The following is a 57,671-nucleotide window of genomic DNA, read 5'->3' on the forward strand; positions in this document are numbered from 1 at the left end:
GGCTCATAATGCATTTTGGAATACCACAGGAAAACTAAGGTTAGATGCAACCATAACCGAGTTTATTTTTGTGCCTAATAATGTGGTAGATGGTACTTACTTTTTAAACCTGCAAATAGCACCTTTTGAAAATGATGCTACACCAAGTAAACCTGTGTTGTATGAAATTTTAGATTAAAACCAGAACGTAATTATGGAAACATTTTTTATAATCATTATTAGCATTTTGGTAACCTTGGCTATTGTAACTATAGTGAAGCAATTTCAAATTAAAAAGCGCACAAATTCTCAATCGGTTATACTCTTGGACAAAATTAAAAAAGTGTGTAAGTTTATTACTGTTGAAGGTGATTTTGCCGAAATTTATCATTACGAAGATGTAAAAGAACGCTTTCTAAAACTAGTTACAAGTAAAAAGAAAGCACTCGTGGTTATCAACGCCAAAGCACATGTTGGATTTGATTTATCAAAAATAAAAATGGAATCGGATACTAAAACAAAAACGGTAAAGCTGTATCATTTTCCGCAACCTGAAGTGCTAAGTGTTGAAACCGATTTAAATTATTACGATAAAAAAGATGGTATGTTTAATAAGTTTGAAGCTTCTGATTTAACTGAGTTACACAACGAAGCAAAAATCCATATTATGAACAAAGTGCCAGAAAGCGGATTGTTCAATGTCGCTAAACAAGAAGCACTTGAGGCGATTTCATTAATTGAAAATATCGTACAAACCATTGGTTGGTCGTTAGACTATTCTGCATTAAAAATAGAAGAGTATAAAACAAAAACGCTTAACTCTTAAAAGATGAAGATAGATCAACTACGTAATCACTGTTTAAAGAAGAAAGGCGTTACTGAAGATTTTCCTTTTGATGAGCACACCTTAGTGTTTAAGGTTTTAGGTAAAATGTTTGCTTTGGTAGGACTTAAAAAATGGGAGTCAGGTAATCGTTTTATCAATTTAAAGTGTGATCCTGAGTATGCTCAAGAGTTGAGAGCTGAGTACGATAGTATTTATCCAGGATACCATATGAGCAAAGTGCATTGGAACTCTGTTGAACTCAATTCAGGTGAGATTTCTGCAACATTTCTTTTTGAACTCATTGATCATTCTTATGATATGGTTGTTAAAGGAATGACTAAAAAAATGAGAGAATCTCTTCAATAAATTCTAAATTTGCGGCATAACTAAAGCAAACTACGTATTCAAATGAGCGTTTTACATACATTACAAGAAAGAAGCAATACCAGCTGTGAACTTTGTGGTTCTAAAACAGGTTTAAAACAATACAATATTCCGCCAGCACTAAATGAAACTGTAGATACAAGTATTCTTGCATGCGAAACCTGTTTTAATCAAATTGAAGGTAATGAAGATATGGATGCTAACCACTGGCGTTGTTTAAACGACAGCATGTGGAGCGAGCACAAAGCAGTACAAGTAATGGCTTGGAGAATGTTACAAAGACTTCGTAAAGAAGGTTGGCCGCAAGACTTACTAGATATGATGTATCTAGATGACGAAACAATGGCATTTGCAAAAGAAACAGGTGAGCATAAAGACGACAGCGAAAAAATTATTCATAGAGACTCTAATGGTGTAATATTGGAACATGGTGATTCTGTAGTGCTTATTAAAGACCTTAAAGTAAAAGGCTCAAGTATGGTAGCTAAACAAGGAACAGCTGTTCGCAACATTCGTTTAGATCATGAAAACGCCACTTATATTGAAGGAAAAGTTGACGGACAACAAATTGTTATTGTTACCGAGTATGTAAAAAAGCTTTAATCATCCTTTCTCTTTCTACTGAAAAGCCCTAAACCTAAGGGTAAAAAGATAAACAAGAAGAAAAATTTACCGCTTACTACACCATAAATTGTAATAAGTAGCGCAATAGCTAGTATTAAATAAGTGTGTTTGTTTTTCATGTCAGCTTGTTTGTCTAAAAACATAAGGCGTCAAGCCTTTAAGAGATTTGAACTGTCTGTTGAAATTGGACATATTATTAAATCCGCAATGTTCAGCTATTTGAGCAATAGTAATTTCTTTATCTAAAATTAATTGTTTGCAGGCATGCTCAATTCTTAGCTCATTTAAAAATTGAATATAAGTTTTATTGGTGCGTTTTTTAAAGTATTTACAAAATGCGTTTTTGGTCATTGCTGCAATTTCTGAAATCGTTTCAAGTGTAATATTTTCATGAAAATGATTCATAGTATACTCAAAAACATTTCGCATTCTCGCACCTTCATTATCAGTGTATTTTTTGTCGTATATAAAAGAAGATAAACTTTTATAGTTTGCTGAAGACGTCAGTTTTAAAAGCTGAAGCAAGATGATTAGTCGGTTTAATTTTGAAGCATTTTCTAATTTAAAAAACAGTTCACTTGCTAGTTTTTGTTTAGATGTAAGTTTAAATCCGTGAGTTGCTCTTTTAAAAAAAGGTTGAACCTCTTTCAGTTCTTCAAGTTGAAAAAAAGTGCTTCCAAAAGTCTTTTTAGTAAAAAACAATGTTAGCATGTGTGATGTGTTACATGTGCTGTCATCACTTTTAAACACATGAGGCAAGTTGCTGCCAATAATAAGTATGTCGCCTTTAGAATAGTAGTTAATAGTATCGCCAACTAGTAATGTGCCTTCACCTTCAACAATAAAACTCATTTGTATTTCTTCGTGTTGATGTAGTTTATCATAAAAAATAGCTGCGTTATCAACTTGATAGACAAAAGCATCTTTTTCAGGTTTTGGAATTTTAAAAGGTAATACTCGCATTTAAAATGGCTGTTTTTATTTCTGTGAAAACAAATTTATAATTAAATACTATTCAAAATTAAGCATAAATATACTAAAACGGATAATATAATATTAATCAAGGATAACTACTTATTAATTTTTTAGTCAATTATTACTCTAAATTTACACTATCAAAAAAACGTAATTTATGAGTATACAATGGAAAGGCGTTATGCCAGCAGTTACTACAAAGTTCACTGACACTGATGAACTAGATTTAAAAATGTTTGAAAAAAATATCAATGCTCAGTTAGAAGCTGGTGTACATGGTATTGTTTTAGGAGGAACTTTAGGAGAAGCGAGTACGTTGTTAGATGAAGAAAAGCGTATTCTAACAAAAACTACAGTAAATCTAGTAAATTCAAGAGTTCCTGTCTTGGTTAATGTGGCAGAACAAAGTACCAAAGCTGCAATTGCTACAGCTCAAAAAGCTGAAGATGATGGAGCACAAGCACTCATGATGTTACCTCCAATGCGCTATAAATCTGGAAATAAAGAAACTGTAGAATACTTTAAAGCAGTTGCAAATAATACCTCATTGCCAATAATGATTTACAACAATCCTGTTGACTATAAGGTAGAGGTGAGTTTAGATATGTTTGAAGAATTACTCAAGTGCGATAACATTGAAGCAGTAAAAGAATCCACGCGAGATATCACTAACATTACTAGAATTAAAAACCGATTTGGTGACCGATTAAAAATCATGACAGGAGTTGATACCTTAGCATTAGAAAGTCTGCTCATGGGAGCAGATGGCTGGATTGCTGGTTTGGTTTGCGCGTTTCCAGCAGAAACGGTTGCAATTTACAAACTTCAAAAAGCAGGACGCATTAAGGAAGCAATTGACATTTATAGATGGTTTTTGCCGTTGTTGGAGTTAGATATAAACCCTAAATTAGTACAAAATATTAAACTCGCTGAAGTTTACACTAAAATAGGAACCGAAAATGTTCGTGCTCCTCGTTTGCCATTGCATGGAGAAGAGCGCAAACAGGTTATAAAAATCATAGAAAAGAGTCTGGAAAATCGACCAAAACTTCCAGATTATAAAAATTTATAAACTAATTTGGGTGCTCCCACGCAAAAAGCGTGGTCAGGTTTTCGGCACTCGCTTTTACCTTTTTTGTCATTCCGCACTTCGATGCGGAATCCTTAAAAGCTAAAGAGCTCAAACAAAGCCTCAATCCTTAACACAATAAAAATGTTAGACATAAGACCAACATGCGAACATTGTAATAAATCATTGCCTTATGATTCTAAGGAGGCAATGATATGCACGTTTGAATGTACATTTTGTAAGGATTGTGTAGAAAACGTTTTACAGCATGTATGTCCTAATTGTGGAGGCGGTTTTGAGAAACGACCAATACGACCAAAACAACTTTTAAAAAAATACCCTGTTTCAACAAAAGTGGTTTTTAAACCAGTAGATGTTGAAGCACATTTAAAACGAATTAATAAAAATTAGACTTTGTCATTCCGCACTTGATGCGGAATCCATAAGTAAAACAAATAGATTTTGCGTCGTAGCGCAGAATGACAATAAGAAATATGATAACCGGAAAAAACTACATAGGAAACAATTTATCATCCAAAGGAACAAAGCAGTATAACACGTTTAATCCGCAACTCAATATAAAAAATGAGCATGTGTTTACTGAGGCAACTGCAGAAGAAATTGATGAAGCAGTTCATCTCGCAACAGAAGCTTTTAAAGTATTTAGGTCAATCTCAAAAGAAAAAAAAGCAACATTTTTAAACACGATAGCCGATGAAATTTTAGCTCTAGACGATTTTCTGATAAAAACCTATTGTTCAGAATCCGGATTACCTGAAGGCAGAGCGAAAGGAGAACGAGGTAGAACAGTAATGCAATTGCGCATGTTTGCCGATTTAGTAAATGAAGGCTCTTGGGTTGATGCTACAATAGATACAGCATTACCTAATAGAGAACCAGCTCCAAAACCCGATTTACGTAAAATGTATATTCCTTTAGGTCCAGTAGTGGTGTTTGGAGCAAGTAATTTCCCTCTAGCATATTCAACTGCTGGTGGTGATACAGCTGCAGCTTTTGCTGCTGGTTGTCCTGTTATTGTAAAATCGCATCCTATGCATGCAGGAACAGGAGAATTAGTAGCTTCTGCAATAGTAAAAGCAGTTCAAAAAACAGGAATGCCAAACGGAGTGTTTTCAAATTTAAATAGTAGCGGAATTGAAGTTGGTGAACAGTTGGTTAAACATTCAGGAGTTAAAGCAGTAGGCTTCACAGGAAGTATTAATGGCGGAAGAGCATTGTACGATTTAGCTGCTCAACGCGATGAGCCAATTCCTGTGTTTGCTGAAATGGGAAGTATAAACCCTGTTGTGATGCTTCCAAAATCAGTGAAACATAATTATGAGCGTTTAGCAAAAACCTATGCGAGTTCTATCACGTTAGGAACAGGTCAGTTTTGTACCAATCCAGGTTTAATTTTAGGAATTAAAGGTGATGATTTAACCAATTTCATCATTAAATTATCTGAAGAAATTGTAAAAATAGATCCTACTTGTATGCTACATCCTAATATTATTAAGGCTTATGATGCTAAACGACAAAAGGCTGTGAATCAAGATAATTTACATGTAGCTGCTGAATATGCTGAAGACGTTAAAACCAACTATGCTAGACAAACAGTTGCAACGGTTTCTGGAAAAGCATTTATAGATAATCCAACATTGCACCAAGAAGTGTTTGGACCATATTCTTTGGTTGTTGAATGTGAATCTGTAGAAGAATTAGAAGCTATTATTTCAAATTTAGAAGGTCAGCTTACAGGAACATTAATTGCTCACGATGATGAAGCTGCTCAATATCCTGAAATTGTTTCTGCATTACAAAATAGAGTAGGAAGAATCATTTTTAATGGTGTACCAACAGGAGTTGAGGTATGTCCTTCAATGACACATGGTGGTCCATATCCATCATCAACTGATAGTCGTTTTACAGCTGTTGGTATTCATTCTATAAAGCGTTGGGTACGTCCATTTAGTTATCAGGATTGGCCTAATGAATTGCTTCCTGATGAATTGAAAAATGAAAATCCACTTGGGATTTCACGTTTAGTAAATAACAAACAAACCACTGAAAAAATATGAAACGCATAAAACAAATTGCACTTATTGCATTGGTACTATGCTTTGGATGCAACAAAGACCAACAAGTTGAGAAAGCATCAAAATTAGATGAAATCATTAATAGCTATCAAGATCATGAAGGGTATGATTATAGGTCATATCCTTTAGGTCTTTTTACAAAAGAATATTATAAAACCGAAGCTGATTTTGCTCAAAAAACATTAGATGAATTAGCAAAAATTGACACGAGTAGTTTGAGTGAAACTGATAAAATTTCAGCTAAACTTTTAGCATTTGTGCTTCAAGATCAAATTGATTATTACATGTTTGAAGAGTATTTAAACCCAATACTTTCTGATGCAGGTTTTCATAGCAGTTTGACTTATGAGGTAAGACCGCTTGCAAATTATAACCAAGTAAAAGATTATTTAAATAAGCTTAATGCTATTCCAGAATTTGTAAATCAGCATCTGGTAAACTTAAGAGAAGGATTAGAAAAAGGGATTTCGCAACCTCTAGTTATTTTTAAAGGTTATGAATCAACGTATAACGATAATATTGTTGAAAATTTTGAAGACAGTTACTACTACTCACCTTTTAAGAATTTACCTTCAGATTTAAGTGAAACTCAAAAAGACTCTGTGTTAACAGCTGCTAAAACAGCAATCGAAACTAAAGTAACTCCAGAATTTAAACGCATTAAAACTTTTTTTGAAACCGAGTATTTCCCAAAAACTAGAACAACTTTAGGTGTTTCAGAAACGCCAAACGGAAATGAGTTTTATCAAAATAGAATTAACTTTTACACAACGAGTACACAATACACAGCAGACGATATTCACAATATTGGATTAAAAGAAGTCGCTCGTATAAAAGCCGAAATGGAGCAAATCATAAAAGAGTTAAATTTTGAAGGAAGCTTTGCTGACTTCTTTCATTTTTTAAGAACAGACAAGCAGTTTTATGCTGAAACTCCTCAGGAAATTTTAATGATTGCTCGTGATATGGCAAAACGTATTGATGCGCAGTTACCAAGATATTTCAAAACCTTACCTCGTAAACCTTATGGTGTAGCTCCAGTACCAGATGCTATTGCACCAAAATATACAAGTGGTCGTTACATAGGCACTTCTAAAGAAAGCACTAATCCTGGTTATTATTGGGTAAATACTTACGATTTACCTAGTAGAACCTTGTACACCTTGCCAGCATTAACAGCTCATGAGGCAGTTCCTGGTCATCACTTACAAGGGAGCTTAAATAATGAACTAGGAGACAGTATTCCGCAGTTTAGAAAAAATTTATACCTCTCTGCTTATGGAGAAGGTTGGGGATTGTATTCAGAATATTTAGCTGATGAAATGGGTATATACACAACGCCATATGAACAATTTGGAAAATTAACTTACGAAATGTGGCGTGCTTGCCGATTGGTGGTTGATACAGGAATACATGCAAAAGGATGGACGCGAGAGCAAGTAGTGGATTATATGTCATCAAATACTGCATTATCACTACACGAAATTAATACCGAAACTGACAGATACATTTCATGGCCAGGACAAGCACTATCTTATAAAATTGGAGAATTAAAAATAAGAGAACTACGTCAAAAAGCAGAAAAAGAATTAGGTGCTAAGTTTGATATTAGAGCATTTCATGAAATAATTTTAGAACAAGGCACAGTAACCTTGTCAATCCTTGAAGAGCGAGTGAATAATTATATTCAGAAAGTTAAAAATGAATAAAAACACTTTTGTTTGCATTGATGCGCATACCTGCGGAAATCCTGTTAGGCTTATAAAAGAAGGTGGGCCAAAACTTATTGGTAAAACAATGAACGAAAAACGTCAGCATTTTTTAAAAGACTTTGACTGGATACGAAAAGGATTAATGTTTGAACCACGAGGTCACGACATGATGAGTGGTTCAATTTTATACCCACCACACAATCCAGAAAATGATTTTGCCATTTTGTTTATTGAAACTTCAGGATGCTTGCCAATGTGTGGACATGGTACCATAGGAACAATTACCATTGCTATTGAAGAGGGATTGATTACTCCTAAAACACCTGGAAAAATAAAAATGGAAGCTCCTGCTGGTTTGGTAGATATAGAATATCAACAAACAGGTGAAAAAATAGATTGGGTTAAGCTAACTAACGTGAAAAGCTATTTAGCAGCAGAAAATTTATCTGTTGAATGTCCAGAATTAGGCGAAATTAAGTTTGATGTTGCTTACGGAGGAAATTTTTATGCTATAGTTGACCCACAAGATAATTTTTCAGGAGTTCATGATTTTTCAGCGTCAAAAATTATCCAGTACTCACAAGTGGTAAGACAGCGCATTAATGAAAAATATCCTAATCAATTTATACATCCTGAAAATGAAACTATAAAAGATGTCTCACACATGTTGTGGACAGGAAACCCTATTGATGCTAATTCATCAGGTAGAAATGCGGTGTTTTATGGTGATAAAGCTATAGATAGAAGCCCTTGTGGTACAGGAACTTCAGCTAGAATGGCACAATTGTATGCAAAAGGAAAACTGAAGATTGGAGAAGATTTTATTCACGAAAGTTTTATAGGTAGTAAATTTATAGGACGTGTTGAAAAAGAAGCAACTTTAGATAATAAATTAGCCATAATACCAAGTATTCAAGGTTGGGCAAAAATTTATGGACATAATACAATAACTATAGATACTGAAGACGATCCTTATGCGTATGGATTTCAAGTGATTTAAGACTGAAACAATGAAACAATGAAATAATGATGTAATTATGGAAAAGTCAGAATTTGTAGAATCAATAAAGAAAAGAACAAAGCAATTAGCTGTCGATATTATTTTGCTTTATGATGAAATTCAGAAAACTGAAGCAACCAGAGTTATTGGTAGGCAACTTATTCGATCTGCAACTTCCACTGCAGCAAATTATAGAGCTGCTTGTATTTCACGTTCAAAAAAAGAATTTTTCTCGAAAATGTCTATTGTAGTTGAAGAGGCTGACGAGACTTTATTTTGGTTAGAAATTTTAAATGATTCTAATTTAGTTTCTGTTGAACATCTTACACCTTTAATGAACGAAGCGCTTGAAATTGTAAAAATAGTTTCTAAAGCTAGAAAAAGTACAGGAACAATTAATTAATTTTATGAAGCACTATTTCATTAAATCATTAAATCCATGAAGCATTGTATAATAATTGGAGGCGGAATTATTGGTTTATGTTCTGCGTATTATCTTCAAAAAGAAGGTCACCAAGTAACTGTTGTTGATCAATTTGGTATGGACTCAGGAGCTTCTTATGTAAATGCAGGTTATTTGTCACCAAGTCATATTGTTCCACTTTCTGCTCCTGGAGTTATGAAAAAAGGATTGAAATGGATGTTTAATTCGTCAAGTCCGTTATACATTAAACCTAGATTAGAATCTGATTTTCTAAAATGGGTCTTAGCGTTTAATAAGTCGTGTAATGCTAATCATGTTAAAAAAGCAATTCCTGCCATAAAATCTATTTCATTGTTGAGTCAGGATTTGTATGATGATATAAAGCAAGCTGAAAACTTTTCATTTCATTATGAAAAGAAAGGGCTTTTAATGTTGTGTCAAACAGAAAAAATGCTTGAAGAAGAAGTTAAAACAGCACATTTAGCTAAACGAGAAGGGTTAGATGCATCAGAAATTAGTCTTCAAGATCTGAAAACTTTAGAACCCAATGTTAACATAAATGTTAAAGGTGCAACGTATTATAAATGCGATTCGCATACTACACCACATGAGTTTATGGCTGAAATGAAAACATATTTACAAACTGTAGGAGTTCAATTTCTTTTAAATGAAAAAGTAGAAGATTTAACGGTTGACAACGGAAAGATTTCAGAAATAAAAACAAATAAGCAATCTTTAAAGGCAGATGAATTTGTTTTGGCAGCTGGTTCTTGGAGTAATTTGCTTAGTAAAAAATTAGGTTTAAAATTACTGTTACAAGCAGGTAAAGGGTACAGAATCAATACTACTCAGACTACTGGAATACAAATTCCTTCAATATTAACGGAGGCTAAAGTAGCGGTAACTCCTATGAATGGTTTTACGCGTTTTGCAGGTACTATGGAAATAGCAGGAATTAACCATACAATCAACAGCACTCGAGTTGAAGCCATTTCTCAAGCGACAACACGTTTTTATCCTAATGTAGAATTAACTCAACAAGAAAAGCAAAATGCAGCGTGTGGTTTACGACCAGTAACTCCTGATGGGTTACCTTATATAGGAAAATCATCAAAATGCGAAAATCTAACTATTGCAACAGGGCATGCAATGATGGGTTGGAGTATGGGAACAGCAACAGGGAAGTTAGTGTCTGAAATTATTTCAAATCATCCAACTTCGCTAGATGTGAATATTTTTACTCCTGACAGAAGGTTTTAGTAGGTAAAATACTCTAAACGTGTGTTTTGTCGACTTTTCTGCTTTGTAATTTTATCTAGTCTAGCTTTTAAGTAGTTTATCGAAAATCTTTCGGTTTTTTATTTCATTTATAGACATTTACACCATTCCCACCCGATTTTAATAGCACCAGATTTATTGTTTAACCTTATAAAATTATGTTTATGAGTCTTAAAATTACTTGCTACAACAATTTTTTTAAAGTCACTGGTGTACTTGATAGAACTAGTGTAGATGTTTTTCATCATGAATTTAGAAATGTATTCGAAAAGTCTGATGAAATTACCATTAGTATTGAAGGCATTGAAAGTATTGATAGATATGGTGTAAGAGCATTAGCTAAACTCCATAACGAATCTATTACAAGACAAAAACGCTTGTCGATTATTGGTTTTGGATGTAAAGAGTTATACGACCACTTTAAAACTAAAGAAACAGCAGCTTAATTTATAATGCGTTTTTTTGGTGCTTAAAAAAGGCATCAGCTTGTAGTTGCATTAATTCTCGAGCTTTTTTGCGCTTGTATTGATACAACTCGTCTTCCTCAGCAATATCGCTGTAGATTTTATTGTTGATGTCTCTATCTGTTTTTAATAGAACATTTCGTTCGTTAACCTTTTGTTCAACCCAAGTTTTAACAGCAGTTTCAGCATCTTCTAGTTTGAAATCATACTCGCCTTTTGGAGATAATAGTTTTGCAAAAATAGGAGAGGTTTCAATAGCTAAAAACAGCAAAAAGATAAAAAACGAAGGCAGCCAAGGTAGTTTGCCTAAAGCATTTACACGAGCCATTAAACCATCAAAACCATCAATAATAGGTTGTGTGGTTGCAATTTGTGTGTCGTAATTGGTTCTAAGTTGAGTAATTTCAGCTTCAATAGCTTCGATTTTTGTTTTATTATCGGCTTTTAGTTGCTGTAATTCCGCTAGAGCAGTATCATGCTTATCACGTTTTTCTTTGTAAACAGGACCTTTGCCTAGTTTCATGGAACCACTTGTGCCTTCAGCTTCAGTAATGTATGTGTCGTAAAGCGCATTAACTTCAGCTTCTTTGGTGTTGACTTGATTTCTAAGAAACTCAATATTGTTTTCTAATGCTGCAATTTCAGGAGTGTATTGTTCAGCAATTTGATTTTGATTAGCAAGTGTCATGCTATTCTTTTCTTCTAAAAGCACCTGGTTGATTTCCTTTTCAAAAATCTTTAATTCGAGTGGTTTAGAAATAACTATAGCTATAATCACTGCTAAAATTATCCTTGGAGAAGCTTGTATAAGCTCATCAATAATGTTACCTCTTTTTTTAATGGTTGATACTATAAAGCGGTCGAGGTTAAAAATGAGTAATCCCCAAATAAAGCCAAAAGCAACAGCTGTAAAATAATTATCAAAAACGGTATAAAGCGCATAACTAGCTGCAATAAATGCCATTACTGCAGTAAAAAAAACAGTAGCTCCAATACCTGCAAATTTGTTTTGTTCGCCAATAGAACAATTGTCAAGAATATCAGTATCAGAACCAGAACAAATGATGAAGAATTTTTTTAACATAACTGATTCGGTTTTTTGGTTGATGTCTATTAGAACGTAAAAAACACTGAATTGTTACAAAAAAGCCTTGAAAATTCAAGGCTTCAGGTAATTGTAAGTTTTAAGTGAATCAATTTTTAATACTAACAGGTGCTTTTGTAATGTAAACTTTAGCTTGTTTTGAATCAGTCTGTTGTGTGGAAATATTAAGCTCATTATTCTTTTTTAATAAAGCAATGGCTTCGTCTGAAGAAATTGACTTTCCTTCATAATAAAATGCAGCGCCTTTTTTAGCCATGTCAATTATATGATCTAAAGGTGATTTTGGAGGAGGTGGAGGAGGTGGAACGTCTTGATCCCAATTTTTATTGAACTCACTTACAACCTTATTATCTTTATATACTTTTGTTATTTTTTGACCTGGAATTACTTTGTCACCATCAACTTGAGTATCGTTGATTATAGTTCCTTCTTTATTGGTTTCTTGACCATAACGATTATAATATTTAGTGTTTCCATTTTGAGTAACATAATAATGAGTGGAATTATTTATAGTTATAAAACCTGTTTTAACATTAGGGTCTGGAGCAGGTGGAGGTGGAGGTGGAAGCTTTGAGAAATCGGGAAAAGCTTCGGCAGATTCTTTTTGCTCTTTAGACATTTTATTGTACAAATACTTTACCCTTACTGCATCTTTGTGCTTCACAATTGGATATTCACTCTCAGAAATTTGAGAATTGATATGTTTAGCAAGCGTATTGTATTCTTTTAATTCTTCTTTAGTAACTCCTTTAGTGTCTTGCGAACTCTGTTCTAAGATATTTTCAACCTTAACCCAATTGTTAAATGCTTTTTTTTGAGCTGGTAATGGAGGTGTTTGTAGTATGTTATTCTCTTTAAGTTCTTCTTTTGTAAACGTATTGTATATTTTATCAGCTTGCGCTTTTAAAATTTTTAGTTCAGAATTGTCTTCTTGTGAACCCTTTAAGAAATTTTGTATCGCATTAGTATATGCTTCTGATGCTTTTTTATACTGATTTACATTTGCTTTTTGATACGTGTTTTCAAACCCTTTCTTTGTGTATAATGAGTATTGGTAAGGTTGCGGAAACCTATCGCTTCTTGCATTATTGTGAATAAATGAACCTGTATAATGCATAATATCGTTAGCAGAAAGTTTGTTTAGGTTTGAGTTTGGTATAGGCTTTCCATCTAACCAAATGGCAAACTCTTTTTCATTTTTCCAAGATTCAAACTCAGAAGATGTTGGTTGCTTTGGTTGTGTTTTAGAAAGATTGCTATCAGGAATTAAATTACTAGGATATTTATCAACCGATGCACGTTGCTTATCAGTCATTAATTGGTCATAAATAATTACCGCACGTTTATGTTTTTCAGAATAAACAACGTTAGTTGATTTGTATTCATTGATAAAATTACGATACTCTTGCATTTGTTCTTCTGAAGCACCTTTGTTCTCATCTTGTTTTGTGACTTTTGCTTTGAGTTTAGATTTTTCAACTAAAGATTTTGAACCAATAACAGTAGTTAAAAAATAGTCGGTTTTTTTATGCAATTCATTTAATTTGTCCAAAAATTCTTTTGAGCAGTTTTCTGTTTTTAAATCGAAAGTTGTTAGTTCGAAATCCTTCAATGTCCAATTTTTGGTAATTTCGTTTAAGTCATCTACGTATGTATCGATACTAGATTTTTTGTTACCAATGAAAAGCACGTTGTCAACAGCTTTCATCGCTATTGTTTTTTTGTTTTTTTCTTCAATACTTGATCGTGTTAAATTTGTTACTCCAAATTGATCGATCGCTCGAACCTGATTTTCGTATAGTGAGAAGCTTAGTTCTAACCAAGCGGTGCCTTTCAATCCATTTAGAAAAACACCAGATTCATTAGGTTTAATCGTAAAGGCAAATTGGTCGGTTTCTAAAGTTTTGCCTTCAGAAAAACCATAATCGGTAAAAGTGTAACTTCGATTTGTATTGGTGTCCAAAAGTAGTTTACTCCATTTACAACCATTTTCGCATTTAAGGGTTATTGAGTTTTCATTTTTTTCAATTGTAACAAAAAATTGCGATAATTTGTTTTCATAATTGTTTTCATAATTGTTTTCAGTAATTAAAGGTGTAACTTCTTTTACAACCTCTTCTTTTTTACTAAACCCAAAGATTAAAATTGCCAAAAGAGGTAAAACCACTAAGGTTTTAATCCATTTTTTGGTGGATGATGTTTGTGTTTTCATAACTGTAAGTCGTTTTTTGATTGATGAATAATTAATGGCATTGGTAAGTTCGTTACCACCATGTGTTGATGAAAAGGCCAACAATAAATGTTGGTATGTGTTTATTTGAGTACCTTGTTGTAATACGGCTTGGTCAGCTAAGTACTCGTGGTTGAGTTTAATGTCTTTTTTTAAGAAGTATATAATCGGATTAAACCAAAATGCAATTTGTAGAAGTTCAATAAATAATATGTCTAAGCTATGTTTTTGAGTAGCGTGTGTGTGCTCATGTAATAATACTTCTTCTGGTATTTGATTGTTTTCAAACTTGGTTTTGTTTAAAAATATATAGCTTAAAAACGTGTGAGGAATTTCAAGATTATTGATTAAAACATTAATGATATTTTTGCTTTTTAGTTTAGGATTGGTCTTTATTTTTGCGATGAGTTTTGTGAGGTTAACTATAAACTTCACTAAAAATAAAACCACTCCTATTCCATAAATACTCCATAATAGTGTAGGCCAAAAATTGGTGTTTTGTTCAGTAGGTTGAGTGGTTTCAGGATAAAACACAGGCTCTAGTAAAGGAGGTTGAAATGTGCCTAAAGTGTATGTTGGCTCTACATAGGTTGTAATGGTAATAAACGGAATAGTAAACCCTAAAACGGTTGCCAACAATAGGTAGAAACGTTTTAACTGGTGCATGTTTTCACGCTCCAAGATTAACTTGTAAAATAGTAGTAAAACAAGTAAGCAAGCCGATGATTTTAAAATATAATCGAGCATGGTTTTTTTAGTTTGGTTTCTTTTTTATTTCGCTATCAATTAAAGCTTTTAAGTCTTCAAGTTCTTTTTTTGATAAGTTAGTTTCTTTGGTAAAAAACGATGCAAATTGACTTGCGCTATCATTAAAAAAGTTCTTGATTAACCCATTAACATGCTTAGAGAAATAATCTTTCTTTTTTACTAAAGGAAAATATTCTCTAGACTTTCCATAGAGTTTATAATCTACAAATCCTTTATCAATCATACGTTTTAAAAGTGTAGCAACGGTTGTTGTAGCTGGTTTTGGTTCTGGGTAAGCATCAAGCAAATCTTTCATGAAAGCTTTTTCTAACTTCCACAGATGGTTCATTAAATCTTCTTCGGTTTTTGATAAACTCATTATTCTACATGTTTAGAATTAACTCTACAAATGTAGAATAAAAAACAAGATAACCAAATTATCCAAGGCATTATTTTATTAAAATCTATTATATTTGACTAAATTTTACACGAATCCCCAAAATGAAGAAGCTTATTTTTAGTCTGTTAGGTGTTTTTGCATTTGTGCTGGTTACAAGTGCTCAAAACATTTCAGACATTATAAATGAAGTTAATTTAGACTCTCTTCAACTCACCTTAAGAGAATTTTCAGGTGAACAATCGACTGTTGTTAACGGAAATACAGTAACAATTCTTAATAGGCAACAAGCTAATAACGATTTGGCAGCAGACTATTTGGTTCAAAGGTTTGAGCAAATGGACAACATTACTGTAGTAGCTCAACAGTTTGACTCTAACGGTAGAAATGTAATTGCAACTCAAGTAGGAAAAACCAATCCTGACGATATTTATATTATTTGTGCGCATTATGATACGGTTGCCGATTATTGTGCTGATGATAATGCTAGTGGAGTTGCAACTGTACTAGAAATTGCTCGTATTTTATCAACACAATGCTTAGATAATACTATTGTTTATGCACTTTGGGATGAAGAAGAAATAGGCTTACTAGGTGCAAATTATTACGCTACTCAAGCAGCTTCAAATGGTGATAATATCTTGGGTGTTTTAAACATTGATATGATGGGTTATGATGGCAATGATGATAACGATTTTGATATTGATGTTAGAGATTTTGGCAATTCGCTTGCTATGAAAGATGATATTATTGCGGTTTTAGAAGATCCTACCTATGGTTTTACTTTAAATGTTAATGTTGTAAATCCTGGAACAACAGCAAGTGATCATGCTAGGTTTTGGAATCAAGGTTTTACAGCTGTTTTAGTAGGAGAATCTTGGGAAACCAATGACGAAACGCCATTTTACCATTCTTCAAATGATAGGTACAACACGTTAAACTTTCCGTATTATCATGAATTAGCTAAGCTTATTATGGGTTATATGGTTACTAAGGCAAATTTGATTGATGTCGATAATACAATTACGCAAAGCCCAAGTACATTAACTTCTAATGATGCTTCTGCATCTTATCAATGGTATAATTGTGATACAAACACTGCATTGTCAGGTGAAACAGGGCAAACTTTTACACCAACTGTAAATGGTAATTATGCTGTTGAAGTTACCAATGGAAGTTGTTCAGAGTTTAGTATTTGTGTGAGTTTTAATTCGTTGAGTTTAGAACCGTTTTCTAATTCTGAAATAAGTGTTTTTCCAAATCCTGTAAAAAGTAAACTTAATATCGATATTTCTTTTGAAGAATCTTATGAATTTACTCTTTATGATGTTGGAGGTAAATTGCTTTTAAATAAATCAGAAATTATGGGTTCAACAACTTTAAAAACAAAAGATTTGCCTAAAGGAATTTATTTTTTAAAAGTATCGTCTTCTAATAAATCAGGGACTTATAAAATTGTTAAGGAGTAACTTTTTGTAAAAAGCATAAAAAAACCGTTCAAGAAATTGAACGGTTTTTTATTACTATTATTTAGAAAGCTCAGTAAAATACTTATAAAATAAAGGAATAGTTTCGATGCCTTTAAAATAATTCCAAACACCATAATGTTCGTTTGGTGAATGTATAGCATCACTATTTAAACCGAATCCCATTAAAATAGTTTTACTTTTCAGTTCTTGCTCAAAAAGAGAAACAATTGGAATACTTCCACCACTACGTTGAGGTATTGGTGTTTTTCCAAAGGTGTCTTCATAAGCTTTTGAAGCTGCTTGATAACCTATGCTATCAATAGGCGTTACATAGCCTTGTCCACCATGATGAGGTTTCACTTTTACTGTTACTCCTGCTGGAGCTATACTTTCAAAATGAGTCTTAAATAACTGTGTGATGTCTTCCCAATCTTGATGAGGTACTAAACGCATTGATATTTTGGCGTAAGCTTTACTTGCAATTACCGTTTTAGCGCCTTCGCCAGTATAACCTCCCCAAATACCATTAACATCAAGAGTTGGTCGTATTGAGTTGCGTTCGTTTGTAGTATATCCTTCTTCGCCATAAACAGCATCAATGTCTAATGCTTTTTTGTAGTCTTCTAATGAAAAAGGTGCTTTTGCCATTTCAGCACGTTCTGCATCTGATAAATTTTCAACCTTATCATAAAATCCAGGAATTGTAATATGATTGTTTTCATCATGTAAAGAGGCAATCATTTTGGTTAACACATTTATTGGGTTAGCAACAGCTCCTCCATATAAACCAGAGTGTAAGTCTCTGTTAGGTCCAGTAACTTCAACCTCTACGTAGCTTAATCCTCTTAATCCTGTTGTAATAGAAGGTACATCTTTAGCAATCATTCCTGTATCAGAAATTAAAATCACATCATTTTTTAATTTCTCCTGATTGTTTTTAACAAATTTTGAAAGGTTAACGCTACCAACTTCTTCTTCACCTTCAATCATAAATTTCACATTACAAGGCAGCTGATTGGTTTTAGTCATAAACTCCATAGCCTTAACATGCATATACATTTGGCCTTTGTCATCGCAAGCTCCACGCGCAAAAATAGCACCTTCAGGATGAAGTTCGGTTGCTTTTATTACTGGCTCAAAAGGTGGTGAAGTCCACAGCTCAAGAGGGTCTGGTGGTTGTACATCATAATGACCATACACTAAAACGGTAGGTAGGTTTTTATCAATTATTTTTTCGCCATAAACAATTGGGTAACCTTCGGTTTCGCAAACTTCTACATGGTCACATCCAGCAAGCTCTAAGCTGGTTTTAATAGCATCAGCAGTTTTTAAAACATCACTTTTATATGCTGAGTCAGCGCTAATAGAAGGTATTTTGAGTAAATCAATCAACTCATTTAAAAATCGATCTTTATGTTCTTCAATATAAGATTGAATATGTTGCATTTGTTATATTTTTTTGAATTCTCACAAAAATACAAAATCGAGGACGATTTTTTAGTAAATAAAGTTATTTGAATATTGAAACTATTGTTTATATTTGCATCCCGAAACTTCGGAGAATAAATGCAGGCGTGGTGGAATTGGTAGACACGCTAGACTTAGGATCTAGTGCCGCGAGGTGTGAGAGTTCGAGTCTCTCCGCCTGTACAAGACGAGAAAGCTTCAGTTAAATACTGAGGCTTTTTTTATTACATTGATTTTAACTGAAGACTAGAAGACTCTAATCCTTCACCTGAAACGGTAAGCGTAATATCTCCTGCTTCCTTTGTGGATTGTACCAAAACAACAAGCTTTCCACTAAATAGTTTCATGGTTGGTAAATGAAATTGCTCCAATGAGGTAGCATCTCCATTACAAGCTGCTCGATACCTTCCATTGCCTGTTACTTCAAATTTTAACTGATTAGTTGCTGTTGGACAAGGAATCCCGTTTTCATCAACAACTGAAACGGTTACAAAGGCAAGGTCTTCGCCATTGGCTTTTAAAGTTGTGGTGTCAGATTCTAAAACTAGTTGATGTGGTTTGCCTGAAGTTTTAATCTCTTTTTCAGCAACTGGATTTCCGTTATCATCTAAAGCGATCACTTTTAAAGTTCCAGGTTCATAATTTACGTCCATCCACATTAATCGATAACGATGTTGTGGTGAACTGTTATTTTTAGTTTGAATACCCAAACTTTTTCCGTTCAGAAATAATTCAGCGCTGTTGTAATTGGTATAAACAAAAACAGGTGTGGTTTCACCTTCGCGACCTTCCCAATTCCAATGTGGTAAGATGTGTAAGGTTTCGTCTTTGGTATTCCATCTGCTTCGGTACAAATAGTAACGGTCTTTTGGTAAGCCTGCTAAATCATTAATTCCAAAATATGAACTACGTGATGGCCACACTTCGTCATAAGGTGTTGGTTCACCTAAATAATCAAAACCAGTCCAAACAAATTCACCTAAAACCCAAGGTTTGTCGTCTTGTAATATAAAATCGTCTTCTGGAAGGTTAGACCAGCTGCAATATTCCAAATCATAAGAAGACGATTGGTAATCGTCATGTTGTATCATACTACCTTTTTCAACAGGGAAATGGTAAATACCACGAGAGCTTACGGTTGAAGCTGTCTCAGAACCTAGAATAAACCCTTGCGGAAAACGCTCGTAAGCTTCTTCATATAAATGCACACGATAGTTTAGTCCTGGAATGTCCATGATGGCGCCAAATCCAGATTCCATAACCGCTTTTACTTGGTCCATACCTACAGTAACAGGTCGTGTTGGGTCTTCACGATGGAAAATGTCTTGTAGCCATTTGGCACGTTTTACACCTTCACTTCCCCATTGGTCTGGAACTTCATTTCCAGAACTCCACATCACAATAGAGGGATGATTTCTTGTAGCGCGCACTAAATTGACCACGTCTTTTTCAGCATAATCATCAAAATAGAGGTTGTAACCATTTTCTACTTTTGGTTTTTTCCATTCGTCAAAGCTTTCGGCTAAAAATAGAAATCCCATTTCGTCACACAATTCCAGTTGTTCAAACGATGGCATATTGTGGGAACTCCTAATAGCATTTGCTCCCATATCTTTTAATATTTCTAACTGACGTCTTAAAGCTGAGGTGTTGACTGCTGTTCCTAAAGGGCCTAAATCATGATGTAAACAAACTCCTTTAAACTTGGTTGGTTTTCCGTTAAGAGAAAAACCAGTATTTCGGTCGTAGTTGATGTCACGAATACCAAATTTGGTAGTGACTTCATCCTTTAAAGTATTGCCCACATACAATTTTGAAATAGCTTTATATAGATAAGGATTTTCAGTATCCCACAGTTTTGGGTTTTTTACGGCAATGTTTTGTTCGAATTGGTTACCGAAACGCGTAGTAGTTTCATTTGAAACAACTTCATTGCCTTCGGCATCAAAAATAGTGGTAACTAGTTTTAGATTATCTCCTGTGACTTTGGTCTTAACATTTACTTGAGCAACCTCTTCATTAATATTTGGCGTTGTAATGAAGGTTCCCCATTGGTCAATACTTTCTTGATTTTTTACAATAACACGTACATTTCTGTATAAGCCAGCTCCAGGATACCATCTTGAAGATTTTCCTTTGTTGTTGAGCTTTACTGAAAGTGAATTGTTTGTAGCTTGTACGTGTTCAGAAATATCAAAATAGAAATAGGCGTAACCATATTTCCATTCGCCAACTTTTTTACCGTTTACAAACACTTCGGGTTCGCTCATAGCACCTTCAAACAAAATCAAAACCTTTTTACTTTTATCATAATTAGGAACATCAAAGGTATTTCTGTACCAAGCTTCACCAATGTAAGGCAAAGCTCCTGTTCGTCCTGTTTTTTCTGTGGCTACTTCTTCACCATTTTGGGTAATGGCTACTACTTGCTTGTCAATTTCTTTGTCAAACGGTCCGTAAATAGCCCAATCGTGTGGTATGTTTATGGTTTCCCAATTGGCATCATCAAAATCGATTGAAGAAGCATCAGGAAAACTACCTTTTTGGAATTTCCAGCCTTCTTTTAAAGTAATAATTTCACGAGTGGAAGACTCCTTTTTAGTTTTTGAACAGCTTAAAATTATGATTGATAAGAAAAGAAGAAGTGCTTTAGTTTTCATGTTTAATTGCCTTGTGAACCGTTATAAAATTGCATGCCTAAAGTAGCTTGATAATTATGATCAAAAAGTGTAGCGTTGTCCCAATGAGAACCTTGAGCCCATTGCGTGGAGCAGCTAGTAGATACCCAAGCAGGTTCCCAATACACAATACCTTCTCCACCTGCATTTTCTACGATGCTTTTGAGTTGATTTAAATAGCCTAATTGACCTTGTTGAGTAGCAGGATAACTAGAAACTAAAGCGTCGTTTCCAAGAATGTTATTAGCGCTATCGGCATTTTCCATAGTAAATGGATAAGCAGTTTCAACAATCATTAAACGTTTGTTGTAGGTGTTGATTAATGTGCTTAGGGCAGAACCCACGTTGGTTAAGTTGTAATCGCTCCATATTGGATAATAGGAAAGCCCAATCCATTCATAATCAGTTACACCTGCATTAGTTGCTTGTTCAAACCACCACAAACCATTTTCAGGTTGAGCAATGTGAAGCATGATTTCAATGTCTTTATTTTTGGTAATAGAAATATCCCTAACTGCTTCAATGCCTTTATTTATCAAATGCGAATTTCTAGCCCAATCTATAGGCCAAACGAGTTCACCTTGTTGTAAAATCATACCATTTATTTCATTGCCTACTTGTACTATTTCTGGTAATAAGTTGTCGTTAGATAGTGTTTCTAAAGTATCATAAGTATATTCATAGAGTAAATTACCCAAAGCTTCTGTGTTGTCCATTTCATTTATCCAAGCTGCTGGAATTTCCTGGGTACTTGGATCTGCCCAAGTATCGGAATAATGAAAATCTAAGAGTACATCCATTCCTTTTGCTTTAGCACGTTGTATGGTTTCTTTTACATCCTGAAAATTGGAATAATTAGTCCAAGTTGGATTGTGCCATAAACGCACACGCACCAAGTTTGTTCCTGCTTCTTGAAAAATAGTAAAGGGATCTTTAGTAACTCCGTTTGCATCTTTGTATGTCGCTCCACAATCTTCCATTTCGTTTAGGTAAGATAAATCTGCACCATAATAAAAACTATCTTCAATAGGAGCTGCATCGTCATCAGTAGGGTCTTGATTAGTATTGTTAGTATCAGACGAACACGCTAAAGCTGAAAACAAGAGTAAATTGAGTAAGTATATAAGTTTTGTTAATTTCATAATTATCAATCAGTTTGATGATTAAAACATTTAAAAATATTGTTGTTTGATGCGAATTTAAAAATTATTTCTTTAAAACCCTACCGGTACCTACCAGTTTTTGTATCTTTGTCACATGAGTATTATTTCAGTTTCAGAACAAATTGGAGCGCCAAAGTATAAGCAAATTATAACTTCAATTGAAGATGGTCTAACTAGTGGGTTGCTCAAAAAAGGAGATAAACTGCCTTCTATTAATAGCATTAGAAATAAGTTTTCATTGTCTAGGGATACTGTTTTAATGGCTTTTAATGAATTGAAAATGCGAGGAATTGTTGAGTCAGTTTCAGGTAAAGGTTATTACATAAAAAGTGAAAATATAGATGTGAAACGAAAAGTATTTCTGCTTTTTGATGAACTTAATGCGTTTAAGGAAGATTTATATAATGCTTTTTTAGAGGAATTAAATGATAACATTCAAGTAGATATTTTTTTTCACCATTTTAGTTTTGATGTTTTCCAAAAGCATATTTATGATAGTATAGGAAATTATAATTACTATGTAATTATGCCTGCAAATATGAGTCAAACCCAAATGGTAATTGACAAACTTCCAGAAGATAAAGTTTATATTCTAGACCAAATGCCAGAAGAATTACAACACTATCCATCTATTTACCAAAATTTTGAAAATGACATTTTTAAGAGTCTAAATGACGCATTTCACTTAATTAAAAAGTATGAAAAAGTGGTGTTGTTATTTCCAAATTTAAAACAGCCTAAAGGCATGTTAAATGGTTTTCAAAAATTTAGAAAGTCTATTGATTTTCCGTGCGAAGTTATTGATTCGTTAGACAATAGAATACCTAAAAAAGGAGAAGTGTATCTAGTTTTAGACGATTATGATTTAATACTTCTGATAAAAAAAATAAAAGAGCAACAATTAAAAACAGGAAATGATATAGGCATTATTTCATATAATGATACGCTTTTAAAAGAAGTGGTAGATGGAGGAATAACAACTATTTCAACTGATTTTAAAGCCATGGGAAAGCGATTAGCTCAAATGTTGATGAAAGAAGAAAAGCAAAATATTGAAAACCCAAATACACTTATTATAAGACATTCATTGTAATATTTTAAACGCTAATGAATCCAAAGTTAACAGCAGAAATCGTAAAAAGATTTCAAGATAAATTTAAAACTCAACCTTTAGTGTTGCATTCACCTGGACGCATAAATTTAATTGGTGAACATACCGATTATAACGAAGGATTTGTGTTTCCTGCCGCAATAAACAAAGGTATTGTTGGAGCAATACAAAAAGCTGAAAAACCATATTGCACTGTAATAGCTAATGATTTAGACGAGGAGTACGAATTTTCATTAAACACAATCAAGCCAATTGCTAATGGTCAATGGCGAAATTTTGTTGTAGGTGTTGTAGGCGAATTACAAAAGAGAGGTGTAGAACTAGAACCTTTCAATTTTGTGTTTGGTGGTGATATCCCAAAAGGAGCTGGTTTGTCATCTTCAGCAGCTTTAGAAAACAGTGTGATTTTTGGGTTAAATGAATTGTTTAATCTTGGGTTGTCTAAAAAGGAAATGATTGAAATTTCCCAAAAAGCTGAGCATAATTACGTTGGTGTACGATGTGGTATTATGGACCAATATGCGAGCATGTTTGGTGAAAAGGATAGAGCATTATTACTTGATTGCAGAACACTAAAAGCAAAAACATATCCATTAGAGTTTAAGGATTATCAGGTTATGCTTATCAATACTAATGTGAGTCATAATTTGGTAGATGCCGAATACAATGATCGAAGAGACGTATGCGAGAAAGTAGCAAAATTGCTAAGTGTAAATTTTTTAAGAGATGCTACTGAAGCCATGCTTAACAGCATTAAGTATCAACTTTCTGAAGATGAATATCAAAAAGCTTTATACATCATCCAAGAAAATGAACGCGTTTTGAAAGCAGGAAAAATGCTTGAAGAAAAAAATGTTTTGGGTTTTGGAAAACTGCTTTTTGAGGCGCACTATGGTGCACAACATCAATTTAAAATTAGTTGTAAAGAATTAGATTTTTTAGTTGATGAAGCTCGAAATAATCCTCTTGTAATTGGAGCAAGAATGATGGGTGGAGGCTTTGGTGGTTGTACTATCAACTTTGTTAAAACTGAAGCTGTAAAGTCGTTTTCAGATGATATTTCTAAAAAATATAGAAAAACTTTTAAGAAAGAATGCTCCATCTATTTTGTCAAACTATCTCAAGGCACACATTTTACTAATAATTAATAGCTATGGAAAATACACAAGAATATTCACACAAACGCTTTAATCCATTAACAGGTGAATGGGTTTTGGTGTCTCCACATCGAGCAAAACGGCCTTGGCAAGGACAGGAGGAAGATGCAAATCAAGAGACAAGACCAACACATGATCCTGATTGTTATTTGTGTTCTGGAAATACAAGAGCTAATGGAGAAAAAAATCCAGACTATGAAGATGTGTTTGTATTTGTTAATGATTTTTCGGCACTTCAAAAAGATTCTAAACAATTCTCACTCAACGACGGATTGATAAAAGCCGAAGCAGAACAAGGTATTTGCAAAGTAATTTGTTTTAGCCCTGACCATTCCAAGTCCTTAGCAGATATGAATGTAAAGGATATTCAAAAAGTAATTCATACTTGGCAAAGTGAATTTACGTCTTTAGGGAAGCAATCTAATATTAATTATGTGCAAATTTTTGAAAATAAAGGTGCGGTAATGGGCTGTAGCAATCCGCATCCGCATGGTCAAATTTGGAGTCAATCTACTTTGCCAAATGAGGTTTCAAAAAAAGATATTCATCAAAAAACTTACTACAAACAAAACAATAATACTTTACTGCAGGATTATTTAAAACAAGAATTAAAACTTAAAGAGCGAATAGTTTTCGAAAATAGAGCCTTTGTGGTTTTGGTACCTTTTTGGGCTATTTGGCCTTATGAAGCAATGATAGTGCCTAAGCAACCTCAAAAAGATATTATTGAGTTGCCTAGAGAAGAAACTATTTTGTTTGCTGAAGCTATTTCGGTATTGACCAAAATTTATGATAAACTGTTTAATACCTCGTTTCCATATTCAAGCGGAATACACCAAGCACCAACTAACAATGAAAATAATGAGCATTGGCATTGGCACATGAGTTTTTATCCGCCTTTATTACGAAGCGCAACCGTAAAAAAGTTTATGGTAGGTTATGAAATGTTTGGTATGGCACAACGCGACATTACACCAGAAACCGCTGCTCAAACACTTAAACATTTGGCAGATAATTTATATACTGCAAAACATTTTTAGCATAAAAATAAAAAGCTTTCCAAGTTTAATGGAAAGCTTTTAAGGCTAATTCAAATTACTATTATATCAATTAAAGTTTTACAAGTTTTGATGTAATGGACTCACCGTTTTCGTTTTCTATTTTTACTAAATACATACCTTGAGTTAAACTCGAAATATCATAGCTGTCATTTTTAGTAAACTCACCAGTAAATGATTTTACTAGTTTTCCAGTAATATCATAGATATGAAGTCCATTTAATGATTTATTAGTTTTGAAAGAATCATTAACTGGGTTTGGATGTAATTTAATAGGAAAAACATTTACATCATTTATACTTAAGGTTGAAGCATAAGTGTACTCAGTAACAGGTTTCCAGTAAATATTGGCATTTGCGGTTCCATTCCAGTCATCAGCAAAATAAACAGAATAACCAGTAATATCAGTATTATTTAATGTGATATTAAAAACTTCAGCACCATCGTTTATTGATACTGTCATAGTATTGGCAGAATTTAAAGTAAACTGAAATTTAAAATCAGCATAATTTGTAGAACCTCCAATTGAAGAAGCGTTTATTGTACCGCCATTTGAAACAACTTCCCATGGATCATTTGCTCCACTGTTTCCATTTAAGTTTACCTGAACAGCATAGTTACTCACTCTATCGTCCCAAGATGATGTTGAAGGATTCGATAGTAGAGCAACTCCAATTTGTCCATAAGACGCTTGGGTAGCAGAAATAGTAATTGTAAAGCTATCACCAACAGCCATTGTAGAAGGTGTTCCTCCAGGTAGACCAGTTTCAGTAAATGATCTCCAAGCTACTGATTGTTTTGCTCCGCCACCATTAGCCCACATACCAAACTCATCAGAGTTTTGGTTAAAATGTCCGCCACTATCAGAAAAAAACGCGTTATAGTTTTCTGCCTGTTGAGGATACTGAACTGTAGTTTGAGAAAACAAACCAAATGATAAAAAGCTTAAAGCTAAAGTATAAAGTTTCTTCATGAGTTATAGATGTTAGTTAATAATTAGTTTTCTAGTTGTAGTGTTAGAATTACTTTCTAATTTAACCATATACAATCCTTGAGACAGATTAGAAACATTAAACTCGTGATTTTTTTCGAATCCTCCATCAAAAGTGTAGATCAGTTTACCAGTGGTGTTGTAAATCAAAACTTTATCAAGTGTTTTATTAGTTTTGAAAGAATTTGAAGTAGGATTTGGGAACATTTTAAGAGTTGATAGTGATGAGAAATCTTCAATGCTTAAAGTTGAAGCTTGGTTTCCATAAATTCTAAATTCTCCAGCAGGAATGTTGATAGTAGCAGTAGTACTTGAAACAGTAATTGTTGTGCTGCCTGAATCATCCATTAAATCATACCAAGTCCCAGTGTAAGGAAAATCAGGAACAATGTTTTGAGCAGTTACATCAAAATTTGCTAATATAACTACGTTTTTCAAACTAGTTGATGGAAGCGCATCATCCCAAATATAGATTCGAGGTGTCGTATCTCCTGAATCTATTGAATAGTTGCCTTCAAATACATCTTCGTTGATTTTTAATTCATTTAACCTAGCCCAATCGTTATAAATTTGACTTCTGTTAGTGTCACCAATCCAGTTATTAACCCATTGAGGTTGTGGTTTGGTGTCTAGTTTACAGTCACCATCAGTACCTCCTGGTTCGTTAACTGTGCCATTGTTACAGGTGAAAATTGAGTTTTCCATGCCTAATTCACCAAAATGCCAAATCATTTTTGGACCAGGAATAGTAAGTGTAACAGCTCCAAGAGCAGACATTCTTTCAAGTGCAGTGTTAAGGTTTGTAATATCATATCCTCCACTACTATTACCAAATTGAAGGTTTTTATACATTAAGCGTTCTTCATCATGACTTTCAGCATAACCAACTACTCTAGGAGCATTAAAACCTCTTGCAACGTGACCCATTCTGTTAATATCTGCAGGATAGCCCATTGTAAGCTCGTTGTAATCATGGTTCATAATTCCCCACATCATAATACCTTTATCTTCATTCAATCTGTAATTAGCCCATTCTTGTTCTTCGTTATCTTGACCTAAGTGTTCAAAAATTACATAATGAGTATCATCTAAACTCCAAGAATAATCGGCATATTGCTTTAAAATATCTACACGATCTTGTTGGTAAGTGTTTGTACAACCTTCGTTATTTTCACAGTTTTGTGTAAATCCTTTTGTTAAATCCCAGCGGAAGCCATCAATGTTAAATTCTTCTATCCAATGTTTTACAACTCTTTCAACATAATATTGAGTTCTTGTTTGCTGATGATTAAAATCAGAACCTACGCTGTAACTATGTTTTGCAACTTGATTAAAATATGGGTTTTCGCTACTTGGTTCTCCCCAGCCGTCACCATCAGGATCGTCCATCCACATACGTACCATTGGGTTTCTTCCAAATGCATGGTTTAAAGCAATATCAAGAATTACTGCAATTCCATTTTGATGGAAAACATCTACTAATTCCTTGAACTTTTCTTCAGTGCCATAAAATTTATCTAAAGCCATGTGGAATGAAGTATTGTATCCCCAACTTTCATTGCCTTCAAATTCCATTACAGGCATTAATTGAATTGCGTTAACGTTAAGGTCTTTAAAATAATCGACCTTGTCAATTAAGTCTTGAAAATTTCTGTCTTGGTCAAAATCGCGTACTAATACCTCATAGATGATTAAATCTTCTTTTTTAGGTTTTTGAAAGTTAGTTACTTGCCACGCGTAAGGTGTTTGACCAGTTTCTAAAACAGTTACTTCGCGCTCTTGACCTTCAGGGTAGGCAGGCAAGTTAGGGTATGTAGTAGCAGAAATCCATGGATCATCAAAAGGAGATAGTACAAGTGTTGAATAAGGGTCTGCTGTTTTAACTAATTTAGGTGAACCAGCAATAGGGTTTAAGCTGCCAACCCAATATTGATAAGTTTCTATTTGACCAGAAGTTAAACCAGTTAATTCTACCCAAAATTTACTAGAGCTTGGGTCTTTTTTCATTGCATGAGTAGAGGTTGGCTCCCAATTATTAAAACTTCCTGCTACATACACAAAATCTTTATTAGGTGCATCGATAACTAATGTAGCTGTTGTAGGGTCACTATCATTATAATTTATTCCGTCTTCAAGGTTTGAAGGTATACTTTCTTCGATAGTGCTATTTACTAGAATTAAAAAAGAACGAGAAGTAGTTGCAGCACCTTGAGTAACTACCAATTCACAATATTGATTCTCGGTTAATCCAGAAAAAAAATAACCGTTGTAAAATGTTGTATTGTTTTGAGTATGTATGCTAACACCATTAGCAAATAATTCGTAGTTAGCAGGACCATTACTGTTTTGGGCTAAAATTTGAGTTCCACCACCATTGTCAACTATAACAACACCGTTAGCACTAGGCGCAGGATTAATCATGGTTACTTGAAAAGCACCTACACTAATTTCAAGATCAACGGTTTGTTGAGATCCGTCGTCGCTTCTAAAAACAACATTAATTGAGGTGATAGAACCTGTAGGGTTATTGTAAAAATCTCTTATTGTTGGTGTTAGGTCTAGTTCGTAGATGTTTCCTGAAACAAGAGTTAAAGCTGGTTGTGTACTGTTGCTTCCCCAAGTACCAATAACATTCTGCCATTGATCAGTATCATCTAAAGTTACACCAGTATGAGCATAAATAGTTCCAGAATAAGACTCTAACCCTGTACCTGTTTTATCAAACAAAAGTGTTGCAGAGTCATTTTCTTCTGGGTTAGTTCCTCCTTGCCATGAAAGTTGCGCATGTAAACTTGTAAAAGCAAGTAAGAAAAGTAAAAGTAAAGTTTTTTTCATGGTTTATTAATTTTAAGAAATAAAAGGTCATGGTAAATGCCACAACCTTTTATCTAAATCTTTAATTAATTTGGTATGACTTTTATTCTAAAGTAATGGTCATATTGTTATCATCGATGGTTAAGGTGTAAGTTCCAGATGTACCAACAAAAGCAAAGTTATTGTCACCATCCATTGCATCTACTAAATCAGCATCGATAGTATAACCAGCATCTACATACCAAGGATAGTTTCTGCCTGAAGCCCAATCACCATCAACAGTAAAAAATCTAAAGTTGTTGTTTGGTTCTGCACCACCAAGGTTTTGCAATTCTACAGAAACCGAATATACACCATCTCCTGAGCAAAGTACATTAACAGGAGTTGCCCATCCCCAACCTGCAGTTGGTAATCCTGCTCCAACACCATAAAGTCTTTCAAATTCACATACACCTAATGGTTGTGGATCGTCTAATGTTATAGTTTTGTTAGCTGAATCAATTTCTAAATAGTAAGTACCAGTTGTACCAACAAAAGCAAAGTTGTTATCACCATCCATTGCATCTTCAAAGTTAGCATCTATGGTATAGCCTTCATCAATAAACCAAGGGTAGTTTCTACCAGAAGCCCAATCACCTTCTACAGTAAAGAATCTAAAGTTGTTATTTGGTTCAGCACCACCAAGGTTTTGAAGGTTTACATTTGCACCATAAACACCATCTCCAATACAGTTAAAGCTTTCAGGAGTTGTCCATCCCCAACCAGCGCTTGGTAGTCCAGCTCCAACACCCCAAAGTTGGTCGAATTCGCAAACAGGTTCTCCACTGGCTGCTTCAGGTAAAACAAGTGTTAATGCTTGAGAAGGTGTAAGTAATTCTTCAGAAGAGTCAGCTCCTATAAAAGCACGAACTCTAAAAGAAACAGTTCCTGTGTCAGGGTTCTCAGTGCTTGGGTCATTATCTAAACCTGCTTCACTTGCAAAACCTAATAAGTCACCAATAGTTAACGTGTATTCATTTGCACTGGTAGAACCTAATACTTCCATATCAGTAAAATCTCCAGTGATTGATTTTTGCATTTCGTAAGTAACATTAGTTGGAATGTCAAAATTTGCATCATCCCAAGTAAATCTTTCACCTAGATTACTAGATGTAGCTGTTGTTAATGTGTATTCAGACAAGAATGAGTTAGAAAATGTAAACTCTCCTGTTGGTTGTGCAATATAAGTAAGGCTATCATCGCTTTCGCAAGCATTAAAGCCAATTACACTTATAATCAATAATGCTAAAATTTTTATATTTTTCATTGTTTAGATTTTTTAATTAGTAACCTTCGTTTTGCTGTAAGTTAGGGTTTGTTAATATGGTATTACTTGGGATTGGGAATACATTTCTAAATGAACTTGTAGAAACTCCGTTCGGTTGATTCCCTTTCCAAGGCCATAAATAGTCAGATGTTGTAAAATAGTCGTATCTAATCAAGTCTGTACGTCTTTGACCTTCCCAGTATAATTCTCTTGAGCGCTCATCAAGGATGAAATCTTCATCTAAATCACCAATGGAAATATTCCCAGATGAGTTACCATAAGCACGTTCTCTTAATTCATTTATTAAATTAACTGATTGTTGATCTGCTGCTCCATCTCTTCGTATTACTGCTTCAGCATAATTTAAGTAGATTTCTGCCAGACGTATTACAGGTATATCTGTATCAACAAATTCACCACTACTATCATTTCCTTGGCTTCCACTTGAGTCAATGTTTTTAAACTTAGTAGTTGCGTAACCATTGCTAAAAGGAGGGATGCTCTCAATTTCAAGCTCTTGTCCATCAGTATAGAACATTCCTCTCATGTCTCCAGAAGGAACTATTTCGGTAATAGAATATGTTAAACCATCTAAATCCATTGTTATAAGATAAGTTCCATCAGCAGCTATAGGTATGTTTGCTCCACCTGGCTCTAAAGTGCCATCAGTATCATTGTCTCCATAGTTTTGCCCCCAATCTTCATTAAATCTGAATTTTAATTCACCAGAAGTTAAGTTAGCGTAAAGGGCATATTGATTAGTTGCAGTTTCAAACATTTCCATGTCTGGACCATCCCAACTATTTTCAGTTGCATCACCTACAAGTCCCCAATCAGATAATGTTCCTCCTAAAGAGCCGTTTAAGTTGTCGATATCAATCTCTCCAGTCTCAAATTTATTAACTAAGTTTTTGGTAACTCGAAGGCCTCCCCAACCACCATTAACACCGTAAGCTGTAGGATCCATTGAACCACCAATTGCTGCATGAACTAAGAAAGTGGTTCCTCCGTAGGTTTGCGATTGTAGACCATCAAAATTAAGTGTGAAAATGAATTCGTTTTGAGCTCCATTAGTATCATTGTCTGCTAAGAATAATTCGTCATAAGCTGTTCCGTTACCATTGGCATCATTCATGTTAATTGTGTAACTAGAGTTTATAACGTTGTTTGAAAATGTAACACAGTCATTATAACGAGGAACTCCTGTCCAAACTTCAGCATTTAAGTATAGCTTAGATAGTAATGCCCAAGCAGCTACTTTATCCACTCTTCCATATTCGTTAGATTCTGGTAAAAGATCTTGTATTGCAAGAAGTTCTTCTTCAATAAAGTTGAATACTTCTTCTCTTGTATTTTGAGTAGGAAGTGTTGTAGAAATTTCGGTTAAAACAGGTACATTACCATAAAAATCGGCTAGGTTATAATAAGCAAAAGCTCGTAGAAATCTAGCTTCAGCAATATAGGTTTGCACTACGTCATCACTTAAGTTACTTGCGTTTTGAATAAATGAGTTACAAAACGACACTTCTTGTGCTAAACGTAAATACATAGCACCTGTGAAATCGTTACTTGCAGACCAGTATTGTCCATGTAAATCAGGTAAACCTGGATCTCCCCAACCTACAACAGCATGATCGGTAGTTAATTCATTTAGGTTAAATAACATTCTAGAATATTGAGAGAAACCTTCATCAATTTCAGAAATATCAGGGTTTCCAGCAGGACCATCTTGTCCAGTAAGTGCTAAACTTGCATAAAGTTTTGCTAGAGCACTTTGAGCTTCAGTAGCATTTGCGAATACATCTAATTCAGAAAAGATATCTGGATCAGTAGGTAATTGGTCTAAATCATCATGACATGATACCATGGCAGATGATATAGCTACTATACAAATTAGTTGTTTAATTATATTTTTCATAAGTCAATTTTTTTAAAAATCTATATTAACTCCAAATGTAAATGATTGAGGTCTAGGGTAAAATCCGTTATCTATACCGCCATTTATTTCTGGATCTATACCGTCATAATCTGTTATGGTTGCAACATTTTGCATAGAGCCATAAAGTCTTATGTTAGCATCTTTAATAGCATTGTTTATGGTATATCCTAAAGTGATATTATCTATTTTAAAGAATGATGCTTCTTGTATCCAGTGGCTACTTAAAAAGTTTTTTTCATCTGATTGATTCTCAAAACCAGTACTTAAATAATCTGAGTGGATATTCCATAAGAAGTTATTAGTTGTTGGGATAACACCATTAAGGTAAGAGTTACCAGAAGCCACATTGTTATAAGCATAGTTACCTATATTAGCTCTTGTTACTACTGCTAAATCCCAATTTTTATAGCTTATGTTAGTGTTAAGCCCCATAATGATATCTGCATAAGGATCTTTGTATAAATACTTATCAGCATCATTAATAACATTATCACCATTTCTATCAACAAAAGCGCCTTCTATAGGGTTTCCATCAGTGTCATATACTTGTTGGAATACGTAAAAACTATAAGGAGATTCACCTTCTCTGTGAAGTTGTACGTTATTACCAACACCACCACTAATTCCACCAGTTTCAATATCTGAAGGTAAGCTAATAATCTCGTTATCATTAAAGGCAACATTGTAGTTAATGTTCCATTCAAAATCGTCAGTTTTAATAGGTGTAAGGTTTAAAGCGAATTCAATACCTTTATTTTCCATATCACCTATATTCTTGTTAATGCTGCTCCCAAAGTTTGTAAATGGATCAATAGAAACAAATGCAATTAAATCTTTAGTCTTTTTAAGATATGCATTAACAGAACCTGAAATTCTATTGTCTAATAACGCATAGTCTAAACCAATATTTAAAGTATTACCAATTTCCCATCTAAGGTCTTCATTGATTGGGTCAGGTCTGTAAGTTTGGTAAAATGAGTTTCCAAATTGATAGTTTGCAGATGATTGACTTACTGTATATCTAGTTAAAAAGCCATAGTCACCTAAACCGTTTACGTTTCCAACTTCACCATAACCTGCTCTAAGTTTAAGTTCATTTAAAAAACCATTAGAGTTTATGAAATCCTCTTTATGAATATTCCAAGCTAATGCTACAGAAGGGAAATATCCCCAACGATCATCAGGATTTAATTTAGAAGAAGCATCAGCTCTTAAGGTTGCAGTTACAAGGTACTTACCATCAAAATCATAGTTTAAACGCCCAAAATAAGAAAGTAATACATTTTTAGAACTGTCGTAGAATTCAAAATCGTTACCATCTTCTTCGTCTTCACTATTATAGCTGTAATTATCATATTCAAACGATTGATAAGAGTAACCTGCTACAGCATTTAAGTTGTGAACGTCATTTAAAGTTTTATTATACGTTAAATAAGCATCAAATAACTTATTAGTTGATTCATTATTATATGTGCTTCTTGAACCGTTCCATGTTTGATCAGCGGTAGGGATAAGCTCAGAAGTTATGATACGACCATGACTATTAGATTTGTCGATACCAACATTTACAGTAGCAGTAAGGTCATTTAAGAAATGTAATTTGTAATCTACTTTAGCATTACCTACAAATCGTCTTACTTCTGATTCGTCATCAACTAAATTTAAAAGAGCAACTGGGTTTGTTCCTGCTAAACTTGGTTGAAACCCTGTAGCAGAATCAATCCAAGAAAAGTAACCTCCAAATTGAGAGTTAGGGTCGTAAACAGGTTGAGTTGGCGCATAAGTACTAGCTGAACCTATTGCTCCTCTGTTACCAAATAAGTTTTCGGTATAATTACCTCTTGCATTTAATTCTAATTTTATATGATCTTCTAAAAAAGTTGGAGTTAAATTTAACGAGGCAGTTGTTCTTTTAAAATTATCACGTTTAAGAATTCCATCATGATCAGAATATCCTAACGAAGCTCTCATAGGAACACCAAAAGCGCTACCCAAAGCACTAAAAGTATGGTCTTGACCAAAACCAGTAGCATAAATTTCTTCTTGCCAATCAGTATTAGCATTGCCTAATAAAGCCAACGTGTTTGCATTAGCATTAGGATGAGTTGTTACAACTTCTCTAAATTGGTCAGCCGATAAGACATCAACTCTATCAACAGATGTGTGTACTGTTGTAGATGAAGTAACATTAAATTTAAATTCGTTGTTCTTTCCTTTTTTAGTTGTTATCATAATAATACCATTAGCAGCTCTTGAACCGTAAATTGCGGTTGCCGAAGCATCTTTAAGTACTACCATGCTTTCAATATCATTAGGGTTTACTAGGTTAAGAGGGTTTCTTGAACCGCCTACACCACCACTGTCTAGAGGAATTCCATCTAAAACAATCAAAGGGTTGTTATTTAATGATAAAGAACCATTACCTCTAATTCTAATTTCTTGACCATCACCAGGTGCTCCACTACCAGAAGTAACTGATACACCAGCAACTTTACCTGAAATTAATTGTTGAGCTGAAACAATAGGCCCTTGGTTAAAGTCTTCAGAAGTCACTAAATCAGCAGCACCTGTAAGATCTTCTTTCTTTACACTACCATAACCGATTACTACTACTTCGTCTAATTGAGAAGCATCTTCAACTAGGCTTACATCAATTGTTGATTGTCCTGTATAAGTGATTTCTTGGGTAATGTAACCAAGATAAGAAAACACTAATATGTCACCATTATTAATGTTAATTTGGTATTTCCCATCAAAATCTGTTGCTGTACCTTGAGTTGTACCTTTTACTAGTACATTTACTCCTGGTAAGGGTAATGATGAGGATTGTTCTGTTACTGTACCCGAAACTCTATTTTGAGCCATCAAAAATGATGGTATAATAAAGAACAAAAACAGTAAGCAATTTAACGTTGTTTTCATACAATACTTTTAATGTTAGTTTGTTAATTTTCTATGTATATTTTCACTTCTCGATGTTAAATCTATGTAAATTTTGTGTATCTTCTTGGAGTTGTACTTTTAATTACCTTGCGAAAACGTTTTCGTGTTAAAAACTTTTTTAAAAATGAGAGAAAACAATAAAAAACAGCTTAAAATTATTAAATATGTAATAAAGTAATACCTTTATTGTCATCTTCAAAAAAATTGAGATGAGTCTTATTTTAACAATAAGATGTTTATTGAAAATTATTTAGCAATTTTTACCTTTATAAGGTACAAAAAAATATGAAAAGAAAGATTACCCTAAAACAGATTGCAAGAGAGTTAGATGTGTCAATTTCTACGGTTTCAAAAGCGTTAAGAAATAGTGCCGAAATTAGTGATGATACTAAGCAAAAAGTTCAGGCTTTTGCGAAACTCTATAATTATCGTCCAAACAATATTGCTTTAAGCTTAAAAAACCGAAAAACTAAAACTATTGGAATTATAATTCCTGAGATAGTACATTATTTCTTTGCCAAAGTGATAAGAGGTATCGAGTTAGTAGCCAATAGAAGAGGTTATAATGTTATTATTGGGCTTTCTAATGAATCTTTTAATAAAGAAGTTATCAATATGGAAATGCTTGCCAATGGTAGTATAGATGGTTTTGTGCTCTCTATTTCCAAAGATACATTAGCACAACAAGATTATCATCATTTTTACGAAACCATAAATCAAGGAATGCCAATCGTGATGTTTGATAGGGTTGTAAACGAGGTTAATTGTGATAAAGTTATTGTAGACGATTTAAAAGGCTCTAAAAAAGCAGTTAATAAACTTATTGAAAATGGTTGTAAAAACATAGCAATCATTACTACTAAAGACTATGTGAGTGTAGGTAAACTTAGAACTCAAGGTTATTTAGAAGCTTTAGAGGACCATGGTATTGAGCCACAATCAGACTTGATTTTAAAAATTGTAGAAGAATTAGATTCAGAAGATCATTTAGAAGATCTAGAAGCCGAAATAGAACAACTTTTTAAAGAGAATAAAAAGATAGATGGTGTTTTTGCTGTAAATGAACTTTATGCTCTAACAGCAATGAAAATAGCCAGAAAGCTAAAGAAAAAAATACCTGAGGATATACAGTTTATAGGATTTACTGACGGAGTTTTATCAAAACACGCAACTCCAAGTTTAACAACGGTAAGTCAACATGCGCAAACTATGGGCGAACAAGCAGCTGAATTATTGATAGACAAATTAGAAAATGAAGACGATGAAGAAAACTACCAAACAGTTGTAATTGAGACCGAATTAATTGAAAGAGAATCTACCAAATAGAAATTTAACATTGCGTATTTAAAAACTTTTATATCTTTACCACCAGAAATCAAAACTTATATTTTCACTTCTCACCATAAGTTTTGATGAGTTTATGCTTATCAAAATAGTATTAATCTAAATTATACTATTAATGAAAAAGCGTTCCTTAAGTTTTTGGGAAATCTGGAATATGAGTTTCGGTTTCCTAGGAATTCAATTTGGTTTTGCGTTACAAGGAGGCTTCATGTCTCGAATATTTCAAACACTTGGTGCTGATAAAGATGCTATTCCATTGTTATGGATTGCAGCTCCTTTAACAGGATTATTAGTGCAACCCATTATTGGTTATTTAAGCGATAAAACTTGGCACCCACGCTGGGGAAGACGTCGTCCATATTTTTTAATCGGAGCTATTTTAAGCTCACTTGCACTGTTTTTAGTACCACATTCATCAGTTTTGTGGATGGCTGCAGGTTTTTTATGGATTCTTGATGCTTCTATCAATATTTCAATGGAGCCATTCAGGGCTTTAGTAGCAGATAAGCTACCCAATTCGCAACGTTCGTATGGTTTTGTTGTCCAAACACTTATTATTGGTATTGGTACTTGGATAGCAAGTAATTTGCCTTGGATGGTATCGCAGCTAGGTGTTAGCGATGCAGCGCCAAAAGGCGTTGTGCCAATGTCGGTAAAAGTAGCCTTTGGTATTGGTGCTGTTGTGTTTTTAATAAGCATACTATATACCGTATTTACCACATCCGAATATCCTCCTGAAGATATGGAGGAATTTGAGCGTGAACGAAAAAAGAAAAACCGCTTTATTCCAGATATTTTAGAAAACATAGGCAAAATGCCGCTAACAATGAAAAAACTAGGACTTATACAGTTCTTTAGTTGGTTTGCGTTTTTTACTATGTGGAGTATGGCAAATCCTGCGCTTACAGAGCATGTGTTTCAAACACCTGCACCATTAGAAGCAGCTTTTGATTTAACTAATGCATCACAAGCTGAAGCTTTTGATACGGCAAATACAGCATTTCAGAAATCATCAAACTTGGTAGGTTCTGCAATGGGTGTTTATGGATTGTCTTCTATGGCATTTGCATTATTACTAGCAATGTATACATCTAAAAAGCGTATAAACAGAAAATTTGTTCACATGGGTTCTCTTATACTAGGAGGCGTAGGGTTTATGGCTATGTATTATGCAACACCAGAAACCTTAAAGTACTGTTTTATTTTAATAGGAATTGCATGGGGAAGTATTCTTTCAATGCCGTATGCAATGTTATCAAGTTCCGTAGATCCTAAAAAGATGGGAGTTATTATGGGTATCTTCAATATGTTTATTGTAATACCTCAAATTATAGCAGCACTTGGTGGCATTAATTATGTGTCTAGTCTTTTAGGTGAAGATGCTATTAATGCTATGACTGTTGCTGGTATTAGTTTAATTCTAGCAGCACTTTGCAACCTGTTTATTGTGAATAAAGACGCAATTTCATATCAACCAGAAAACGAAATAAATTAAAATGAATACAAAAGGATTCATATTTGACCTAGATGGTGTTATTGTAGATACTGCAAAATACCATTTTTTAGCATGGAAAAAATTAGCCAATAGTATTGATGTTGATTTTACTGAAACACAAAACGAACAACTAAAAGGTGTAAGTCGTGTAAAATCTTTAGAAAAAATCTTGTCTTGGGGAAATAAAACAATTTCAGAAGATGAGTTTATGGCATTAATGGCAAAAAAGAATGATGATTATTTAAGCTACATAGATAAAATGGGAGAAAGCGAAATTCTTCCAGATGTGCCAAAAATTTTAAATCATCTTAATGAAAGTAATCAAGGCGTAGCTTTAGGGTCGGCTAGTAAAAACGCCAGAAAAATACTTCAAAAAGTAAACCTTATTTCAAACTTTCAAGCCATTGTAGATGGTAATGATGTAAGTAAGGCAAAACCAGATCCAGAAGTATTCCTTATAGGTGCAAAAGCACTTAACCAAAAGCCTGAAAATTGCATTGTGTTTGAAGATTCTGTAGCAGGTGTTCAAGCAGCAAATAATGCCAATATGATTTCAATTGGTATAGGTGATAAAACAGTGTTATCTGAAGCAGATTATGTGTTTAAAGATTTCACTGAAATAAGTATAGAATTTATAGAAGAATTAATAAAGAAATAAGTTGTCGTTGTAGCGATAACAAGACAATATATTAAAATTATGAACCAAGATTATATTAAACCAGATAATTGGTCAATCATAGAAGAAGGGTTTCATGCAGAGCGCGTAGAATCATCAGAAAGTTTGTTTAGTATTGGCAATGGAGCCATGGGACAACGCGCTAATTTTGAAGAACAATATTCAGGAAAAACCTTTCAAGGAAGCTACATAGCAGGTGTATATTATCCTGATAAAACACGTGTTGGTTGGTGGAAAAACGGCTACCCAGAATATTTTGCAAAAGTACTTAATGCACCAAACTGGATTGGTATTAATGTAGCAATAAATGGCGAACAGTTAGACCTAAACAAGTGCAAAACGGTTCAAGATTTTAGGCGAGAACTTAATATGAAAGAAGGATGGTTGTCTAGAACTTTTAAGGCAACACTTCAAAATGGTATAGAAGTAGAGGTTAACGCAAAACGTTTTTTAAGTCTTAACCAAGACGAAATGGGAGTAATCAATTATCAAGTAACACCATTGAATAGTGATGCTGAAATTGTATTTCAACCATATATAGATTCAGGAATTACAAACGAAGACACCAACTGGGACGATAAGTTTTGGGACACTACTCAAGTAAGTCACGATAATAACCAAGCGTTTATTCAGGCTAAAACCATGAAAACCGATTTTTATACATGCACATTCATGGAATCAAAGGTTTTTATCAATGGTAAGTCGGTATTAATCGAGCCAAACGTTAGTGCAGATGCAACATTAGTATCTTACAGCTACAAACAAAATGTTAAGCAAGGCGAAACTTATGCCATTCATAAATTTGGAGGTTACACTGTAGATAGAAACCATGACAAAAACGCATTGGTAACTGCAGCAAAATCAGTGTTGGCAACAGCTACACAACTTGGTTTTGATACTTTGCTAGAGCAACAAAAACAAGCTTGGGCAAACATTTGGGATATGGCAGATATTACCATTAGTGGTGATGTAAAAGCGCAACAAGGTATTCGTTTTAATATATTTCATTTAAATCAGACGTATTTAGGAAAAGATTCTAGATTAAATATTGGTCCAAAAGGATTTACAGGCGAAAAATATGGTGGAAGCACCTATTGGGATACCGAAGCATATTGCATTCCGTTTTACATGGCTACAAAAGACCAAAAAGTAGCAAGAAGCTTATTGGAGTACAGATATAATCATCTGCAAAAAGCTATTGAGAATGCTGAAAAATTAGGCTTTACTAATGGCGCAGCATTGTATCCAATGGTAACTATGAATGGAGAAGAATGTCATAACGAATGGGAAATTACTTTTGAGGAAATTCATCGTAATGGCGCCATTGCTTTTGCTATTTATAACTACCACAGGTTTACAAACGATTACAGTTACATACCTGAAAAAGGCTTGGAAGTACTTATTGGTATTGCACGTTTTTGGCACCAACGCGCTACGTTTTCAACAAACAAAAACAAGTATGTTATTTTAGGTGTTACAGGTCCAAATGAGTACGAAAATAACGTAAACAACAACTGGTATACTAACTATATAGCTAAATGGTGTATAGATTATGCTATTGAAAATATTAGTAAAGTTGAAGCAGAATACGATACAGACTTTACTAGAATAATGAACAAAGTTAAGCTGTCTAAAGCTGAAATAGCACAATGGAAATCGGTTGCAGATGCGATGTATTTCCCATATTCTGAAGAGCATAATGTGTACTTACAGCAAGACGGATTTTTAGATAAAGAATTAATAAAAGTTGATGAGCTAGATGCTAGTCAACGTCCTATAAACCAATATTGGTCTTGGGATCGCATTTTGCGTTCGCCTTACATAAAACAAGCCGATACATTACAAGGTTTCTATTTCTTTGAAGATCATTTTTCTACTGAAGAGTTAGAGCGTCATTTCGATTTTTACGAGCCATATACTGTTCACGAAAGTTCATTGTCACCTTGTGTTCATAGTATTCAAGCGGCAAAAATAGACCGTATGGAACAAGCCTATACGTTTTATTTAAGAACATCGCGATTAGATTTAGATGATTATAATAAAGAAGTTCACGAAGGCTTGCATATTACATCTATGGCAGGAACTTGGATGAGTATTGTTGAAGGTTTTGGCGGAATGCGTGTAAAAGATAATACCTTGTCTTTTTCACCTAAAATCCCAAAAGAATGGGATGGTTACTCGTTTAAAATCAACTTTAGAAATCAAATCATAAAAGTGAATGTTAACCAAGGTAAAACCAACTTCGAACTAGAAGGTGGCGAAAGTTTAGACATCTTGGTAAACGATAAAAAAGTAACGATTGAAGCTAATAGCTTGGTTACTGTTTAATGAGTAAAGACACACTTAAAACTATTTAACATGAAAACGTACACACCTATATTTTTAATGCTTCTATTGGTTTTAAGTGTGTCTTGTAAAGAGCAAACTTCTACATCAATAGCCAGCAGTCAACCTAAAGCGTTGATTGATAAAAACGATATTGATCGCGTAGAACCACCTAATTGGTGGACTGGTTTTAAAAATGATAGCTTACAGTTATTAGTACACCATCAAAATATTGGCAGTTACCAACCAAGTATTGAATATTCTGGAGTAACTATTGCACATGTAAGTAAAGCAGAAAAAAGCAATAACTACCTGTTTATAGATGTCATCATTTCAAACAGTACCAAAGCAGGAACTTTCAATATCATATTTAAAAATGATGACAACGAAGAACTAGTAACAACTTACGAGCTTAAAGCTAGAGAAAAATCAGCTGAAGATTTTGTAGGGTTTAATAGTTCAGATGCTATTTATCTAATCACACCAGATCGTTTTGCAAACGCTAATCCAAACAATGATACGTTTGATAATTTAAACGAAAAGCACATAGATAGAACCAATGATTATGCACGTCATGGTGGCGATCTTCAAGGCATTACAGAGCATGTAAACTATATTAAAGATTTAGGTTTTACTGCTGTTTGGCCTTGTCCTGTGCTAACAAACGATATGCATCATGCATCGTATCATGGTTATGCTATTACTGATTATTATCAAGTAGACCCAAGATTTGGTACAACCGAAGACTACAGAAAATTAGCTGACGAATTACGAAAAAATAATATGAAGCTAATTATGGACCAAGTCGCAAACCATTGCGGTTTGGAACATTGGTGGATGAAAGACTTACCATTTAGTGATTGGGTAAATTACCAAGGGCATTACGAAGCAAATAAAGCCAATTGGAACAATGAGATTGTAAAACGTTCATCACATAGAAGAACGGTAAACCAAGATAGCTATGCTTCAAAAATTGATAAGCAAGAAATGAGCGATGGTTGGTTTGTTCAGGGAATGCCAGATCTTAATCAACGTAATCCGTTTATGGCAAAGTATCTTATTCAAAATAGTATTTGGTGGGTAGAAACACTAGGTCTTGGTGGTATTCGTCAAGATACTTATCCATATCCTGACAAAGATTTTATGAGCGATTGGGCTGGAGCTATAATGTCAGAATATCCAAATTTTAATATTGTAGGTGAAGAATGGTCAAGCAATCCGTTGTTAATTGGATATTGGCAAGATGGTCATCAAAATGCAGATGGTTATGACTCTAACTTACGCTCAACTATGGATTTTGCTATGCAAGAAAAAATTATAGCAGGATTAAAAAATGAAGAAACTTGGGGAACTGGTCTTAAAGAAATATACACAGCATTGGCTAACGACTTTCATTATACAAGACCTGAAGATATTTTAGTGTTTCCAGACAACCACGATATGAGCCGTATTTTTACGCAATTACAAGGTGATATTACCAACACGAAAATGGCGTTGAGCTATTTGGCTGTATTACCGCGTACGTTTCAAATGTATTATGGTACAGAAATCTTAATGAATGATTTTGATAAACCAGGTGATCACGGATTAATTCGTACCGACTTTCCTGGTGGTTGGGAAGGTGATGCCGTAAATGCATTTACAGGCGACAATCTGGAAGAAACTAAAAAAGATATGCAAAGTTATGTGTCTAAATTGATGAATTTTAGAAAAAACTCTAAAGCCATTCATAATGGAAAAACCATGCACTTTGCACCAGAAAACAACACCTATGTTTTAGCAAGGTTTAATGATGACGAAACAGTTGTTCATATTCTGAACAAAAATGAAGACACTTTTAATTTGAACACAAACCGATTTGAAGAATTAGGTTTAACAGGAAAAACATTAAAAAATGTATTTACAGGAGAAACTGTAATTTGGAAAGATAGCATTGCTTTAAAAGAAAAAGGAGCCATAGTATTAACAACAAAACTAAATTAATTTGTCATTCCGCACTACGATGCGGAATCCATAAAATAAAAGCAAACTTGTCACTTCGAGTGCAGTCGAGAAGTCTTGAGTATAATTTCTTAAAACGAACAACGAAATTAAAAATGAAACAACTAACCTACATCTTATGTCTTCTTTTATTCCAAACAACGTTTGCTCAAGTTACTATTGTTGTAGAGCAAGTGCCAAAGGAAACACCAGAAAATGCTTCGATATTTATTTCAGGCGATTTTGAAGGTTGGTCTGGAGGACAAAAAGCCTATCAATTAGAGTTACAAGATGGTCGTTATACCATCACATTACCTCAAAGCGAAGGCACAATTAATTTCAAGTTTACGCAAGGTGCTTGGAGTTCTGTTGAGTGTGATAATAAAGGTTTTGCTATTGAAAATCGTAGTTACACATTTGGTAGTAAACCAGACACTTTAAAACTAAAGATAGTAGGTTGGGACAATTTATTTGATGTTGAAAATGCTTCAACAGTCACAAAGCAGGTTACAGTTCTATCAGATACGTTCAACATGCCGCAACTCAACCGTAAACGTCGTGTTTGGTTGTATTTGCCAGCAGATTATAAGACCTCAAATCAATCGTATCCTGTTGTGTATATGCACGACGGACAAAATTTATTTGATAAAAAAACATCTTCATATTCAAATGAATGGAGTGTTGATGAAACACTAGATAAACTATTCCGAAATAAAAATTTAAAGCTTATAGTTGTTGGTATTGATAATGGCGCAGATAAGCGTCTGGATGAATATTCACCTTTCAAAAATGAAAAATATGGCGGAGGCGAAGGCGATGCCTATTTAGAGTTTATCGTCAATACACTAAAACCATACATTGATGCTAATTACAACACCTTAAAAGATAAAAAGCACACAGCTATTTTTGGGAGTTCAATGGGAGGTTTAATTTCGCATTATGCAGCCTTAAAATATCCTAACGTATTCGGGAAAGTAGGTGTGTATTCACCAGCATTTTGGTTTGCACCAGAAATTGAAAATTACACAAAATCACATGCAAATCTAAACGATACAAAAATGTATTTCCTTGCAGGAGGAAAAGAAGGTGAAAAAGCTGGTTTTGATGAGATAAGTCAGACTGTTAAGGACATGAATCAAATGATTTCTGTTTTAAAAAACAATGGTTTTTCTGCTGAAAACATAAGGTCAAAAGTTGTTCCTGACGGAAAACACAACGAAACATTATGGCGAGAAAATTTTGAAGAAGCTATTACGTGGTTATTTCAAGATGCTATAAAAACGCGTGAGTTTGTTAATGCTTCTTTTAACAATGATGAGCTAAACGTGAAAGTATCTGATGGTTCATATAACATTCAATTCTTTACATCTAAAATTACAGAAACCACCTTTCTGCCAAAAGGTGAAACTGCAAGCGCAAAACCATCTCACGCAGTGGTTTTAAACAAAGGATTTTCAGATGTTCAATTTTCTGAAACCAATTCAGAAGTGACGTTAAAATCTAAAGATTTATCAGTTCTTATAACCAAATCGCCTTTCAATATTTCATATTGGAAAGACGGAAAAGAAGTCATTTCAGAAAAAAATGGCTACCAAAAAAACGATGCTTTTGAGACCATTCAATTTAGTCTAACACCTAATGAAGTGTTGTATGGAGCTGGAGCAAGAGCTTTAGGAATGAATCGTCGTGGTCATCGTTTGCAGCTTTATAATAAAGCGCATTATGGCTATGAAACTACAAGTGAGTTAATGAATTTTACCTTGCCAATTGTAATGTCGTCAAAACAGTATATGGTACATTTTGACAATGCTCCAATAGGATATTTAGATTTAGATAGCAAAGGCGACAATACACTAACTTACGAAACCATTTCTGGTCGTAAAACGTATCAAGTCATTGTTGGAGATTCTTGGTATGATGTCATAGATAATTATACCGATTTAACAGGAAAACAACCTATGTTGCCTCGTTGGGCTTTAGGAAATTTTTCAAGTAGATTTGGTTATCATTCTCAAAAAGAAACATTAAAAACCATTGATGCTTTTAGAGAAGAACATATTCCTGTTGACGCAGTGATTCTGGATTTATATTGGTTTGGAAAAGAGGTTATGGGAACCATGGGTAATTTAGAATTTCATAGAGATTCGTTCCCAAACCCAAAACAAATGATTAAGGAATTACAGGGCAAAAATGTAGAAACAATTCTCATTACAGAACCTTTTATATTAACAACATCTAACCGTTGGAACGAAGCAGTTACCAACAACGCTTTAGCAAAAGACAGTTTGGGCAATCCAGCAACCTATGATTTTTTCTTCGGAAACACAGGCTTGGTAGATGTGTATAGTAAGTCAGGTTATAATTGGTTTAAAGGTATAAATGAAGACTTGTTGAATCTTGGTGTAACTGGAATTTGGGGAGATCTAGGAGAACCTGAAGTACATCCTTCCAGTGTAATTCATGCAACAGGAACAGCTGATGAAGTTCATAATACTTTTGGTCACGACTGGGCAAAACTAGTCCAAGATGCTTTTCATGAAGCTTTACCAAATCAACGACCATTTATTTTAATGCGTGCTGGTTATTCTGGTTCGCAACGCTATGGTTTAGTGCCTTGGTCTGGAGACGTCAACAGAACTTGGGGCGGATTGCAAAGTCAGCCAGAAATTGCATTGCAAATGGGAATGCAAGGTTTAGCCTATATGCATAGTGATCTTGGTGGTTTTGCAGGAGCAAACCTTGATGACGAACTGTATGTGCGTTGGCTTCAGTATGGCGTTTTTCAACCAATTTATAGACCTCATGCACAAGAAGACGTTCCTAGTGAACCGGTTTTTAGAAGTGAGAAAGCCAAAGCTTTGGCGAAACAAGCCATAGAATTACGCTACAAGTTGTTGCCTTATAACTACAACCTCATGTTTGAAAACAACCAAACAGGAGCACCATTAATGCGACCATTGTTTTTTGAAGAGTGTAAAGATATTTTATATAGTGATGATACTGCCTATTTATGGGGAAGTGATATTTTGGTTTCACCAGTGACTTATGCTGGAGCAAAAAATCAAGTGATTTATCTGCCAAAAACATCTAATTGGTTTGATTTTTATTCCGATGAATTATACAAAGGAGGTCATCCAATTAATTACGAAATAAAAGAGAATAGCATACCAACATTTGTGAGAGGCGGAAGTTTTATTCCTATGGCAAAACCAATGCAATCAACAAAAACCTATAATGGTTCGGTATTAGAACTTCATTATTATTTTGATAAAGAAGTAGGAAGTAGTGATTATCAAATGTATAATGACAATGGTTCAACTATTAATGCTTTTGAAAATGGAAACTACGAAATTCTCGAATTCAAATCTGAAAGCAATCAACGCTATTTAGAATTTGAGTTTAATGCCGAAATAGGCAAGCATTTTTCAAGTGAAACAAAAGAAATAGAGCTTGTTATTCATAATATTTCTAAAACACCAAAAACAATAAAAATAGGAAGTCAAAAAGTTGAAGGTGATTATAATATCAATAATTTAACCTTAAGACTTGATGTGACTTGGAATACTTCAACCAAAAAAGAAATTAAAATAAAGCTTAACAAATAATATGCGTTCAAGATATATAGTTACTCTAATTTTAGTCGCTTCAATAGTGTTTAGTTGTAAAAACGAGCCAAGACAAACTATAAAAACTGAAGAAACTAAGTCAGTGATGAAAAAGAAAGAAGTCGTTTATCAAGTATTTACAAGACTATTCGGAAATACCAATACCAACAACAAACCTTGGGGAACTTTAGAAGAAAATGGCGTTGGTAAATTCAATGACTTCACAGATAAAGCACTTGCTGAAATCAAAGATCTTGGAGTCACACATATTTGGTACACAGGTGTGCCACATCATGATGTGATTACTGATTATACTGAATTTGGCATTTCTAACGACGACCCAGATATTGTAAAAGGTCGTGCAGGTTCGCCTTATGCGGTTAAAGATTACTATAATGTAAATCCTGATTTGGCCGAAAATGTTGAGAATAGATTACAAGAGTTTGAAGCTTTAATCGAGCGTTCGCACAACGCAGGTTTAAAAGTGTTAATAGATATTGTACCAAACCACGTGGCGAGAAACTATCAAAGCTTAACAAATCCTGAAGGCACAACTGATTTTGGTGTAGAAGATGATAAAACTGTGACTTATGCAGTTAATAACAACTTTTATTACAATCCAGGAGAATCGTTTAATGTGCCGAACTGGAAAAACGGCTATCAACCTCTAGGTGGCGAAAATCATTTGAAAGTAGACGGCAAGTTTGAAGAAATTCCTGCAAAATGGACTGGTAATGGTTCAAGAGCATCACAGCCAGATATGAACGATTGGTACGAAACAGTAAAGGTTAACTATGGAATAAATCCAGAAGGTCAAAAAGATTTTGATGAGTTGCCAGAAGGTTTCGATAATGAAGATTACAAAGCACATTATAACTTTTGGAAAGACAAAACCGTACCAAGTTCTTGGATAAAATTCAAGGATATTGCTTTGTATTGGACAGCCAAGGGAGTGGATGGTTTCCGATTTGACATGGCAGAAATGGTGCCTGTGGAATTTTGGAGTTATATGAATTCTCACATAAAGATGAAAAATCCTAATGCGTTTTTATTGGCTGAGGTATACCAACCGCATTTGTACAGAGATTACATAAAAAAAGGAAAAATGGATTACCTGTACGACAAGGTACAATTGTATGACACCTTAAAACACGTTATGCAAGGCCACGGAAGCACGTACAATATTCCGCCAATTCAAGAGGATTTAAAAGATATTGAGCATCATATGCTTCACTTTTTAGAAAATCACGATGAGCAACGTATTGCAAGTTCAGATTTTGCTGGTAATGCCGAAAAAGGAAAACCAGCAATGGTAGTGTCTGCAACCATAAGCACATCACCTACAATGATATATTTTGGTCAGGAATTTGGCGAAAAAGCTGAGGAAGATTTAGGTTTTGGCGACCCAACACGAACCTCAATTTTCGATTATGGAAGTGTGCCAAGCGTTGTACGTTGGGTAAACAATAAACAGTTTGATGGTGGCCAATCTACCGAAGATGAAAAAGCATTGAGAGACTTTTACAAGCGCTTATTAAACTTCACAATTAGCAGTGATGCCTTAATGGGAGACTATCAAGATTTGCAACACTATAATCAGCAACATACTGAGTGGTACAACGATAAAGTCTTAAGTTTTGCACGTTGGAGTGAAGATGAAAAACTCATTGTTATTTCAAACTTTAATACTGAAAACACCTATGGTTTTGAGCTGCAATTACCAGAAGATTTGGTGTCAAAATTGGATTTGAAAGATGGAGATTATCAAGTTGAAGACCAGTTATACAAAGCTTATACTTCAACCCTAAAAGTTGAAAAAGGCAAAGCCCAAGTCCGCATAGATATAAAGCCTCTGGAATCTTTCATTCTAAAAATCAATGAATAATTTGAATTCAAGTTACGCAGAAAATAAACACCAATGAAAAAACTAATTCTAGTAATACTTACGATTACCTTAGCAATATCTTGCAATCAAGAACAAAAACAAGAAGCACCAAAGCCAGAAACACCATTTGTTTGGGAAGGTGCTAACCTATATTTTTTATTAACAGACCGATTTAATAATGGTGAGACTTCCAACGATGTCAACTTTGACAGGACGAGAGAAACAGGAAAATTGCGTGGTTTTGAAGGAGGCGACATCAAAGGAATTACACAAAAAATTCAAGAAGGCTATTTTACCGATTTGGGCATCAATGCCATTTGGATGACACCAATTGTAGAGCAAATCCATGGAGGAACAGACGAAGGCACAGGTGTTACTTATGGTTTTCACGGTTATTGGGCAAAAGACTGGACCAAAATTGACCCAAACTTTGGGACTGAAGAAGATTTAAAAGAACTGGTAAAGGAAGCACACGCCAAAGGTATTCGTGTAGTATTAGACGCAGTAATCAATCATACAGGTCCTGTAACAGAAAAAGACCCAGTTTGGCCAGAAGAATGGGTAAGAACAGATAAACAATGTACTTACGATAGTTATGATAACACTATAAGCTGTACACTTGTTGCTAATCTGCCGGATATAAAAACAGAAAGCAACGAGAATGTAGAACTACCACCACAATTGGTAGAAAAATGGAAAGCTGAAGGTCGTTACGACCAAGAAGTAAAAGAGCTCGATGCTTTTTTTGAACGAACAGGGCATCCAAGAGCTCCACGTTTCTATATAATGAAATGGTTAACGGATTACATTACCGATTTTGGTATTGATGGTTACCGTGTAGATACCGTAAAACACACCGAAGAATATGTATGGCAAGAGTTTAAAAAAGAATGTGATTATGCATTTGAAACGTATAAGAAGAACAATCCAGATAAGGTTTTAGACGGTAACGACTTCTATTTGGTTGGCGAAGTGTATAACTACGGAATTTCAGGTGGCCAATGGTTCGATTTTGGAGATAGAAAAGTGAACTATTTTAATCCACCAAGTTTTCAAAGCTTAATCAATTTTGAATTCAAATGGAATTCAAAAGAGTTGAGTTATGAAGACGCTTTTAAAAAATATAATGATAGTTTAAAAGGTCCATTAAAAGGTTTTGGAACATTAAATTATTTAAGTTCTCACGATGATGGTAGTCCGTTTGATGCTAAAAGAGAAAAACCATACGAAACCGCAAATAGATTATTACTATCACCAGGAACATCACAAGTTTATTATGGAGATGAGTCTGCAAGATCATTGGTTATAGAAGGCACTGAAGGTGATGCTACCTTACGTTCATTTATGAATTGGGAAGCTGTAAATTCAGACCCAAAAACAAAAGCAGTGCTAACCCATTGGCAAAAGCTAGGACAATTCAGAACAAATCATCCTGCTGTAGGCGCTGGTAAGCATCAAATGATAACCCAAGAGCCTTATTTATTTTACAGAAGCTATCAGCAAGGAGACTTTAAAGATTTGGTAATTGTTGGTTTAGACTTACCAAAAGGCGAAAAAGTTATCGATGTTTCTAAAGTTTTTGAAGAAGGAGATAAACTTCAAGATGCATATTCTGGTGTTAAAGCCACTGTAGAAAATGGAAAAATTATCATAAATTCGAATGCTAATATCATTTTAATCGAAAGACAATAAATCAATCTTAATGAAATTCAATCTTATCCCATTAATCCTTACAGTCCTTTTCTTTTCATGTAATCAAAAGGAAAAACATATTACTGAAGTGACTTCGCCAAATAGTGAAGTGAAAGTAAATTTCAACCTTAATGCTCAGGGACAACCGTTTTACACAGTAATGTTCAATAACAAAACCGTAGTAGATAGCTCTTACTTAGGGTTTGAGTTTACAAATGCTAAAGCTTTAAAGGATAATTTCAATATTGTAAATACAACAACAAGCACGTTCAATGAGACTTGGCAAATGCCTTGGGGAGAACAAGTAGATGTAGTAAACCATTACAATGAATTAAGAGTTGAATTACAAGAAACATCAGAATTAAAACGAAAACTAAACCTTGTTTTCAAAGTATATGACGATGGTATTGGATTCAGATATGAATTCCCAGAACAAGCTAACTTTAAAGAAGCACTAATTAAGGATGAACATACGGAGTTTAACTTAACTGAAGATTACAACACCTTTTGGATTCCTGGAGATTGGGATATTTATGAGCATTTGTACAATACTACAAAGTTATCAGAGGTTGATGCCTTACAGTTTGCAAACCATAAAAATTTAGCGCAAACGTATATTCCGGAAAATGCTGTAAATACACCAGTTACTATGGTTGGTACAGATGGAACACATTTAAGTTTTCACGAAGCAGCTTTGATAGATTATTCAGGAATGACCTTAAAAGTAGATACTAAAAACCTTGATTTAAAGAGTAATTTAGTAGGTTCAGAAAATACCGATTATAAGGTAAAACGAATGTTACCTTTTGAAACACCTTGGAGAACAATTCAAATTTCAGATAGTGCACCAGAGCTTATAGAATCAAAGTTAATCGTAAATTTAAACGAGCCAAATAAACTAGGAGACGTATCTTGGTTTACACCAATGAAGTATACAGGTGTTTGGTGGGAAATGCACTTAGGAAAATCCTCTTGGGATTATGGGATGACTCAGAATATGAGTACGTGGACAGATACAGGAGGTGCACACGGAAAACACGGAGCAAATACTGAAAATGTAAAACGTTTTATAGACTTTTCAGCAAAAAATAACATTGGTGGTGTTTTAGTTGAAGGTTGGAATACTGGTTGGGAACATTGGATTGGTTTTGAAGACCGTGAAGGTGTGTTCGATTTTGTAACACCTTATCCAGATTATGATATTGATGAGGTTACACGATATGCTAAAGAAAAAGGTGTAGAAATTATAATGCATCATGAAACCTCGGCAGCAACCGAAACTTATACTAAGCAACAAGACACTGCTTATGCTTTAATGCAAAAATATGGCATGCACTCGGTAAAATCAGGTTACGTTGGTAAGATACTTCCAAAGGGAGAATACCATCACGGACAGTATATGGTAAATCATTATAACAATGCTGCCATTAAAGCCGCTAAATACGACGTCGCAGTTAATGCGCACGAACCTATTAAAGCAACAGGTTTAAGAAGAACTTATCCTAATATCATTTCTCGCGAAGGTTTAAGAGGGCAAGAGTTTAATGCTTGGGCAAGTGATGGAGGTAATCCACCAGAGCACTTACCAATAGTTGCTTTTACAAGAATGTTGTCTGGTCCAATAGATTATACACCAGGAATTTTCAATATTAAGTTTGATGAATACAAACCAGACAATCAGGTAAACACTACGATTGCTCAGCAATTAGCATTGTATGTGGTGATTTATAGTCCAATACAAATGGCTGCTGATTTGGTAGAACATTATGAAGCAAACCCAGAGCCACTTCAATTTATAAAAGATGTTGGAGTAGATTGGCAACAAACCAAAGTGCTGAATGGTGTGGTTGGAGATTATGTAACCATAGCAAGACAAGAGCGCGAAACAGGTAATTGGTTTGTTGGTGGTATTACAGATGAAAATGCGAGAGCAATAGACTTAACTTTCGACTTTTTAGATGATAACCAAAGCTACGAAGCTGTAATTTACAGAGATGGAGATGAAGCACATTGGGACGATAATCCACTAGACATCATAATTGAAAAAATTGAAGTATCAAAAGGCTCAAATCTTTCTGTGAAATTAGCAGAAGGTGGTGGTTTTGCAATTAGTATTTTTAAGAAATAAATAAAAGCTCCGAAAGGAGCTTTTTATCTTTTTAGAGTAAAGTGACCTCTATGAGTTGTTCCGTCAGCACGTTTCACTAAAAACCAATAATCATTAGTTGGCATATTGTTTCCATTATACGTACCATCCCAACCAAAATGATTGCCATAAAAAGACGTTAGTATTTTTCCGAATCGATCAAAAATGGTGACTTCTAAACTAGGTTCGGTTTGCGATTCTATGATTTGCCAATAATCGTTGTAACCATCATTGTTTGGAGTGAAAAAACTTGGGTAGTTCAATATTGAAACGTCTTCAGTAACAATACCACAATCATTTAAATCTTTGACAAAAACAGTATAAGAACCAGCTGGAAGATTAGTGAAAACATTTGATTCTTGATAAATAATACCATCCAAAGAAAACACATAATCTCCAGTTCCTGAAACTGAAACATAAATGGAGTTGCTGTTAGCGGTCCAATCAATAGTTTCTATGTTTTCAATAGTTGCGATACTAGAGGTGTAGACTGTGAAATTTTGAATAGCCTCACAACTATTGTTACCGTACATATTCTTTACAGCAACCGAATAATTTCCACTTTGGTTTACTAAAATACTTTGAGAAGTTTCTCCAGTAGACCATTCGTAAGCATCATAACCTGATGTTGCTGTTAATGTTGTAGTGCTTCCATCGCAAATAGAAATAGTTTGATCGTCATCAACAACAGGAATATCGCCAATTTGAATTTGAAAAGAGGTAGTTGCATAACAAACATCTAATGTGTTATGAATAACTCTTGTATAGATAGTTTGTGGATTGTTTGTGTTTGTATAGTTGTTAGGTAGTGCATTATCGCCTGAGTTAGCATCTGCTTGATTGAGATGGTAGCTAACGGTAAAATTATTGGGGTTTTGATTACCTAGAATTAATGCATTTTGATCGTTTAAACTAAAGGTTTCAGAATTGCTATTGGTATCAGTACAGAACAGTAGATTGTCAGGTTGGGTAATATTTACAACTGGTAATAGGTTTTCAATATTTATTACAGTGTTTTCAATATTTCCGCAAGCATCTTCAACTTTTATCTCATAAGTTCCTGCATTTAAATTTAAGAACGTGTTGCTTTCACCATTATCAAATTCAAAAGGCGAAATAATACTAAAGTTAAAAGGACCAACGCCAACAACGTCTACAATAACATCTGATGGTCCGCTACCACCATCACAACCTAAATTATAAACACCAGAAATAACAAGGTTTGAAAACACTGAGAAGTTTGCAAAAATATCTAAACAAAAATCGTCAGGGTTTTGATTGTTGAATGGTTGAAATACTTTTATAAGTCTAAATTCTCCTGTTAAAAAAATGTTGTAAATGGTTTGTTCATTCAAAATTTGAATGGCTGTAGAGCTATTTGGAATATCACCTTCGGTATATGGACTTCCAGTATTTGGGTGTCCCCAAGTTTCGGTTTCAGGAAAATACCTTTGAAACCAATAGGTTTTTGAAACTACTGAATCGTCAGAATCGTTAATACCAACATCAAAAGAACCACAGTTTCTGTTTAAAGTATAAGCACTTGGAGTGCTGATGTATGCATTTATGTAAACATTTTCAGTGTATTGAAATCCGCATTCGTCAACTAATTCAAAAGTGTAATCTCCAGCAGGAAGGTTGTTCATAAAGAAAAAACCTGAGTCAGCTATATTTTCACTTACATCATCAGGAAGTGAAGGTGTATAGTTAGATGGAGCCGATGAAATTAAAACTGAAGTAAGGCTACCATGTCCACTAGCAAGACGTAAAGATCCGGTTTCGGTTAAGCAATTTGGTTTTGCTATAACTGATAGTTCTTGCATTACAAATTCAGGAACAATTGTTTCAATGATGTATTCACTTCCGCAATCATCAATAACTAGTATAGTATAAATTCCACTTCCTAAATTACTTAAACTTAAAGCGCCATTATTGATGTTTTCTGAAATATCATCTGGTAAGGTGTTTTCATAAGATACTGGAGCTACAGTTACTGTAGCAGATACAATTTCTCGATCTGGAATTGAAACATTTATAAAGCCAGAGTCTACCGAACACCCTGTATTGTTAACTACTAGATTTGGCTCTAGAGGAATTTCTTCTAAGAGTAGAGTATGTGTGCCTAATCTGCCACAAGCATCTATAAGATTTATAGTGTATGTTCCGTAAGGTACAGGGTTTCCTTCTGTTTCGAAAACTACAACATTATTGTTGTAAGGTCCTGGATATTCTTCATTATAAACTGAAGGTGTAAAATCTTCAGGAGCTTCAATAAATTCAACTTGATAAGGAGGTAAGAAGTTGTTTACTATAAGGTTTAAAAATTTTCCGCAGTATGCTTCAGTAGGAAACAACATTACTTTTGGGTTTGGGTCAATTTCATTATCTCTTTCAAAAACATTGTTGCAAGCATCAGTAATTGTAATGTTTACTGTAAATGTTTCTTCACCAAAAGTCATAATGCTTTGGCTAATGTTAAATTGTAGCTCAGGTCCTGAGGTCATTTCTTCAACAATTACAATTTCAGGAGAGCCATCAGGAGGATAAATTGTATAAGTTATGGTTAGCGGATAAATTATAGGGTTTTCAGGAGGCGCATTGATGCTATTGGTTATTTCTATTTCTGAACAAGAGCTATAAACAACTGGAAGTACTGATTGCTCAATAGTAATGTCATTTTCGCCAAGAATTAATGTGTAGGTTTTAGATAGTGCGTTTTCACATTCATCATATACGCGTACAACATAAGTTCCTGGTGTTAAATTGGAAAATTCATTTGAGGTTTGTGGTGCAACAGTTATTGGTCCAGAAGTAATTTCATACAATGCTGCGTCACCAGATGTTACATTTACAATTAATGTGGCAGTTTGGTTACAGGATGTAGCAGTTGTATGGCTAATTTCAAAATCCAGTTCAGTAGTTAAGTTGTTAATAGTTGCTTCTTGCTCTTGGGTGTTTTCGTCTCCATTTAACGATTGGGTTGCAACCACTTTGTAGTTTCCTGCAAAAAGATTATTAAATGAGTTGGTTGATGTTTGAGCAACAGGAGTAGAGTCGTCAGGTAAAATGTAAAGTGTATATGTAATATCAGCTCCTGATGCTGTATTGGAAACTTCCATTTGTAGAGCACCATTACCAGAACAAGTTTCGTTAACAGCAGTAACGTTTAAGTTGAAATCAGGTAGTTGCGCGTAGCTAAACGTTGAAAAAAAAAGTAAAATAAAGCTACAAAAAGACTTCTGTAGGTTACTTGAAAATTGAGATGTTATTCCAAACAATTTTGCTCTTAGGTCAATTCGCTTTTTTGTTGAAAGCTGTAATGATTTACTTCGAGTTAGTTTAAGTTTTAATTTATGTATTGAGCTACAAGGCATTATTGTTTGTAATGAATACTATCAAATATAATATTAAAACAGTTTAATTGCCTCTTTTCCCCATCATTAAACAGAAATAATCGTTATTTTAAACATGTTTTTCTGTTGAGTCATTATGTTATTTAATCAATAAAATTACGACCAATCTATTTTATTCGTAAATTTGCAGCACACTATGAAGCATTTTGACCCTAATACACAATTGCCTTTTGAGCTTAAGATAAGCTTTGATAAGTTGCTCAAATATTACGAAGATTTGAAGCAAACAGGAGATGATTTTGAAAAAGCCAAAGCAGAAAGAATACTTAGGTTACAAGAACCTCATAGCATATTGAGAGATGGCTTTGATGATGAATCAACCTTGAAAGAGCATCAAGAACTGATTACTACAATTTTACAAGATACTTTTAGTGACGCTTTAACTAATAACGAAATTAAAGCAGTTTCATTACCATTTCAGAATATTATTTTTAACTCTTCTGAGCGTTTCAAGAAAATAGTAAAAGCTGCTGGTGATGGTTTTGAACTTAAAATTAAAAACCTCCCTGAAAGTGATTTGTACATTATTGCGTGTACTATTATTTTGAATCTTCATTATGGTTACGATTTAAGCTTTAAACGTCCATTTTTATACGAAATACCTGATGAAAAAGGAGTAATGAGGTATTATAAGATTTTGTATAATGCCGATTTTACTGAAGTTGTACCAAAAAAGAATGCTCCTAAAGTAACTCAAGACGATTACGAAGAATTACTAGATAATTTTGATAATCTCGATTTGTGGAAAGAAAAGTTTCCGCCTAATAGTTATGAGTTTAAAGGATTTGTTATTTCTAACATGTTTGATGTTACTGATGACCAATCTATTTCCAATATAAAATCTACACTTATAGGAGAAGCCAAACGTAAGGATAAAAGCTTTATGAGCGATTTCCAGAATATCTTTAGTTCTTTCTTAGGAATTAAAGATTTAAAAGTTGGTTTTTCTATTTATAATAAAGAAGATGATAGTTTTGAACGAGTTTATGGAGAAGGTATTGAGAGTTTTCTTTTATGTAATCAAGATCATTTAAGTTGTAAAAATGCACTTTGTGATTGGTCTTATGATTTAATCATAAACCAAAAGCAATTTTTTTCGGTATCTAATGTCGAGAAATCTTGTGTAGATAAAGAAGAAATGCCTCATGTTTCTATTTTAAACAAACAAGGTATTAAAAGTGCTATTTTAGCTCCAATTGCTGATAAAGATGAAGTGTTAGGTGTTCTTGAAATAGCTTCAGAAAAACCACATGTACTTAATAGCATTGTAGCTAATAAGCTAATCGATGTAATGCCATTTATAGTGTCTTCGGTTAAACGATCTAAACGCGAAGAAGAAAACTTAATAGAAGCAGTTATACAACAAGAATGCACATCTATACATCCTAGTGTGTCGTGGAAATTTAAAAAAGCTGCAAAGCAGTTTTTAATTGACCAACACAATAATGATGGAAATGCAATGTTTCAAAAAATTTCTTTTGAAAAAGTATATCCACTTTTTGGACAAATTGATGTAAAAGGATCATCAGAAGCCAGAAATTTAACTACTCAAAAAGATTTATTGCTTCAACTGTCTTTTGCTAATAAAATTCTTGAAGATATTCCTGAGCATTTAAATATGCCTATCTATGACCAAGTAAGATTTCAAATTGATTCTTACATTAAAGAAATTGAGACCGATTTTAAAGTAGATAGTGAGCAACA

General features: G+C 34.0%; 40 protein-coding genes and 1 tRNA gene (2 of these 41 cut by a window edge). 27 read left to right on the forward strand and 14 right to left on the reverse strand.

The genetic code is table 11. The features are described from left to right. The 4 genes in view from A8975_RS02375 to A8975_RS02390 are tightly spaced (at most 42 nt apart) and all read left to right on the forward strand, a layout consistent with a single transcriptional unit that may run on beyond the window. Nucleotides 1-178 carry the final stretch of a cyclase family protein gene (locus tag A8975_RS02375; RefSeq protein ID WP_134198538.1) on the forward strand. The gene continues 572 nt to the left of window position 1, outside the view, so 178 of the gene's 750 nt are visible here — the last part of the coding sequence; the start codon falls outside the window, past its left edge; its stop codon occupies nucleotides 176-178. 15 nt (nucleotides 179-193) lie between these two features. Continuing rightward, nucleotides 194-805, forward strand: coding sequence for a DUF4230 domain-containing protein (locus A8975_RS02380; RefSeq protein WP_134198539.1), 612 nt, complete (start codon nucleotides 194-196; stop codon nucleotides 803-805). A gap of 3 nt (nucleotides 806-808) precedes the next feature. Next, nucleotides 809-1,171 (forward strand): MmcQ/YjbR family DNA-binding protein, encoded by a 363-nt coding sequence (locus A8975_RS02385; protein WP_134198540.1) that lies wholly within the window; start codon nucleotides 809-811, stop codon nucleotides 1,169-1,171. A 42-nt stretch (nucleotides 1,172-1,213) separates the two neighbouring features. Then, on the forward strand, nucleotides 1,214-1,792 hold the full coding sequence (locus tag A8975_RS02390) for a PhnA domain-containing protein (RefSeq protein WP_134198541.1): 579 nt from the start codon (nucleotides 1,214-1,216) through the stop codon (nucleotides 1,790-1,792). Here the strand turns inward: A8975_RS02390 and A8975_RS14500 are convergent. Together A8975_RS14500 and A8975_RS02395 are read right to left on the reverse strand one after the other, a co-directional pair. Next, nucleotides 1,789-1,932 (reverse strand): hypothetical protein, encoded by a 144-nt coding sequence (locus A8975_RS14500; RefSeq protein ID WP_166667434.1) that lies wholly within the window; start codon nucleotides 1,930-1,932, stop codon nucleotides 1,789-1,791. The genes A8975_RS02390 and A8975_RS14500 overlap by 4 nt on opposite strands. 1 nt (nucleotide 1,933) lies before the next feature. Next, nucleotides 1,934-2,776, reverse strand: coding sequence for an AraC family transcriptional regulator (locus A8975_RS02395; RefSeq protein ID WP_134198542.1), 843 nt, complete (start codon nucleotides 2,774-2,776; stop codon nucleotides 1,934-1,936). A 169-nt stretch (nucleotides 2,777-2,945) separates the two neighbouring features. Between A8975_RS02395 and A8975_RS02400 the strand changes: the two genes are divergently transcribed. The 8 genes from A8975_RS02400 (at nucleotide 2,946) to A8975_RS02435 (ending at nucleotide 10,813) form a co-directional block, all read left to right on the forward strand. Then, nucleotides 2,946-3,860, forward strand: coding sequence for a dihydrodipicolinate synthase family protein (locus A8975_RS02400; RefSeq protein WP_134198543.1), 915 nt, complete (start codon nucleotides 2,946-2,948; stop codon nucleotides 3,858-3,860). 141 nt (nucleotides 3,861-4,001) lie between these two features. Further along, nucleotides 4,002-4,268, forward strand: a complete 267-nt coding sequence (locus A8975_RS02405) for a DUF1272 domain-containing protein (protein WP_134198544.1) — start codon at nucleotides 4,002-4,004, stop codon at nucleotides 4,266-4,268. An 83-nt stretch (nucleotides 4,269-4,351) separates the two neighbouring features. Next, nucleotides 4,352-5,935: an aldehyde dehydrogenase (NADP(+)) gene (locus A8975_RS02410; RefSeq protein WP_134198545.1), complete on the forward strand. Its 1,584-nt coding sequence runs from the start codon at nucleotides 4,352-4,354 to the stop codon at nucleotides 5,933-5,935. Beyond that, nucleotides 5,932-7,662, forward strand: a complete 1,731-nt coding sequence (locus tag A8975_RS02415; RefSeq protein WP_134198546.1) for a DUF885 domain-containing protein — start codon at nucleotides 5,932-5,934, stop codon at nucleotides 7,660-7,662. The genes A8975_RS02410 and A8975_RS02415 overlap by 4 nt, the downstream gene beginning before the upstream one ends. Next, nucleotides 7,655-8,665: a 4-hydroxyproline epimerase gene (locus A8975_RS02420; RefSeq protein ID WP_134198547.1), complete on the forward strand. Its 1,011-nt coding sequence runs from the start codon at nucleotides 7,655-7,657 to the stop codon at nucleotides 8,663-8,665. Before A8975_RS02415 ends, A8975_RS02420 begins: the two co-directional genes overlap by 8 nt. 37 nt (nucleotides 8,666-8,702) lie before the next feature. After that, nucleotides 8,703-9,068, forward strand: coding sequence for a four helix bundle protein (locus A8975_RS02425; RefSeq protein WP_134198548.1), 366 nt, complete (start codon nucleotides 8,703-8,705; stop codon nucleotides 9,066-9,068). Nucleotides 9,069-9,104: 36 nt separating this feature from the next. Next, the gene (locus A8975_RS02430) at nucleotides 9,105-10,349 is read left to right on the forward strand and encodes an NAD(P)/FAD-dependent oxidoreductase (protein WP_134198549.1); all 1,245 of its coding nucleotides are present in this window, start codon (nucleotides 9,105-9,107) and stop codon (nucleotides 10,347-10,349) included. 182 nt (nucleotides 10,350-10,531) lie between these two features. Further along, on the forward strand, nucleotides 10,532-10,813 hold the full coding sequence (locus A8975_RS02435) for an STAS domain-containing protein (RefSeq protein WP_134198550.1): 282 nt from the start codon (nucleotides 10,532-10,534) through the stop codon (nucleotides 10,811-10,813). A 1-nt stretch (nucleotide 10,814) separates the two neighbouring features. On the opposite strand, the gene A8975_RS02440 is transcribed toward A8975_RS02435, so the two are convergent. From A8975_RS02440 to A8975_RS02450, 3 genes are all read right to left on the reverse strand, one after another. Then, nucleotides 10,815-11,915, reverse strand: a complete 1,101-nt coding sequence (locus A8975_RS02440; protein WP_134198551.1) for a DUF4407 domain-containing protein — start codon at nucleotides 11,913-11,915, stop codon at nucleotides 10,815-10,817. A 109-nt stretch (nucleotides 11,916-12,024) separates the two neighbouring features. Next, nucleotides 12,025-14,913 (reverse strand): M56 family metallopeptidase, encoded by a 2,889-nt coding sequence (locus A8975_RS02445; RefSeq protein WP_134198552.1) that lies wholly within the window; start codon nucleotides 14,911-14,913, stop codon nucleotides 12,025-12,027. Nucleotides 14,914-14,920: 7 nt separating this feature from the next. After that, nucleotides 14,921-15,292: a BlaI/MecI/CopY family transcriptional regulator gene (locus tag A8975_RS02450; protein ID WP_129759462.1), complete on the reverse strand. Its 372-nt coding sequence runs from the start codon at nucleotides 15,290-15,292 to the stop codon at nucleotides 14,921-14,923. A gap of 122 nt (nucleotides 15,293-15,414) precedes the next feature. Between A8975_RS02450 and A8975_RS02455 the strand changes: the two genes are divergently transcribed. Further along, nucleotides 15,415-16,779 (forward strand): M28 family peptidase, encoded by a 1,365-nt coding sequence (locus A8975_RS02455; RefSeq protein WP_134198553.1) that lies wholly within the window; start codon nucleotides 15,415-15,417, stop codon nucleotides 16,777-16,779. Nucleotides 16,780-16,836: 57 nt separating this feature from the next. Here the strand turns inward: A8975_RS02455 and A8975_RS02460 are convergent, their stop codons facing one another. Next, nucleotides 16,837-18,225 (reverse strand): dipeptidase, encoded by a 1,389-nt coding sequence (locus tag A8975_RS02460; protein WP_134198554.1) that lies wholly within the window; start codon nucleotides 18,223-18,225, stop codon nucleotides 16,837-16,839. Between the two features lie 122 nt (nucleotides 18,226-18,347). Between A8975_RS02460 and A8975_RS02465 the strand changes: the two genes are divergently transcribed. After that, nucleotides 18,348-18,429: transfer RNA gene (locus tag A8975_RS02465), tRNA-Leu, on the forward strand. A 41-nt stretch (nucleotides 18,430-18,470) separates the two neighbouring features. Here the strand turns inward: A8975_RS02465 and A8975_RS02470 are convergent. Next, a complete protein-coding gene (locus A8975_RS02470) occupies nucleotides 18,471-20,906 on the reverse strand; it encodes a glycoside hydrolase family 2 TIM barrel-domain containing protein (RefSeq protein WP_134198555.1) in 2,436 nt (811 codons plus the stop codon). A gap of 2 nt (nucleotides 20,907-20,908) precedes the next feature. Continuing rightward, complete coding sequence (locus A8975_RS02475) at nucleotides 20,909-22,066, reverse strand: arabinogalactan endo-beta-1,4-galactanase (RefSeq protein WP_134198556.1); 1,158 nt, start codon at nucleotides 22,064-22,066, stop codon at nucleotides 20,909-20,911. A gap of 115 nt (nucleotides 22,067-22,181) precedes the next feature. Between A8975_RS02475 and A8975_RS02480 the strand changes: the two genes are divergently transcribed. From A8975_RS02480 to A8975_RS02490, 3 genes are read left to right on the forward strand one after another with little or no spacing between them, the layout of a single operon-like run. After that, nucleotides 22,182-23,180 (forward strand): winged helix-turn-helix domain-containing protein, encoded by a 999-nt coding sequence (locus tag A8975_RS02480; RefSeq protein ID WP_134198557.1) that lies wholly within the window; start codon nucleotides 22,182-22,184, stop codon nucleotides 23,178-23,180. A gap of 14 nt (nucleotides 23,181-23,194) precedes the next feature. Next, a complete protein-coding gene (galK, locus tag A8975_RS02485; protein WP_134198558.1) occupies nucleotides 23,195-24,346 on the forward strand; it encodes a galactokinase in 1,152 nt (383 codons plus the stop codon). Between the two features lie 5 nt (nucleotides 24,347-24,351). Then, nucleotides 24,352-25,395 carry a UDP-glucose--hexose-1-phosphate uridylyltransferase gene (locus A8975_RS02490; RefSeq protein ID WP_134198559.1) on the forward strand — a complete coding sequence of 348 codons (1,044 nt, stop codon included), beginning with the start codon at nucleotides 24,352-24,354 and terminating at the stop codon, nucleotides 25,393-25,395. Nucleotides 25,396-25,465: 70 nt separating this feature from the next. Here A8975_RS02490 and A8975_RS02495 read toward each other — a convergent pair whose 3' ends face one another. The 5 genes from A8975_RS02495 to A8975_RS02515 form a co-directional block, all read right to left on the reverse strand. Further along, the gene (locus tag A8975_RS02495) at nucleotides 25,466-26,386 is read right to left on the reverse strand and encodes a T9SS type A sorting domain-containing protein (protein WP_134198560.1); all 921 of its coding nucleotides are present in this window, start codon (nucleotides 26,384-26,386) and stop codon (nucleotides 25,466-25,468) included. 12 nt (nucleotides 26,387-26,398) lie between these two features. Continuing rightward, a complete protein-coding gene (locus A8975_RS02500) occupies nucleotides 26,399-29,239 on the reverse strand; it encodes an alpha-amylase family glycosyl hydrolase (protein ID WP_134198561.1) in 2,841 nt (946 codons plus the stop codon). 82 nt (nucleotides 29,240-29,321) lie between these two features. Next, the gene (locus A8975_RS02505; protein WP_134198562.1) at nucleotides 29,322-30,524 is read right to left on the reverse strand and encodes a SusE domain-containing protein; all 1,203 of its coding nucleotides are present in this window, start codon (nucleotides 30,522-30,524) and stop codon (nucleotides 29,322-29,324) included. Nucleotides 30,525-30,540: 16 nt separating this feature from the next. Beyond that, complete coding sequence (locus A8975_RS02510; RefSeq protein WP_134198563.1) at nucleotides 30,541-32,442, reverse strand: RagB/SusD family nutrient uptake outer membrane protein; 1,902 nt, start codon at nucleotides 32,440-32,442, stop codon at nucleotides 30,541-30,543. 12 nt (nucleotides 32,443-32,454) lie between these two features. After that, a complete protein-coding gene (locus tag A8975_RS02515) occupies nucleotides 32,455-35,385 on the reverse strand; it encodes a SusC/RagA family TonB-linked outer membrane protein (protein WP_134198564.1) in 2,931 nt (976 codons plus the stop codon). Nucleotides 35,386-35,691: 306 nt separating this feature from the next. On the opposite strand from A8975_RS02515, the gene A8975_RS02520 reads away from it, so the two are divergent. From A8975_RS02520 to A8975_RS02560, 9 genes are all read left to right on the forward strand, one after another. Continuing rightward, entirely contained in the window at nucleotides 35,692-36,732 is a 1,041-nt protein-coding gene (locus A8975_RS02520) for a LacI family DNA-binding transcriptional regulator (protein WP_131506090.1), read from the forward strand. Between the two features lie 133 nt (nucleotides 36,733-36,865). Continuing rightward, nucleotides 36,866-38,245, forward strand: a complete 1,380-nt coding sequence (locus A8975_RS02525; protein ID WP_134198565.1) for an MFS transporter — start codon at nucleotides 36,866-36,868, stop codon at nucleotides 38,243-38,245. A 1-nt stretch (nucleotide 38,246) separates the two neighbouring features. Further along, the gene (gene pgmB, locus A8975_RS02530; protein WP_134198566.1) at nucleotides 38,247-38,903 is read left to right on the forward strand and encodes a beta-phosphoglucomutase; all 657 of its coding nucleotides are present in this window, start codon (nucleotides 38,247-38,249) and stop codon (nucleotides 38,901-38,903) included. 39 nt (nucleotides 38,904-38,942) lie between these two features. Next, nucleotides 38,943-41,249, forward strand: a complete 2,307-nt coding sequence (locus A8975_RS02535) for a glycoside hydrolase family 65 protein (protein ID WP_134198567.1) — start codon at nucleotides 38,943-38,945, stop codon at nucleotides 41,247-41,249. A gap of 30 nt (nucleotides 41,250-41,279) precedes the next feature. Next, nucleotides 41,280-43,229 (forward strand): glycoside hydrolase family 13 protein, encoded by a 1,950-nt coding sequence (locus A8975_RS02540; RefSeq protein WP_134198568.1) that lies wholly within the window; start codon nucleotides 41,280-41,282, stop codon nucleotides 43,227-43,229. A gap of 113 nt (nucleotides 43,230-43,342) precedes the next feature. Continuing rightward, a complete protein-coding gene (locus A8975_RS02545; protein WP_134198569.1) occupies nucleotides 43,343-46,831 on the forward strand; it encodes a TIM-barrel domain-containing protein in 3,489 nt (1,162 codons plus the stop codon). 1 nt (nucleotide 46,832) lies between these two features. Next, nucleotides 46,833-48,716, forward strand: coding sequence for an alpha-amylase family glycosyl hydrolase (locus tag A8975_RS02550; RefSeq protein ID WP_134198570.1), 1,884 nt, complete (start codon nucleotides 46,833-46,835; stop codon nucleotides 48,714-48,716). 33 nt (nucleotides 48,717-48,749) lie between these two features. Further along, complete coding sequence (locus tag A8975_RS02555) at nucleotides 48,750-50,408, forward strand: alpha-amylase family glycosyl hydrolase (RefSeq protein ID WP_134198571.1); 1,659 nt, start codon at nucleotides 48,750-48,752, stop codon at nucleotides 50,406-50,408. 10 nt (nucleotides 50,409-50,418) lie between these two features. After that, nucleotides 50,419-52,536 (forward strand): glycoside hydrolase family 97 protein, encoded by a 2,118-nt coding sequence (locus tag A8975_RS02560; protein WP_134198572.1) that lies wholly within the window; start codon nucleotides 50,419-50,421, stop codon nucleotides 52,534-52,536. 23 nt (nucleotides 52,537-52,559) lie between these two features. Here the strand turns inward: A8975_RS02560 and A8975_RS02565 are convergent, their stop codons facing one another. Next, on the reverse strand, nucleotides 52,560-55,928 hold the full coding sequence (locus A8975_RS02565; RefSeq protein WP_134198573.1) for a T9SS type B sorting domain-containing protein: 3,369 nt from the start codon (nucleotides 55,926-55,928) through the stop codon (nucleotides 52,560-52,562). Nucleotides 55,929-56,103: 175 nt separating this feature from the next. Between A8975_RS02565 and A8975_RS02570 the strand changes: the two genes are divergently transcribed. After that, nucleotides 56,104-57,671 carry the 5' portion of a GAF domain-containing protein gene (locus A8975_RS02570; RefSeq protein ID WP_134198574.1) on the forward strand. It continues 808 nt past the right edge of the window, so 1,568 of the gene's 2,376 nt are visible here — the first part of the coding sequence; the start codon lies at nucleotides 56,104-56,106; its stop codon lies off the right edge, out of view.

Source organism: Meridianimaribacter flavus (genome assembly GCF_004366715.1).
Taxonomy (GTDB): Bacteria; Bacteroidota; Bacteroidia; order Flavobacteriales; family Flavobacteriaceae; genus Gaetbulibacter_B; species Gaetbulibacter_B jejuensis.

Coding starts and splice junctions, on each gene's coding strand:
- A8975_RS02380 (WP_134198539.1), top strand. CDS start 194: ATGGAAACATTTTTTATAATCATTATTAGCATTTTGGTAACCTTGGCT.
- A8975_RS02385 (WP_134198540.1), top strand. CDS start 809: ATGAAGATAGATCAACTACGTAATCACTGTTTAAAGAAGAAAGGCGTT.
- A8975_RS02390 (WP_134198541.1), top strand. CDS start 1,214: ATGAGCGTTTTACATACATTACAAGAAAGAAGCAATACCAGCTGTGAA.
- A8975_RS14500 (WP_166667434.1), bottom strand. CDS start 1,932: ATGAAAAACAAACACACTTATTTAATACTAGCTATTGCGCTACTTATT.
- A8975_RS02395 (WP_134198542.1), bottom strand. CDS start 2,776: ATGCGAGTATTACCTTTTAAAATTCCAAAACCTGAAAAAGATGCTTTT.
- A8975_RS02400 (WP_134198543.1), top strand. CDS start 2,946: ATGAGTATACAATGGAAAGGCGTTATGCCAGCAGTTACTACAAAGTTC.
- A8975_RS02405 (WP_134198544.1), top strand. CDS start 4,002: ATGTTAGACATAAGACCAACATGCGAACATTGTAATAAATCATTGCCT.
- A8975_RS02410 (WP_134198545.1), top strand. CDS start 4,352: ATGATAACCGGAAAAAACTACATAGGAAACAATTTATCATCCAAAGGA.
- A8975_RS02415 (WP_134198546.1), top strand. CDS start 5,932: ATGAAACGCATAAAACAAATTGCACTTATTGCATTGGTACTATGCTTT.
- A8975_RS02420 (WP_134198547.1), top strand. CDS start 7,655: ATGAATAAAAACACTTTTGTTTGCATTGATGCGCATACCTGCGGAAAT.
- A8975_RS02425 (WP_134198548.1), top strand. CDS start 8,703: ATGGAAAAGTCAGAATTTGTAGAATCAATAAAGAAAAGAACAAAGCAA.
- A8975_RS02430 (WP_134198549.1), top strand. CDS start 9,105: ATGAAGCATTGTATAATAATTGGAGGCGGAATTATTGGTTTATGTTCT.
- A8975_RS02435 (WP_134198550.1), top strand. CDS start 10,532: ATGAGTCTTAAAATTACTTGCTACAACAATTTTTTTAAAGTCACTGGT.
- A8975_RS02440 (WP_134198551.1), bottom strand. CDS start 11,915: ATGTTAAAAAAATTCTTCATCATTTGTTCTGGTTCTGATACTGATATT.
- A8975_RS02445 (WP_134198552.1), bottom strand. CDS start 14,913: ATGCTCGATTATATTTTAAAATCATCGGCTTGCTTACTTGTTTTACTA.
- A8975_RS02450 (WP_129759462.1), bottom strand. CDS start 15,292: ATGAGTTTATCAAAAACCGAAGAAGATTTAATGAACCATCTGTGGAAG.
- A8975_RS02455 (WP_134198553.1), top strand. CDS start 15,415: ATGAAGAAGCTTATTTTTAGTCTGTTAGGTGTTTTTGCATTTGTGCTG.
- A8975_RS02460 (WP_134198554.1), bottom strand. CDS start 18,225: ATGCAACATATTCAATCTTATATTGAAGAACATAAAGATCGATTTTTA.
- A8975_RS02470 (WP_134198555.1), bottom strand. CDS start 20,906: ATGAAAACTAAAGCACTTCTTCTTTTCTTATCAATCATAATTTTAAGC.
- A8975_RS02475 (WP_134198556.1), bottom strand. CDS start 22,066: ATGAAATTAACAAAACTTATATACTTACTCAATTTACTCTTGTTTTCA.
- A8975_RS02480 (WP_134198557.1), top strand. CDS start 22,182: ATGAGTATTATTTCAGTTTCAGAACAAATTGGAGCGCCAAAGTATAAG.
- galK (WP_134198558.1), top strand. CDS start 23,195: ATGAATCCAAAGTTAACAGCAGAAATCGTAAAAAGATTTCAAGATAAA.
- A8975_RS02490 (WP_134198559.1), top strand. CDS start 24,352: ATGGAAAATACACAAGAATATTCACACAAACGCTTTAATCCATTAACA.
- A8975_RS02495 (WP_134198560.1), bottom strand. CDS start 26,386: ATGAAGAAACTTTATACTTTAGCTTTAAGCTTTTTATCATTTGGTTTG.
- A8975_RS02500 (WP_134198561.1), bottom strand. CDS start 29,239: ATGAAAAAAACTTTACTTTTACTTTTCTTACTTGCTTTTACAAGTTTA.
- A8975_RS02505 (WP_134198562.1), bottom strand. CDS start 30,524: ATGAAAAATATAAAAATTTTAGCATTATTGATTATAAGTGTAATTGGC.
- A8975_RS02510 (WP_134198563.1), bottom strand. CDS start 32,442: ATGAAAAATATAATTAAACAACTAATTTGTATAGTAGCTATATCATCT.
- A8975_RS02515 (WP_134198564.1), bottom strand. CDS start 35,385: ATGAAAACAACGTTAAATTGCTTACTGTTTTTGTTCTTTATTATACCA.
- A8975_RS02520 (WP_131506090.1), top strand. CDS start 35,692: ATGAAAAGAAAGATTACCCTAAAACAGATTGCAAGAGAGTTAGATGTG.
- A8975_RS02525 (WP_134198565.1), top strand. CDS start 36,866: ATGAAAAAGCGTTCCTTAAGTTTTTGGGAAATCTGGAATATGAGTTTC.
- pgmB (WP_134198566.1), top strand. CDS start 38,247: ATGAATACAAAAGGATTCATATTTGACCTAGATGGTGTTATTGTAGAT.
- A8975_RS02535 (WP_134198567.1), top strand. CDS start 38,943: ATGAACCAAGATTATATTAAACCAGATAATTGGTCAATCATAGAAGAA.
- A8975_RS02540 (WP_134198568.1), top strand. CDS start 41,280: ATGAAAACGTACACACCTATATTTTTAATGCTTCTATTGGTTTTAAGT.
- A8975_RS02545 (WP_134198569.1), top strand. CDS start 43,343: ATGAAACAACTAACCTACATCTTATGTCTTCTTTTATTCCAAACAACG.
- A8975_RS02550 (WP_134198570.1), top strand. CDS start 46,833: ATGCGTTCAAGATATATAGTTACTCTAATTTTAGTCGCTTCAATAGTG.
- A8975_RS02555 (WP_134198571.1), top strand. CDS start 48,750: ATGAAAAAACTAATTCTAGTAATACTTACGATTACCTTAGCAATATCT.
- A8975_RS02560 (WP_134198572.1), top strand. CDS start 50,419: ATGAAATTCAATCTTATCCCATTAATCCTTACAGTCCTTTTCTTTTCA.
- A8975_RS02565 (WP_134198573.1), bottom strand. CDS start 55,928: ATGCCTTGTAGCTCAATACATAAATTAAAACTTAAACTAACTCGAAGT.